Raw genomic sequence first — 44,606 nt, forward strand, 5'->3', positions numbered from 1 at the left:
TATTACCTTTAAACTTAACTGATTGAATACTGGATTTTTAGGACGATGTATCTATCCCTGTGTTTCAACGGTCAAATCGTATTTAGAATCAACAAGATCCCGACAATACACATCACCCAGCTCAATACTGAATTGGATTGCTCCGTGAGCTTCATCCGGAGTCTCTCCAGAGGTCCTTCCAGCCATTTTCGCAACAGGCGATATCCAATGAAAAGCAGCACAGCTGGCAAGACCATAACCAGCGTATAAACGATGAGGGCCGGGAGCCACTGATACATGGGCAGTTCTTCCGATGTCATGAGTCCGATGGCCGCGAAGTATGGGAAGGCGGTGCCGGCTTCAATGAGGAAGGTGGTGAGCCCAATCAGGATGATGGAGAGGAGGCTTTCCGTCTTTGGGACGGGGATATAGCGCTTCTTGCTTGCGGGAATGAAGAAGCTTAACGTGAATAAAATCACGCCGATTCCGAATAGGGTCCTGGTTACAATCACATGCTCGGTTAGGGAGCTGAACGCATCGAGGATGAAGGTGAAGCTGAGCATCAGGCCGATCCCGAGGGCCGCGTACAGGGTAGCCACCGTTAGCAGGTAGGTGAATAGGCGCGATGCGATCCCTGATTTATTTCTTAATAGCAGAAATAGCGTGACCCCGATGATGGTTGGACTCAGAGTGTCGAGGAGAGCCAGGCTGCCGAGGTAAAGGAGAAGTTCAGTCCCCATGCGTTTTCACCGTATAGTGGGTGTAAGCTTTTGCCATCAGTTCGAGGACGTCCTGGTCGACAGGATATAAACGATGCTCCTCGGATTTTTCGGGACACATGCGAATCTCCCAGAGCTGGTCAAGGAACGCGTCTTCCCCATCGAAATCGAGGGCCCGTTTCTCGTCCATCCGACGGATGATGCTCTGAATCCGTGGATGGGTCGGCCCGAGATTCATATACCTCTTGAGCTGGCCGAGAAGGGCAATCCACTCGACAGAATCAGGGTCCATGCTGTTCATATTCGGCACGCGCTCAAGGACGGATTCGTCATGCACGTCCCAGTCGTCTTGGGGCTTCAGGAGAGATTCCTTCTTTCCCCGGTTGTAAAGGCTCATGATTTTCGAAATTTGAAATTCCTCCCCGTCAATCGCGAGGCCGTTCATGAGCTCGCGCAGGGACGATTCAATATCGGACAGTCGATCTTTTTCATTCAGAACATAAGACAATTGCTTCTTCAGACTCTCCGCCCAGTCCCACTCCCTTGACGACAGAATTTCCCCGATCTCGGCAAGTTGAAAGCCGATCGACTTAAGAAACTGGATCTGCTGAAGCTTCTTCAGTTCCGCTGACGTATATAACCGATGGCCGCCGTCAGTCTTACCCACTGGGATCAGCAGACCTATTTGCTCGTAATAGCGAAGCGTTCGTACCGACACCCCGCTCATTTTCTTAACTTCATGGATATGCAGGTATTTCATCCTTCCTTCCCTTCTTTCGATGCCTTCCCAGCCTTCAGTATGTATCCCAATCCCAGTCCTGCCAGGACACCTGGAATCGCGGCATCGAATACGAGCCCAATTCCTGCACCGGCGATGACACAACCGTAAATCACTAGATCTTCCTTTTTCATCTTCGGATCTCCTCCTCTTTTTAAGTATAAAAGATGACGTTGCGTCACTTACAAGTGAAATAATTTATCAGTTGAAGGTGACGCTGCTTCATCTTCTATCATGAGGATGCATGCGGACGGTTCCACACTCTAAGGGAGGGCGGTACTACTAGCGTAAATGATCATACAAAAAATCTTTTAAAATAAATATAAAGGTAGGAAAGGAACTAAACTAAATAATCCAGAAGAATACGTTTTTTAAAAGTATATACTTAAAAGAGAACAAGCTTAAAGCCTGTTCTCTTTTCTTAACTGTTTATGATTTAGGTAATAGTAAGAGGTAAGTGTGAACTAATTGTTTCTGCTGATCTCTTATTTCAGACTGGATTTGCTTACCCCAGTTCCAGGCACTTGATAAGTAAGCTTAAGCATTTCTCCGGAATTATTCTTTTTAAAATACTGGACATCTCCTGCAGCAATTGTTTCGTTGAAGACTTCACCTCTAGTCGTGCTTGTGATTACTGCGTTTACTGGCACGCCATTAGGATTCGTTAGACGGATTGTTCTTTCATTTTCACCAGTTTTCTCTTCATCTTGGTTTGTAACAATGGTAAAGCCAAGATCGTTTCCAGTTACTTTAACATCACTGTGGTCCACGATGGTTCCGCTTATTACATCTTTATCTGATGCATTCACCGCAGCTGCTGTAAGGGATTTTACGCTTTCCATATCCGTATTTGCTTTAGTAATGTCCGTGTTTGCTTTCGTTACCTCACTGTTACCTTTTGCCACTTCTGCATTTGCGTTATTCACTTGGGTATTCAAGCGGTCAATCTCACCCTCTAAACGGTCAATTTCTTGGTTTTTCAGGTCAATTGTGCTGTTTGCCGTGCCGATTTTTGTTGCTGCTTCATCAGCTGTCAGCATGATCCGGTCTTGAAGCTTGTCAACATTCATCTTAATTTCGTCCATGAATACAGCTCCTGTGTATCCTACTGCTGAAACCGTTAACGTCCCTGCTACAATCCCTGCGAAAACCTTACCTGTAATAAAACCCATTTATAAATCCCCCTGTTATGTTTTTGTTCTTTATGAAGAACCTAGGTCTATAATAACCCTTTTATCATAGATCCTAAAGACCCAAAAACGGCTATTTTGTTCTTTTTAAAGGATAAAAAGAGTGTATATCTCCTTATTTCGTTCGTTTTCATAGGATATCTAGGTATTTGTTCCTTTTTGAGAACGAGAGCGGAGTAATGAGTGCAATATTAATAGGTTTTTCCGTCTATAGAACTGGGTATTAAATGGAATAAAAAGTAAGGTGTTGAGGTTTCTTATTTTAATTTATCTTACTAAATGGTGCAGGAGGATCCCTTGAATAGAGCATATTCGCAAAATTACCCAGTAAAAATAAAAATGAATCCTTTCTTTTTTGTCTGGCTATTTATGGTGACAATCGGGGGGATTGCCGTAAGCATTTTTTTAGTTAGGAGCGGCCTCCAATTTACATCATCTTATTCACTAATATACATATTTGTTGGAATAGTGACGCTTCCTTTTTCAATGCTCACAACGATCCTCTGGGTTCCGTCGTTTTTGAAAAGAGGCACCACTTTGTATTCTATCTACGAAGGGAAAGATGGCTATATCACAGACGGAAAAAGGAAAGCTGTTTTCAAGGATATACGGGATATTCGTTTGAATCTATTTAGGCCTAGCCTTCAAGGACTTTTTTATCAGGAATTAATTGTCACCACTTTTGAAAACCGGGTAATCCGGTTTCACACCTTCAACACATTAAAACCACTTGATGTAAAGCAGCACATAGAGAAATATGTCATTCCCCACATGCATCCGCAAGCTCAGGAGGCATGGTTCAGGAAGTTTACAAATGGCAGAATCCAGCCTTAATACATATTGTCGGGAGAGGTGTGAACGGCCCTGCAAGATGATAAGAATTCAAATCATAAACAGAAAAAGCGGGACGAAAAAGGAGAAGGCTGTATAAGCGACTTGAAAGGTGGCTGCCTGGACAGCTGCAGCTGCACGAATGGCTGCTTCACATTAGCCATGATCCCTATTCAGTTTATTGTGCTTGGGTATTATTTGGTTGATCTGGTCATATAAAATAGAGCCTGTCCCATTCGAGAATTTGAACCTTTCGCTCCGATTTTGCATCATCTAAAGAACCCTCCATATGGAGGGTTTCACCTTTTTGATTATCCGTTCAATTTTCGATTCCAATGTTCCTGAGCCTCAGGAGTCATATTTGGAAGTATGTAGGCTCTTACTTCCTGGTTAAATTGTTCGACGTCGAGAAGATTATATGTAGGAATTCTTACCTTTTTATCGTTAAGTGTATAGATAACCAGATCCGTAAAGAACAAAGATCGGATGGTATAACCATAGCGTTCTACTTTAAGGTCTTTAATATTTCTGATTGCTACTGATTTTTTGGAGGATTGAATTTTGCCTTCTGGGCCCGGGTGGATGGTAAACAAAACTCTGCCCTTTTTGAATAACCCTGGAGAGATATGCAAAAATCCATAGAAATTAAAAAGCATTCCTATTAAAGATCCGGTAACCCCCAATATGGAGTATGCCGAATCAAATTTGATGGCATTTAAGAAAATGGCTGCAAAGACTATAAATGACCCTACAGTCGCAATGAATCCAAAAATTCGCATTTTTTTATTGTATTTAACTTCAATAATTTCGTTTTTGTAACCTGCGTCCACAATCAATCTCTCCCTATAGATGCTATTCTGATTTGACTTGGAAGCTTTAGTTCCACATGGATTCCATCTAATTGGAAAATTAACTATCTCCATTAAGTTATAACTCATCATTTTTCGAAAAACATTCCAACGTGTAAGGGAAATGACGGTACGTCTAACCAAGATGTTTTTTCAAAGTTTCTCCTATCTGCTCATACGTCATGCTCAAGCAAGAAAAGCAGGATGCGCAATGAGCGAGGAGAAGATTAGTGCCTTCCGACTGTTCAAATTGGATTCCTTGGTATTGGACCAGGTTGTCGGCAAGGGTATAGAGAAGGCCGTTGTCTGCCTGTTCGCCCTTATAGTATTCATTAGCGAGACGGTAAAATTCGAGAAAAATGCCTTCCAATGCCGGATGGCTATGGATTAATCTTTTATATAGGCGATCATCTAATGGCACTTCCATCACATAGGCGTTTTGAAAAATGACTTGAAGGACGTCACTCAATGGTGTAGATGTTTCAGCTATGACTGGGATTTCCCAACCCTTACATAGAGATGAAGGAGAATTGAATATTTGTGTATTTCTCAGTTTTTCATTTTTAAAATGATACGTATAAATAATTTGTTCAGCACTCACATAACTGATTTCATACTCCATGACGTAATCCAGATCTGCGGCTGACAGAGAATCAACAAATGCGCTGTCCGAAGTGTTGGAAATGACAAGGGATGTCCTTGGAATGGAATGAACGTACCCATCTTCGCTCATCATTCCATAGTAAGTGACATACACCGTCCCTGTTTCCTTAGGCAGACGATTCAGATTAAGCTCGTATCCCTCATCCGAAGTTGATTTGTATTCCTGTTCAGTAATGATGACCTGAATGTCCTTACCGCTGGCAGCTGGACGAGGAGTGTTGCCAGCAAAAGCAGGTGATATATTTTCAAGGGAGAACTGCCAACCGTAGTTATACATATTCCATTGATATTCCTGGAGTTTCTGAAGAATCTGGCCTTCAAAATGCGGCAAGATGCCATTTCCGACCAAAATCCCATGCAGGTGAGGGACGTTATGTTCCTCTTTATATTCTTCGATATACGATTTCAGTTGTGAAATCACTTTAAGGTCAATGGGTCCTTTCTTTATTTCGACGATGGCGAGTTCTTTCGTTTTTATGTCTTCCATAAGCAAATCAAGGCGTCTGCCGCTTTTTTCAAAGACATATTGCCGTTCTTTTACAACAAGGTTTTCACCAAGAAGCGATGGGTTGTTATAAATTAATTCTTCTATATCATTCTCCAGCAGCAAAGGAATTTCTTCGCTGGCTAACTGCTTTTTCGGATTGCTGAAGCGTGTTTGGGGAGCAGAGAAAATAATCTCCTTCAGAGTATCTATCTGCTGTTCGCTGAGTAGGAACCAGCTACGGAACCTGGAAGCGAGAGAACCGGAAACAGTTGGATTGGAGTACGGATTAAAGGGAATTGCAAGTTTTTTCAACAATGATTCATTCAACTCCAGGGGATTAACGAGCACAAAAGAATGAATGGGATGACCAAAGGCAATAGCTTCATCGGGGCTCTGCTGTCTGCGCTGCAAATGGGGATTATGGTATTTGCTTTTAATGAGCGGGTTGCTTATGGCTTCGCCAATTGGCATGACGGTTTCTATTTCATAAAAAGCCGTTATGTACCGCTTATGTCGGATGCTTGTATGAAAAAACAAATAATCCCCCTTCTTTACATACTGTAGCAGTTTTCTCCCATTTACTCCTTTATCCCCAAACGTAAACTCGGAGAACAGTGGATCTTCTTCTCCATCATTCTTCTTCGGATCCACATAGGAAATAAGATAGCTTGCCATAGTAATCACTCCTTTAAATTTACTATAATAAGGGAATTATAGCATGTACAGGAAAAGGGAGGGGGCTAATTCCTCAATACGTACTTGGAAATTAAAGAGTTACCCTAACTCTTTTTGGAGTAAGCTTGAATGATTACCCTTACAGAATGCGTAACTGTTTCTAACCGGTCGGATGAAAGTTCAACATTGTGAATGATCAAATCGAGAATGTTGTTCTTTACTGCATTGGAGTGACGGAGAGCAGAAGCCTCACAGAAAGATTTAATGGATTCTGTAGAATACTTGAAGATGTTTTCAAACAAGCTATCTTCGTATTTTTTTCCATACTCTTCTCCTTTTGATTAGTGTATAGAAGATTGAAACGACGCTGAACCAACATATATAAAAGCTTGGCAAAAGCACTATTCTTTTCTTTATACTTTTTCTCCCAAATAAATGATTGAAGTAGAGAAAATCGTATGCTACTATTTACTTAATCGAATTTCTTCAGATTTTATGTTTTTAATTTTTTTAGTTTTTTTTTCTGGTGCGATGAACCGAACATCGCATCTTTTTTTATCTTTAAAAACCTGTTGTCACCTGATGATAATTGTCTTCCGTTTGATTTCATTATTCAGGGAGAATCTATCAGCTGGGAAAACCATTTGTTAGATTTAGTTTTGACCCTGATTACTATTTCACTGATGAGGAAGAAGAGCTGATAAAACTAACATTTACCGACTGTATAAAAGCCGTTTTCTCGGTAACGAGTAACTTATTGACTGTTCCCGAAGAAGAAAAACAGGCATACAGTATGAGCTGGTATACAATCCAGCATTATAGACTGTTAAAGAATAGTGAATGGGTGACAAGATATAAACAGCAAGGATTGCTGCACCTTAAAATTTTTACTGCCGATCATGAGAAGGCTTGGTTATCGGTTATCAGTAAAGGAATTTTAGCTGAGCGAGTATAAACTGCAGATTGGTTTGAAATCCATAGTGTAAAAAAGCTCCCCAAAGGGAAAATCTGCGGAGCTTGATAAATGATTAAGAGATCAATGCGATAGGGGGAATACCAGTTGATGCTAATTAGAAAGCAATAGATACGATTCCTTCTTCCTTGTCACTTCCCCTCCATATCCGCCTCATGAAGAATCAAAAGCTTCTCAAATGCGTCTTCTCCCATCAGCTGTCTGACTTCTTTCATTTTCTTTTCGGAGGCGTTCATGGGGATCATGTGCATTTGGATGAGGCCGGTTGTCAGGTGGATGAATGGCTGGCCGTATCCGAGTTTTGTGAGCCAGTAGACGGCCAGCTGGGAGGAGACGTATTCATGGCCGATGAAGCTTGCGTATCTGGTTGGTTCGCCTTTGAAGTTGATAAAAGACTTGCAGAAGCCTTTTCCGAGATCATGAAACAGGGCGGCCCACAGCATTTGCAGTTTGTCTGCGCCTTCGTATTCATCCAGGATCTTTTTCCAGACGTGAAAGGTGTGCCTGCTGATGGAGAAGCTGTGGTAGGACGAGTCCTGAGGCACATTGAAGATGGATTGAAAGTCTGGAATATGGATTTGCAGTTCGCTGAAAAGCAGATCATGCTCCCGGTCGGCAGTGATGAGATTTAACAGGCTTTCTCTGGAGTCCGCCGTGTTCGTTTCACTTGAAACCATGATGACCTCGTTCCAGCCCTCATTCACGAAAGGAATCTGCATCGCTTTGTACATTTTATCAATAACGGTCTTGGACACTTTTCTTTCGCGCTGATTATTGCGCTGCAGCACGGTCTCATAGTGCTCATTCACGTAGTAAGCATGTTTCACTTCGCATTTAATTACATGGTTGATCAGGTGTTTCCGGCGCTTGCGGTTTGTGTTGGTGGCGTCATAGATGACATTCCCGCCATCCGCCAAGTGCAGGTTGATCCTTTTGTGCAATTCTTCGAAAATGAAATCGTTTCTGCTCTGATCCTGGACATCCCCGAGCAGTTCTTCTCTAAGCAGGTCGGACGAGAAGACCACCGCATCGATTTCTTTTGCCAGCTTTTCGGCATAGGTCGATTTCCCGCTGCCGGGCAGACCGATCATCATATTAAAGGAGGGCATCATTCCACCTCCCCGATGTACTGTACGTAATTTTTGTAGATATGCTCTCTTACGGCATCGTCTTTTAATTTTCCATCTGCTTTTTTGTATACTAAATATTTTAATTCGTTCGGCACATTCTGATTAACATACAGGGCGAACGATTTCCGGTCGGAAGAATGCTCATCCGCCGCTGAAAAATGATGCGTGACCACGGCCGTTAAGTCCTTCGAATGGCCATCAAGCCTCGTCTTGAATCCTTCTATTTCTTCACGGAATTCCTCAGGCATTTTAAGGATCAATTCTTCTATTTTTCCGCTCGCCCAGTACTCTGTTTTCAATTTGTCTGATAACCCATACGCGATTTTGTGGATGTCCAGATAGCTGCTGCCTTTAATTTTCAGCCTCATGCCATTCGGCCATCTAAGAACCCAGCCTTCGCTGTTATGATCAATGGTGTCTTTCAATTTGATTGCTTCTTCTACCGTCAGCTTGATCTGTTCGGTGACCTGCATCCCGAGTTCTTTCCCGAGCTCCTGCAGCTCGGTATGGCTGTAGTCATGGCCGGTGAACCGGTTAATGGCCCCAATGATAATCAAATCCGACATGCCGTTGTAATTGACAACCACCCTTGTAGAGGAGTGGATAATTTCTACTAAAAGCGTGATTTCATTTGGGACCTGCACGTGAGAATAGTTTTGATCCCAGATCACTTGAGCCGCTTTCGCCTGCTCGGATTCAAAGGAACCCCTCGTGGACCAGTACAATTTACCGTTGATTCGGTAGCAAATGCCTAAAGAACCATCATGTTTAATAGTGAATTCCGGCATTTCTGAAAATGGAATCGCAGCCTCTAATTCCGGCATCTCTCCATGGTTAAAAAACTTCGGGAACGGCCTTGCCAGTACTTCGCCTGTTGACTCATCCAAAATTAACCCTCTGCATTGCAACGTAACCTCATTCCAGCGTTTTTCGTATGTAGCATGATCGGTATAGTTAAGGATGACGATATGCGGATGCTCCGGATGGAGCCTTCTGTTAATAAACTTGCCCTCAACTTCTGGCATATATTGTTCTTTTGTAAACACGGTGATCTCTCCTTTTCCTTATTTTACTATATAAAGCAGGGAATCTCTTTTTCTTTTTTGACCAAATAATGAGGTCTGACCTTCTGTTAATCTATGTAAATAGAATGAAGAATAAGTATAATTATGGAAAAGGGTTTTAAAGGGGGCACATTCTGTGAAAATACAATATTTGTCCGGATTCATTTTTTCCATAGGATTAACCGTTCTGCTAACCGGATGCAGTGATAAGCCCGCGAGCGAAGCATCGGTTCATTCCGGGGAGAAGGAGACAGAGGAAAAAGCGGGCAAGGAAACACCTGCGAAAAATGAGTCCAAGAAAGAGAATTCAAAGCTGGAGGAAGACAGTACGAAAAAGCAACAGCCTGATGATGCAGCGCTGAAAACTGAACAGAGCGAGGCCAAAAATCCGGAATCGGTCGAAAACGTGCCGGATGAAGTCGAGCTTCAGAATGGCGAGAATGAGCAGCCGATTGAAACAGAGCCTGAATCAGACTGGAGTGAGGCAGATGTGAAAAAATTGCCTCCCGGTGCCGAAGAAGTGATGGTGGTCCGGGTCATCAGCGGGGATACGGTGGAAGTGCTCGGGGAGAAGGGGAAGGAAACCGTAAGGCTGCTGCTGGCAGACACACCCTCTGATCCATCACAGGACAGCATGTTCGGCTATCAGGCTGCTGCCTTCACCAAAATGTCGATCGATGGACAGATGGTTTTCCTGGAACGCGGCGAGGGATACATTGAAGGCCAAAAACCAACACTCGGTTACATCTGGCTGAAACAATCGGATCCGGTAAACTTCAATAAACTCCTTCTAAGCAGCGGATATGCAAGGATGGTGCCATCTGAGCGAAATCCAAAATATGAAACCGAATTCCGTAAAGCCGAAGCAGAGGCGAAGCTTGCAAAGAGAGGGATCTGGGAGATGGAGGGGTATGTGACGGAGGAGGGGTTTGATTCGTCAGTTGTGGAGTAGGGGCTGAGAAAGGCTCCTAAATTAAATGGGAAGAAAACTCCCATCAATCCTGCCCATTCTTCCGCAGTGATACCACCACCAATTCCGGCTGATTTCCGGCACGGACCGGGATCACACTGTTGCCGAGCCCTCTGCTGATGACCATCGTGGTATCCTTTGAAGTATGCTTTCCGACTGTCAGCTTCGGCAGCAGCCCTTGATTTGGAGCGATGAGCCCGCCGATGAAGGGGAGCCGTACCTGCCCGCCGTGGGCGTGGCCGGAGAACACTAAATCAACATTGTACTTTGCATAAACCTGCAGCAGCTCAGGGCGGTGCGAAAGCAAAATCGTGTAATCCGATTTCTCCTCTCCGCCGGCAAGCCTGATTCCTTTCTCAGCCACAGCTGGTTCATTATAGCCTCCGCTCTCTGCTGCGGGATCATCGATTCCCATCAGGCGAACAGAGTCAGGCCCTTTCGATAACTCCACCGCTTCATTCCGTAAAACGATGACTCCTGCTTTCTTCAATTTCTTCTCCAAGCTGCTGTATTTCCCCGACAGCCACTCGTGGTTGCCCGTCACAAAATAAACAGGGGCAATGCTCCTGCTTTTCCTGGCGAGAGTAACCGCTTCATCTTCGCTATAGCGTTTGCTGTCCACCAGATCTCCGGTAAAAACGATGACATCCGGCTTAATCCGTGTCATTTTTTCAGTCAGGTTCACCTGATCTTCGCTAAATGATTTGTTATGCAGATCAGAAACCTGCAGAATTTTATAGCCGCTGAATGCTTCGGGAATCTTCCGGGAGCTGACCTCAATCTGGGTAACGGTCACCCCATTGTTTTGTATGTAAAAGTAAGCCGCTAATACAAGGAAAAAAGCGAATGCAGCAGTGGCTTTCCGCTTGATGGATGGGGCTTTTTTTGTTTTTTGGATTGGAGCTGGCATATGATTCATCCTCCACAAAAAAGCATAATCTATTTGAAGGATAATACAGTTTGATGGAAAGGGATAGGGGATTGGTGGTATTGTGATAGAAGATTTTGGAAAGGTATAAGATGTTATGCCTTAAAACCAAAAAGGAATCCGTCCGAAGGCAGATTCCTTTTTGCTTATTTCTTTATATATTGTTCAATGGCATCTGAGCTTTCTTTGCTTCCTACAACCTTCTCAGCTTCTTGCGGATCGGCCTGAGCAGGCTTTGTATGTGCCAGCTTATGGCTGATGATCCTCAGCACAGACTTATCGATTCTTTCTTCAGAGATCTCTCCTGTCTTTACCGCTTTCACCAGGCGGTCGTACATCTCGGTTTGATTTTTGTAATCATGGCAGACGAGAAGGAGGTCGACACCTGCTTTGATCGCTTCAACACCCATGTCGCTATAGGAATAATATTTATTCACAGCGCCCATTTCCATATCATCCGTAACGACAATCCCGTTATATCCAAGCTTTTGACGAAGAAGATCAGTGATGATCGGCTTCGAGAGGCTTGCCGGCTTATCCTGATCGTAGGCAGGATATTTAATATGGGTCACCATAACAAAATACTGGGAGGATGGACTGTTTTGAATCATCTCTTTGAATGGATACAGATCAGAGCCTTCAAGTTCAGACTGTCCAGCTTGGACAGAAGAGGTATCTTTGTGCGGATCGACCTTGCTTCGTCCATGTCCGGGAAAATGTTTAAGTGCTCCTGTTATATTTGATACATTCAGCCCTGCTACCGCTTCCTTGCTTAGCTGATAGGTCTTCTCAGGGTCGGTTCCGAGTGACCGGCTGTTTGTGGAAGACAGATCCAGTACAGGCGCGAAGTTCACATTGATCCCCATCGCCTTTAACTCTCTTCCATTGATCCGCGCAGTTTCCCTTACGGCCTGAGAGGACCCGATTTTACCTAGCTCCTGCTGGGAGGGGAGTGGAGACACCTGGTCCTTCATTCTCGTAACAGATCCGCCTTCCTGATCCACTGCGATCATGAGCGGCAAGGTGTGCCCGCTGCTTTTTGCAGAAAGCTGAAGAGAATTGCTCAGCTTGGCGACCTGTCCGGGAGAAGACATATTCCGGTCAAAGTATATGATCCCTCCGACTTTCCTATTTTCAATGAACTCTGCCGCATTTTTGTTTTTCTCCGTACCATGGAAGCCAACCATCATCAGCTGGCCGACTTTTTCCTCAATCGTCATATCGGCAAGAAGTTCTTTTGCGTTTTCAGCGCCCGATGATTTCGGAGTGGAGGGATCCACAGCAGGTGTTTCTTTAGAGACAGGCATATTTTTATCTGCCGGCACCTTCTCGGTCTTCACATGTTCTTCAGCAGGGACATCGCCGCTGCTGCTTTGCTGATTTATTACCAGCAGGCTGATAAGCAATGCAGCAGAAAGACAGACAATAAAAACGATCCAACTCTTTTTTCGATTCATCATTCTATTCTGGACCCGAGCTTCTTAATCTCCGGATTATCCAGTTTCCAGCCTCCTTCAAATAATAAGTGCCATTTTCCGCCCCAGGTTTGAACCTTTGTAAACCCATCCTCTTGCGTATCGTAAGAATCGAGGGTAAAGCTGACAACCGCTTTCTCAGGAGAAACTTCGGTAATCTCCATATAAGTGATTTCGTTTTTAAAATTGTTTTTAAGACCGGCTGACCAATTTGCGAACTTGTTTTTTGTTTGCCGTGCCGAACTCAGCAGATCGTAAGCAGCCTGATAATGCCCTTTTGAAATCAAAGAATAATGATTTTCTACCGTGTTTCTGATGACCATCTTTTCTGCGTCAGCGCTGCCGACAGCCATTTTATCTTCATCAAACAGAAGTTCAATGTCTTCCTCCGCTGCAGTGACCGTCTCGATGTTTGACTTCTGGCTGCCGGATACCGCTTGAAGCTTTGCAGAACCGTCCACTGCCACCGGTCCGAACGGAGAGGCCTGGGAAATTTTCAGTCCCGTATTTTTTCCGTTGAGGTAAAGCTCTGCATCCTCGTTGTTGGAAGAAAGATATACTTGATTGCCTGTCATATCAAACTCGGCTGACAACGTTTCCTCTTTTGCTTCAAAAGAATTCAGTTTTTGTTCTTCTTTCAGCTCTGCATAAGCTCCCTTGTAGATTGCCTGAATGGTATGGCTCCCTGGAAGGAATGGGCCGAATGTTTTTTCCTCTTCTTCTTTCAGAGTACCCTGTTTTTCTCCGTTGATTGCAACTTGAATGTCTTTGTTTGCAGAAACTCTGATATAAACGGGTTCAGCCTTAATCGTATACGTATCGAAAAGAAACCATTCTTTTCCAGATGCTTTTATTGAAAAAGCCTGCTCCTGATAGGAAGGATTGCCGGCATCTGCATCATCTGCCTGTTGCATGAGCTGATCCATCTCTTCCTTCATAAAGTCCAGCCCCTGAGTCTCTTCATTTAGCATCCATTTGGCTTGTTTTTCAGTCACCTTTAAAATGGAAGCGACATCCTCTGAGTCTTTAGAAGAAACAGCTTGTTCGAATTGTTTTGCGAGTTTTACAGGATTGTTTCGTTCTTTCCCGTACCAGTAGCCGCCGGCCAATACAATCAAAAGTAAAATGCCGGATCCCCCGAGCAGCCATGCTGCGCGCTTCTTTTTGTTGCTTCTCTGCTTCTTCCCTTGAACTTCAGCTCCACAGTTCGTGCAGAACGGCTTCCCCTTTTCCAACTCTGCATGGCATTGATGGCAATTATTCAAAAACGTTCCTCTCCTCTATCAATTCCTATTCTTCTCATATAGTAATCCATAAGTCTCCCGTCTACAATCATACTTTTGCTAAATTATTGTAAAAATAGATAAAAAGGTATATTAAAAAGGTCCTAGTTATGGTATTTTTATGGCTGTACAAAAAAACCTTTGAGGTGAAAAAAGATGAGTGATTTGCAATCCACGCTCGGCAGCGGCCTGAACAAAATCCAGGGCAGTCTGCAGCAGGGCAAACAAAAAATCCAGACAGCACAGGAAGTCAGCCAATACAAAAAAGCCCTGTATGAAGCAGGCACAGAGAGAGGCGAGCTTCTGCTTAAGCTTGGGGAATCCGTTTACCAGATGGTGCGGAACGGCGAGCTGCAGCATGACGAATTTAAAAAATACCAGCAGCCCATCATGGTTTTGGACCAGAAAATGTTCCAGGCCCAGCAAGCCATCGCTCTTCTAAGCGCTAAAAGTTCAGAACAGCATATATGTTCCGCGTGCGGCACAGCTGTAACCGAACAGGACAAGTTCTGCGGATCCTGCGGAGCTAGAGTGGAAATCCCTGAACAGCAACCAGCTCAGGAAATGAAGCCTTGCCCTTCCTGCGAAGAAATGATTCCGGAAGAAGCCCGATTCTGTACATGCTGCGGCATTCATACAGCAGGGTAAGGGGGGAGTACATTCATGTATTGTAAAATCTGCGGTACAGCCAACCTGGATCACGCCAATTATTGCCTTCAGGACGGGGCTGTTTTACCGAAAAATAAAAAAACAGCAACTCTCGGTTTTCAAAAAAGCAAATCTCACTTCTGTTCCAATTGCGGGAAAGAAGCAGGGGATTCTGTAAACTACTGCATGGCCTGCGGTACTTCCCAAACCGCCTACCAGCCGGCAGCAGAAACAGTGATCAATCATCCCGCAGTACCTGCTGCAAAAATGAACAGCACTTCTGTAAAAGGCCTGTTCAGCGGCTTTAGTTTATCCCTTCTAAAAAAAGCACTCATTCCAGCTATTATTGCATTTGCTTTCATGCTGATTGCCAGCATTGGAGCCTACCTGCCGATTAAAGATACCCTTAATTCCTGGTTTATCGAATCCTTGAACAACGAATCATTCGAGATCCTAGAGGAGATTGGAAGTGACAATGATCTTCCAGAGCCCGGTGATCTATATGGCTACACCGATACCGTAATGTCGGCTCACCTTGCCTCCCCGGTATTTCATTTCCAGGGAGCCTCTGAGTATATGGATATGGCAAAAGGATCAGCAGGGGTGAACTTTCTTCCAATCTTCTTGTTCCTCATTCCTGCAGCTGCCTTTATGCTGGCAGGCTACCTGTTCGGGAGAGGAGAACAGACAGACAGCCTTGCAGAAAGATTTCGCGGGGCGCTCTGCATCGGTGCCATCTATGGAATTTTGATCAGTGTACTCTCTCTTTTCAGCGGCTTCTCCTATAAAGTGACGACTGAAGGGTTTACTATTTCAATGGATGCCGCTTATCCGTTTTTCCAGCTCCTGTTTACAGGACTGATTGCAGGAGGACTGCTTGCGTTTATCGGGACCCTTTTCAGCTTGGAACACCGAAAATTTACCGGTCATCTTCAGGGGAGAATCCCGTTCGGCAGCTCTCTGCACCATGGTTTTTCAGCGTTTATCCGCATCTTTGCGGTTTTTGCCCTGCTGTTCACCATTTATGCGGCTATTAAAATTCAAGAGCTGAAGGATAGTGCAGGTATGCTTTCCCTTTATGAGCCTCTATGGAAACTCCTTGAGAATGCAGCTTTCTTTGCCGCTTCAGTCGGCTTTCAATTTGGTTCTTTCGTTTTAGGAATGATCCATTTCGTCCCGCTGTCCTTCTCGGGGGAAGGAGATGGAGAGAAATTTGAACTTGGGTACTCTCTTTACACTGGATTTTATGCAGAACAGGGCTCAAGTGTAATGGATGCTGCCGGAATCAATACGTTTTTAGAAATGAACAACGGACCATTTTTCCTTCGGCTATGTATCATCATTCCCATTCTGTTCCTTGTTTGGGGAGGTTACAGCATGGCACGGAGCACCGGAAGCAGCCTTTTGAATGTATCTGTCTTCAGTCTTGTATATGCTGCGTTGATGGCCATCCTTGCCAATGTCTCAGCGTATTCCGTCCGGACCACCTTTAACGGCAGCTACTATGACGGTCCGGCGAATGAATTTTTCATACTCGGTGTCAACAGTCTGGCCCTATTCTTTTCAAGCTTTATCATTGCATTCGCCTGCGCGTTCCTTGGCCGTTACCTGGCTCAGTGGAAAAGTGCGCAGTAAGGAGGAACGAACGTGAATTATTGTAATACATGCGGAAATGAGATCGGACGTGACCAGGCTTTCTGTAAAAATTGCGGAAGCTCTCATACTCCTGAACCAAGTCAGCATACAGAATCGCAGCAGCGTTCCGGTGGGAAAAAGCTCCCGGCAAAAGTAAAAGTCATCCTGATTTCTGCTGCGGTTTTATTTGTAGCACTGATCGGTACACATCTTTTCTTATCAAGCCGGTTTACTCCAGCTGCGGCGATTGACCGTTTTGAAAAAGCCGTGCTTTCAAATGACAGCAAAACGGTAGCGAGCATCGTGAATGAAGGCCAGAAGCGGATTAAGATCACAGAAAAGGATGCATCTGAATACATCCAATTTCTGACGAAGGAAGAGGATTTCAGTGACCTTTCCAGCCAGCTGAGAGAGCAGAGCTTTAAGCTTTTAAGTTTTGAGCGGGTTGACCCGCTGACGGACAGTGCCGGGAATGAACTGATGAAGCTGGCCCGCGGTCCTAAGAAATGGGTGTTTTATGACAACTTCAATCTGGTCTTCTATCCAATTGAAGTAACAGCAAGCTCTGATTTGGAAAAGACCGTCTTTTATGTGGAAGGCAAAGAAGTAAAAACAGGCAAACAGGCGGATGAAGCAGTCAGCCTGGGCTCCTATATGCCGGGCACCCTTAAAATAAAAGGGAAGCACAAAGGGGAATACTCAAGCTTTGAAGAGGAAACAGAAGCTGATTTCCTAGACGCATCTGAAAACATACTGCAAGTATCCCTTGAAATGAATGCCGGCTATGTGTCCGTCTATTCTGATGAATACGATGCCAAGCTGTATATTAACGGAAAAGCCACTGGAAAAACCATTGACGAGGTCGACTCAATTGGGCCGGTAGCTATGGATGGCTCAGTAAGCACCTATGCCACTTTAAAAAACGATGGCAAAACCGTAAAAAGTGATGTAGTCAAAATCACAGATGACTCCGAAATCGACTTATCATTTGATATCGAAGAACCATCTGAAGATGTATTTGCAACGGAGGGAACCGATTTCTTCGCAGATGCTGAACCTGCCAGCAAAGAAGATTTCCAAATGTTCTTCGATGCCTACTTTTCTCAAGCGACCTATGCCATTAACGCCCGGGATTTTTCTCTCGCTGCCGAGTATTTTACGCCTGGAAGCAAAGCCTACAAGGAATCCTCCGATTACATTGGATACCTTGAGAAAAAGGGAATCACAGAAGAGTATCTCGGTGCAGAAGTCATTCAGGTAGATGAAGCGCCGGAAGGCTACTATGTCCAAACAAGGGACAGCTTCCGCATCATCAGCGCGGATGGATCCTCCAAAGATAAAACGTACCACTCCAAGTTTTATGTAAAGGACACAGACGAAGGGTACAAAATCGATACCTTGATGAGTGTGAAGGAACTGTAATGAAAAAGCCGCCTTTATTGGGCGGCTTTTTTACGTTTGTGAGACCTTAAACAGCATGTCTTTGATGGCGGTACTCTGCCAAGTGCTCTGACCCGCACTTCTCTACCGTACTAAAGCTCCGGCACCAATTCTTGTAGCCCTTGTGCCGCAACGGTTTGCGGAAGGCTGCCTCTGTCCCCACTTGCGGTGAAGCAGCAGGGGACTGGCATCGTGCCAGTCCCCACATTCTCTACCGTACTAAAGCTCCGGCACCGACTCTCGTAGCCCTTGTGCCGCAACGGTTTGCGGAAGGTTGCCTCTGTCCCCACTTGCGGTGAAGCAGCAGGGGACTGACCCCGCTCGCTCGTCTACCTTTACAGCATGCATTGACCACGCCCACGCAGAGTAACCCCCTCAAACCTAAGGAAAAACTAAACTCCAGCCTCCTGCACCTTCAGCTTTCTCCTGTACACGACCTTGGAAAGACTCACACTGAATTCATAAAGCAAAATAAGAGGGACCATCACGAGCAGATCCGAGATGAAGTCCGGAGGGGTGATGAGGACTGAGACGACAATCAGGGCAAAATAGGAGATTTTCCGGGCTTTGACCAGCCGGTTCGGATTGATGAGGCCGATGCTCGTCAGAAACAGGATGACGGCCGGCATTTCAAACAAAACGCCGAACGGGAGCGTGGAGTTCATCATGAAGCGGAAGTATTTTTCGGTTGTATAGAACATTTGAAAGTGACCGGCGGACAGCTGCTGCATGAAGTTGAGCAGGATGGGAAAGACGATGAGATAGCCAAAAGCGATTCCGGTCAGAAACAGGAGAAATAAAGCAGGGATCAGGGCAAGGGCTGCTTTCCGCTCAACAGGTCCGAGGGCAGGCAGTACAAATCTCCAAGCCTGGTAGGCGGCAATCGGAATCGTTAGAGCGACCGCTGCCGTCCCGCTGATCATGAAGTACACCCACAGTACATCAGATGGGCCGAGTATCGCCAATTTTCCGTCCAAGTCCTTTATTAAAAATTCATAGATGGTTTCTACATAGAAAAAAGCGGCTGCCATAAATACCAAAAATGAAATCAGCACTAAGATGATTCGTTTTCTTAACTCCTCTAAATGCCCAACGAGTGATAATTCCCGATCTTCCATTGCATTCAAACTCCTCTCTGCGCAGATGGCTCCATCATATCGGAACGTTGTTAAGAGGACATTACCGTTATGTAAATGGTTCGAATCAGCCAGAAAAGGACGTTTCTACCAAATATTCACTTCTAGAAGGGCGTTCCAATTTCCTAAAAGACCAGCTTGATCTCTTGCGGGGACCGGATTCCCTTCCATTTCCCGGCAGAGTAGAAGTATTCTATATTTCTAAAGATTCAATTAATTTAATCTGGTCCTTTTTAAGGAAAAATCTTCATATTTGAACGGAGTTAATAAGTCCCTCTCTTCCAGTATGACTGGTTTCTAAACCCTCATTTATACATCCTCCCGTAAAGGTCCTGCGCAGATAGGCTTAGCTTCTCAATCCGCACAAATCCTCTCTTTACAATCCATTTATATAATAAGCCTTGTTCCGCCAAAATTCTGGAAAGGGTGAGGAATACATGAAAGAGAAACAGCCTTTAGATGAATGGATGGAAAAATTAAAAGAAGTCAGTTTCCAGGAGAACAAATTCAACCGGAAGAAGTTTTTCGAAGGAGCAGGGAAGATTGCCGGCTTGACGCTTGGCGCTACCATTGCTCAGTCGATGGCTGGCTTCCAGCCGGTACAGGCAGCCCCTAAGTTTTCAAATTATCCTTTTACGCTCGGTGTAGCATCGGGCGATCCTCTATCAGACAGCGTCATTTTATGGACAAGGCTCGCCCCTGACCCCCTTAATGGAGGAGGAATGGAGCGAAAAGCCATTCCGGTCAAATGGGAGCTGGCTAAGGATGAGCACTTTAAAAAGATCATCCAGCGCGGCGAGGAGCTTGCCACACCGGAACTCGGCCACTCCGTTCATGCAGAGGCCACCGGCCTTAAACCGAATACAGAGTACTATTACCGTTTTAAATCCGGGCATGAACTGAGCCCGATCGGCAAAACGAAGACGATTCCGAAAGCGGGAACAGCCGTTTCAAGCATGACGTTTGCCTTCGCATCCTGCCAGCAATATGAACACGGCTATTACACCGCATTCCAGCACATGGCGGAGGAAAACCTTGATTTTGTCATCCATCTCGGCGATTACATTTATGAGTACGGGCCAAACGAATATGTATCCAAGTCAGGAAATGTCCGCACCCACAGCGGTCCGGAGATCATGAACCTGCTCGACTACCGCAATCGTTATGCGCAGTACCGGTCAGATGCAAATCTGAAAGCTGCCCATGCTGCATTCCCGTGGATTGTCACTTGGGATGACCATGAAGTGGAAAACAATTATGCGAATCTCATCCCTGAAAATGATCAGTCTGTAGAAGCCTTTGTCAAACGGAGAGCAGCCGGTTATCAAGCCTACTATGAGCACATGCCGCTTCGGAAGACATCTCTGCCAAACGGCGCTGATATGAAACTCTACCGGGACTTCTCCTATGGAGACCTCGCCTTCTTCAATGTGATGGATACCCGTCAGTACCGGGATGACCAGGCCAACGGGGACGGTGGAAAGCCTCAATCAGATGAGTCACTGAATCCGAAACGCACACTTACCGGAAACAAGCAGGAAAAGTGGCTGATGAAAAACCTGGCCAAATCCAAAACAAGCTGGAACGTGCTCGCCCAGCAGGTCTTTTTCGCCCAGCAAAACTACGGAACCCCGGAATCCCCTAAGTTCAACATGGATGCATGGGACGGGTATCCTGCTTCCCGGAAGCGGATCACTGATTTTATTGCGGGTCAGAACTTAAACAATATCGTCGTATTGACGGGAGATGTCCACGCAAGCTGGGCCTCCAATTTAACAACCGACTATGACAATCCAGATGCCAAAATCTTCGGAGCAGAATTCGTCGGCACCTCCATCACATCCGGCGGGAACGGGGCAGACAAGCGGGCGGATACGGATACGATCCTGAAACAGAACCCTCATATCCAATTCTTCAACGACTACCGCGGCTATGTACGCTGTACCGTTACTCCTGAAAGCTGGCAGTCCGATTACCGCATTGTCCCGTTCGTCACTTCACCGGGCGCAGCCGTCTCCACCCGGGCCTCGTTGGTCTACCAAAAAGACCAGAACGGTCTGCTGAAAGTAGCATCCAGCCAAGTGCCGGAAGGAATCCAAAAATCCGATGAAGTGGAAGACGATCGGATGGGTGCCCACCTGAAAGCCCATAAAAAACAAAACGAAAGCCGCAAAGAAAAAGTAACGCAATAAAGAAAAGGAGGAAATCATTATGCCATTCGGAAACATTGGAATCCCGGGTCTGATCATGATCCTCGTCATCGCGCTCATCATCTTCGGCCCATCCAAGCTCCCTGAAATCGGAAGAGCCGCCGGAAACACCCTGAAAGAATTCAAGAACGCCACAAAAGACTTAGTGTCTTCATCCAAAGGAGAAGACACGAAAGAGACGGAAAAAAAGGCTGATCAAAAAATTGGATAAGAGAAAGAGCCAGTCTGAGCGTAGCTTAGGCTGGCTCTTTTTGGAAATCACCATAGAAAAGCAGTCAGCCAGCTTACAAGAAGGTTGATGGCCGCTGCAAGAAGAATCATCGAAGAAACCCATAAAGCCATGATTACCCTCTTCACAAACTAATGCCGGTGCCGGGCTTTCTTCTCTTTATGAAGCTATGTAAAGCAAGCAAGTTGATATTATGAAACTTGTTGATTGAAGCGGAAGGTGTGAGACTCCAGCGGGAGCAGTGGGAGAGGTGAGACCCCGCAGTCGCGAAGCGAAGAGGAGGCTCACCGCCCGCCCCGCGGAAAGCGAACACCTGCAACGGAAATCAACATCCAAGTATAAGGAAGTTTTTTATAAATGAGAGGGCCTATGCCAGACAAAGCATACGCGATGAAATTCCATGATTTTGTAAAAAACTCTGCGGATTAGAGAATACTCCATGATCAAACTGATCATATAGAGTATCGCCCATTAATATAAGACAGGCTGCAAATGTACACTGAATAATCGAGAGCATAAGAATGGCGTTTTTTACGATTTCTGCTGCGAACATGGCTGGCTCCAGTCTTTTTAATGAAGTATACCAAGAGAAGACCAACATTCGGAACGTTACTGGCCTCCGGTTGTCTATACCTATATAAATACCGCATTTTTTTCCTTGCCGGAGAGCCAGGCCATTAAAATTTTCCCCCATCATCCGATATAAATCCTACCTGACTGAATTCTTAAAGGGGACTCTCACATGCTCTCTAACACTTACAATATACCACTAGTTGTTTTATCCATTCTCATCGCCATCATTGCTTCTTTCACTGCACTCGATCTCAGTATCAGAATGACAAAGGCGAAGAGGCAGGCACGATACATTTGGCTTGCTTCCGGTTCGGTTGCGATGGGGCTTGGGATTTGGGCGATGCATTTTATCGCGATGCTCGCCTTCCATTTGTCGGTACCGGTCACGTACGATGTGGCGATGGTGGTGATTTCCATATTACCGGCGCTTGCAGCTTCCGCTATTGCACTGTTTATCATCAGCCGGAAGGGAATCGGGCTGAAACAGAATTTGCATGGAGCCTTATTTATGGCCATTGGAATTGTATCAATGCATTACACAGGGATGGAAGCCATGATGATGGCTGCGGAGATCCAGTATGATCCGGTCCTCTGGACGCTGTCTGCCGTTGTGGCGTTTGCTGCCTCACTGGCTGCGCTGTACCTGCTTCAATATGTTAGCAATCATCCGGACAGGCCCGGGATCGGCTGGATCAAAGCGGGAAGTGCGGTCGGGATGGGCTTTGCGGTATCAGGCATGCATTATACAGGGATGGCAGCTGCCACCTTTCATTCTCATTCCGATCACATTCATCCTTCAACTTCTGCTTTTAACAGTACCTTTCTCGCGTATTCCATTGCAATCGGCATGCTTATTTTGTTTGCGATTGTTTTTCTTAGCATGTTCATCGACCGCCGTTTTGAGCATCAGTTTATAAAATCAGAACGGAAATTCCGCTCTGTCATCGAGTCAGCGAATGATGCGATCGTTTTGTCTGATAAGGAAGGGAAAATCATTTCCTGGAACAGAGGGGCGGAGCGCATCTTCGGCTACAGGGAAGCAGAAGTGCTTGGAGAAGACCTGCTGCTGATGATAACAGACCGTTTTAAGGACAGTCACCAAAAAGCTGAAATCGGAAAAACCGCTGAACTCGAGGGTCTGCATAAGGAAGGAAGAGTATTCCCAATCGAGCTGTCTCTTGCTTCCTGGAGTGAGGAAGGTGAGGTTTATTTCAGCAGCATCATCCGTGATATCACCGAACGGAAACAGAATGAGCAGAAGATCAACGAGATGGTCTACCGGGATTCTTTAACCGGACTTCCGAACCGGCTCCTGTTCAATGACCGCCTTTTGACCGCTCTTCACCAGGCTGAGAACAGCAAGCAGCCGGTCGGTGTAATGTTTATTGACCTGGACCGCTTCAAAAACATCAATGACACTCTCGGACATGATGCAGGGGACGAGCTGCTGATTGAAGTTGCAAAGCGGATAAAAGCAGCTGTTGGCAAAACGGATACAGTCAGCCGGCAGGGGGGAGACGAGTTCATCCTGCTGCTGCCGGATGCAGCCTCGGGTGAATTGACAAAAAAAGCCCAGCGGCTCCTGGAAGTGTTCAGTGAATCGGTTCTAATCAAGAACCTGGAGCTCGTCATCACCCCCTCTATCGGGATCGCTGTTTATCCTGCAGACGGACGGGATCTGGAGACACTGATCAAAAATGCGGACACCGCCATGTACAGGGTGAAGGAGCAGGGCAAAAACAGCTTTCAGTTCTACGACCCGAGCATGAACGAATCCGTTTCGAAAAAAATGCAGATCGAAATCGGTCTGCGCAAAGCATTGGAACGAAATGAATTTAAGGTCGTCTACCAGCCCCAGGTTGAGGTTCACTCAGGCAGGCTGATCGGAACCGAGGCACTGCTGCGCTGGACCAATCCGGGGTGCGGGACTGTATCCCCAGCGGAATTCATTCCGATTGCAGAAGAGACCGGCTTGATTTTGCCGATCGGAGAATGGGTGCTCCATCAGGCCTGTCTTCAGAACAAAGCCTGGCAAAATGCAGGCCATCCGCCGATGAGGGTAGCTGTTAACATTTCGTCCCGCCAGTTCCGGCAGAGCAACCTGGTGGAAAAAGTCCGGGAAACACTCCTCCGAACAGAGCTCGAGCCACACTATCTGGAACTCGAACTGACTGAAAGCATCATTCAGGATTCACAGCATGCGATCGAGAAGATGCACCAGCTAAGGGAGATGGGAATCCATCTATCCATCGATGATTTTGGGACCGGCTATTCCTCCTTAAGCTATTTAAAAACCTTCCCGATCAATACGCTGAAAATCGATCAGGCCTTCACCCGCAACATCTACACAGATCCCAAAGATGCCTCACTCGTCGATACCATCATCAACATGGCCCATAACCTCGGCCTAAAGGTGATCGCAGAAGGCGTTGAAACCCTGGAACAGCTGGAATTCCTTCAAAAAAAGGAATGCCACGAAGCCCAAGGATACTATTTCAGCCGGCCGGTTTCTCCGGAGGACTTGGAAATATACCTTGAACAGCAGGCAGTGGAAGCAGTGATGTAATTTGGCCTGTGCGGTGCACTGATTCTAAGGGCTTTAAAGGAAGTGGGGAACAAGCAGGCCTGTGCGGTGCACTGATCATCCTACGTATTTAATGGAAGTGGGGAACAAGCTGGCCTTTGCGGTGCACTGACCCCACATGCTTTAAAGGAAGCGGGGAACAAGCAGCAACACTTACGCTCCTTCTCCTGTCAGTCTTTTTGGAAACAGGGGAGGAGGTTTACTGCTTTAGCGAAAGTGGGGTCAGAGCCGAGCTCTGACCCTCACTGCGTTAAAGGAAGAGGGGAACAAGCAGCAGCTCTCGCACCCCTTCTCCTGCCAGTCTTTCTGGAGGCGGGGGACGGAGGTTTAGTGCTTTAGCGAAAGTGGGGTCAGAGCACCTGGAAAAATCAAACCGCCTCCCGCTCCACCCGGCTGACCGATCCCTTCTCCACCACATACGTATCCGCCAGTAGATCATGCAGCGCCTGCTTATGTTTTGTGAGTCCGGCCATTATGTAACCGAAAAAGAAAATGAGTCCTGAAAGAATGCTGGATAGATAACGTACAGTTGCTTTCCAGAACGAGATACGATCGAGCCCCTTCTCACTGACTACGATGATACTGACTGCCATTTTTCCGGGTGTAGCCTGTAAACGGGAAGAATGGAAAAATGAAGTGTACAGCCACGGGATCGAGAGGTAGACCGCTACCCCTAAAACTCCTACTATCGACTCGAAGGATTCCTTCTGTATTCCCGCCGAATCCAGAGCCATCCCTGCTGCACCGATCAGCAGCAAAAATAGGAACGTAAGAACCCCCACTATTATCCCATCAATCATGTATGCTCCAGCTCTTTTCCAAAAACCTGCCTGCATCCTTTACCCCTCCCAAAAATTAGAAACACCTATATATTCCCATGAGAGAAGGGGGTGAAACCACTTAAACAAATGTTTATTTAACCAGGCCGAGAGACTGCAGTCCCTTATAAATTCCAGAAGAACTCACGTCCGCAGTCCGGTGCTTCGCATACGGAAACAAATCCGGATGTGCATTTCCCATCGCAAACCCTTCACCCGCTGAAGCAAGCATTTCCTTGTCATTCATCCCGTCTCCAAAGGCAATCGCGGTTTCCGCAGGCAATCCGAGGTGCTTAAGAAATTGACGCAGTCCCGCCCCCTTGTTTACATCCTCGCGGATCACATCAAAGCAATGCCTGAGACCATCCACATTCACCTGTGGAAGGTGGATCCCCTCTGCCTGATAATGGACAGATCCCTCTGGACTGTCCGTAATGACCGTCATCCCCAGAATAGAATCTAAATCTCCGGCTTCCATCTTTTTATTTTTGGTTAAATGGAGTTTTTTCTTAAACATTTTCGTCCGCTCCGATTCGGGAGATGTATAGAGGTTGTATTCATGGGTGTACAGGATGATTTCGTGATTCTTCTCCTGCGCTGTAACGATAAAGTACTTCACCGACTCGCGGCTCATCGGAAACTTAAAAACGTCCTGCTCCTCATGAATGCCGTACGCCCCGTTGTATCCGATAAAAGATTGAATGGAAAGCTTCTCAGCAATATGGGAAATCTCATGGATTGGCCTGCCGGTCGCAAGGACCGCTAGTATTCCCTGTTCCTGCACCGCGCTGACTGCAGATACTGTTGAATCCTCAATCGTATCCTCCGGTGTAACAATGGTTCCATCTATATCGAGAAAGAGTGATTGATAGTGAGTCATCGCAGATCCTCCTAAAAATGATAGTTCCATCATAACAAATGAGGGAGAGGGTTGGGCGGGGGAAGACCTGAGCCCGGCTGCTGCCTGGGCGGGGTTCCGCATACAGGGGTCAGTCCCGCACTTTGCTAAAGCACTAAAGCTCTGGCACCTGAACAGGAAACCCCTTGCGCGACAAGGGGTTGCAACTGCTATCCTCTGTCCCCTGGTGCGTTAAAGCAGCAGGGGACTGGCACCGTGCCAGTCCCCACATTGGCTGCCGTACTAAAGCTCCGGCACCGCCTCTCCAACCCCTTCTGCCTCAACGGATCCCGGCACTGAGTCTCTGTCCCCACATGCGTTAAAGCAACGCGGGACTGACCCCACCAACAGCAACCGCCTCTCAGTAAAGCTGCACAGACCCCGCCAATCAACCGCCTCTCAGTAAAGCTGCACAGACTCCGCCAATCAACCGCCTCTCAGTAAAGCTGCACAGACTCCGCCATCAACCGTCACTCAGTAAAGCTGCACAGACCCCGCCACTCCAAACAAAAAAAGCACCACTAAAGGCGCTTTCATCTCACTGATCCTTCAGCATCTCATAAACCGCATCATAAGAAAGCGATCCTGCAATGATCAATCCAACTGAAATAGAAATTAAGAACAGCAGGATGGCAACAGCGGTGTTTCCTTCTTCGACTTTTTTGGCAAGTGAGACCTTAGGGAAAATCAAATGCTCCACAATCCAGTAGGAAAGGATCTGGGCGGCGAGACCGAACAGGCTCCACAGGCAGTAATCAATGAGGTTCAAGGAGTATTGAGCGGCGGCCCAGATAACGATGGCAAGGCCGAGAATTTTCCCGCCGAGCTTGATGGCAGCCGCGGTGTTGGCCTGTTCCAGGATCTGCTTGCGCTCGCTCATTTTCGTTGTGATGCTGAACAGGAATGCGCCTGCTATAAGAAACGCGAGGCCGATTCCGAGGTAAGTTAAAGTATGCAATAAGGCTTCCATTGTGTTGGCTCCTTTTCAAGTTATGGTTGTAATCCGGCCGGAAGGAAATAGGCTTCGTTGCCGGTGATGGCGCTGCCGGCGCGGATTCCGAAGGCTTCCGCGTGGCGGCCGATGACGAAAGCACCGATGAGCAGGTGGGCTTCCTCTTGGCCATAAGGCGTTTGGATGGCTGCAGAAGGCAGCTCCTGATAGGCCTGATAGATTTTAAGAGAGTCCCCATACGTTCTCAGACTGTTTTCTTTTAATGGGGTGCCGTCAGAATGGAAAATCGTGATCGTATCTCCTTCCCGGCCAAATGCAGGCTTTTCGACAAAGGGCAGGCTTCCATTTAAAAAAGGTTCGCGGTCCAGGTACGTCGGGAGAAAATGATCTTCGATCCAGCGGTGCTCTTCCGCTGTAAAGTAATCGTGCTTTTCCGTATGAAGGCCCCAAATGAGCGCCTGCACAGCCTTTGACTGCAGCAGGAAGGCGGACATCGGCTGCAGCATTGCAAGTTTTCCGTCGGCGACAAGCTTCAAAAGCTCCACACCGACCGCCGTCCCATCCTCATCTTTGTCATCCACGAGATGCTCGATCGGATACGTCTGGCGGTACAGCACGTCAATCCGGGTGCCAGCAGGGGTGTAAAGCCCGTCATCTTCAATCAGCTTCAGCTCTTGAAGCGGAATGATCTCATGCGGATACCCGAACAATTCGCCTAGATAGAAGGCTGTATTCCAATCCTCTTCATGATCATGATGAGCGGTAAACACGACCTTCGGAGCCTTATGATGCGGCCACAGCTTACGGACCGCCGTTCGAATGGCGTTCTGAAGGTTTTCCTCGCAGCCCTCATTTACGTCCTTCAGTCCAAAATGGCGTGCTGCGATCCCGTTTACGCGAAACAGTTCGTATATAAACGTCGGGGTGTCCGCATTTAATTCATAATGCTTATAGCCCTGCTCTGTTTTGACGAGATCCACCCGGCGGATCACACCCTCTGTATCCAGCGGTTTCAGCCGGAGGAAGGGAAGGGTCTGTTCCGGGTATCCGAGTTCGAGCAGGGTTTCATCCGGAAGCGAACGGAGCAGGGGGGCAGCCTTGTCATAGATCGCTGTTATTCTCTCCGCTGCCTGACGGATGTTCTGTGCTTCCAAGTCTGATAGAATGTTGGCATCATAAAGAGCATATGGCTCCTGAAAAAGATCATGCCAGAAGCGCGGGATGGTCCGGTAAAAGGCCTGGCGCGCTTTCTCGTGCTCAGGCAATCGGCTCCGTGCCGCCATCAGCCGCCGAAGCCGCCCTTGGATCCGCTCCCGATGCCTGACTTCGCTTTGTTTATGTAGGATTTATAAGAAGAGTTCTTCTTCAGCGCATTAGCTGTCGCGTAATAAGCTCCGCCCCAGAAGAAATAACCGAAGCGGGGACTGGAGTCGTCATCACACTGCCAGGCTTCCGTATCGTTATCCCACTCCCAGTCGTCACATGAGTCATCCTTCGGCTTGGGCGGCCTGTCATCGGATGAACAGCCTGACATGCCAAACGCCAGTACAGAAGCTGTTGCTGTCATCAGCACATTTTTCATCATTCGTTCTGTCTTGTTCACAGTAAACCTCCTTGTCAAAAACGTTCCATAAAAAGTTTATCACATTTTTTTCAAAAAAACGGAATTTTCCCATATACTATAGTTGAAAGGATGTGCGGACATGTATCCTGTATTGGAATACCGGCTGAATGACCCGCTGAACGGGTACCCGGCCATCTATCATTTTACGGATCTGGATCCGATCCAGATTTTCTGCAGGCGAAGCTGCGACTACTTTGTCCTGGAAGGAAAGGTATACGAAGTCACGAGCACGGCCCTTGAACGGGACCGGTTTGTCATTTACCTGAAGAAGGATGAGGGGGAACAGCCCTTTAAAAGTGCGCCTCTTGACCGGCCGCTAGGAATCGAGATCCGTCTTTATGAAGAATACTCGGAAAGCAAGGAATTTATGTATGTCTCCTGCTTCGACCATATTGAGGTCTTCTCCCGGCTGGACAGCACCTATCTCACTTTAAGAGGGAAGGAATACGAACGGGTGAGCGCCGAAATGGATCAGGACAGGCTTACCTATGTCCTGTACGTGAAAGAGACGGCAGAATGAAGCGCTCCCGGCCGTTTTATGGACTGCTTCTGATCCTCGTGATCGGCCTCGGACTTCTCTCGCGGAGGCTTTCATTCTGGCTTCCCGACGGTGTAAATACATATTTAGGTGATGCATTATGGGCTGCCATGATCTTTACCGGATTTGCCTTCCTCTTCAACCGGAGGAATACAGCCGTAATCGCTGCTGCAGCCGGTCTGTACTGTATTCTGACCGAATGCAGCCAGCTTTATCAGGCGGCGTGGATCAATGAGGTACGGGAAACAACGGCCGGCGGATTGGTGTTGGGGTATGGGTTTCTCTGGAGCGATCTGATCGCGTATGCGATGGGAATAACCGCCTGTACAATGACGGAATTAGCGGCTAAAAAGCGTTCTGCTTTTCAGTAAATTCACTTATGCAGGAGGGCTGTTTTGAAAAAAAGGATACTAAAGATCATGATGATCACTTTTTTCGGGATACTCATCCTGGGTGTACTTGGTTTGTTTTATATTTTCGCCGGCCAGGAATACGTCTATGCGAAAAACTATGCCGACCGGCTCTTGGACTATAAGGTACCTGAAAAAACAAAAGTCATCGAGCAGAATTTTGAATACGGGGTATTTTACGGAGGGGGACCATGGGGCAGCGGCGGGTATCCAACTGTAGCTGCATATCAGAAACTATTAACTGCCTTGAGCGAAAAAGAGATTTACACTCACTACAGCACGAATTCCTTTGAAATCTATTTTGAAGGGACAGAGGAACGGAAAAAGAACCGCGATAATCAAATCTGGTATGAAGGCTCGGTGAAGCGGGAAGAGGCACTGAGTTCGAAGGGGAATGAAGAAGAGCCCATTGAGGTAATCATCCAGTACAGAACCGAATTCAGCTATCCTTTTTTTATCGACTACAATTAAAAAAATCTTGGGGAGATCCCCCAAGATTTTTGGCTTAAATAAACCCGGTCTCTTTTATCGCTGCATTTACTTGACCGGCCAGATCCGTTTTGTACCGGCCATCCAGCCACTTTACCAGCATCTTCATCGTGCTGGCAAAATCCTTCAGCTGGGTCTTTGATGTGGTTTCGTAAAATGAGAACAGTTCCGTAGTGAAAACCTTGCTCCAGAACGCTTCGTCCAGTTCGCTCCAGCTGGTCAAGGACTTGCTTTCCAGAATATCCCGCAGATCAAAAAGGTTATTCCGGTATTTTCTCATCGTGTTTTCAGACTTTCCTTCAATTTTCTCTTTGAAGAAGGTCATCATATCCTTCGCGTAGAAATTCTCTACAGTATCAGGGCGGAAGCCAAGCAGCTGATACAGGGTAATTTCTTCTTGAGTATAATGAGGATCTGCCTCAGCCGGCGGTCCGTCTGAACGCTCCAGTGATGTAACCCGGTCCTTGCCTCCCGCAACGAACGGAGAAAAGGGCAGTCCGAGCTCGCGGCGGAGCGTATTGAAATCAGCGGTCCGGCCTTCGGTACTGAAATTACTGTAATACTGATACTCTGCTTCTTTCAGCCAAACATCCGCTTTTTCCTGCTCCCCATCTTCACAAAGCTCCCTTAAAGACTTATTGCCGAGCTTCGGGATTTTCAGATCAGCTGTCGTTCCCTGAACGGCCTGGGCGAACGGACCGAATGCTTCATTGCCATCCACTTCCGGGACAAACACTGTATTGACAGCTTCTGCTTGATAAGGAACCGTAATATCATTCTGCTGTTCCCCAATAAAGGCAAGGGAAGCACCTGTCTTTTTCATATGCTCCTTAAACCCTTCAGCATTTTCCTTCCCGATACACGTGTAAGTCAGAACTTGACCCCCAACCTTGAACTCCCCGTAAACAACTCCGGTATGCCCGATGCCTTCCATCTCACTGTCCCGGTAAACATGCCAGTCCCCAGTCCAGGAAACTACTTTCTCATGCTCATTCCAACTATCAAATACGAACTCCGGATGGCTTTTCAGATAGCTGAGAAGACCGTCCTCATTTTGAATCTGATACGTTAATTCAAAATGTTCGATGACGTGTGTCTGATCCCCGGGCTTCTCAGAATCCCGAAGCTGAGCTTCAACAATCTCAAAGTAATGACTTCTAAGAACTTCTGCACCCTCCTGATGATGCTCAGCCATCAGCTCCTGCACCTTCTGATACGCACGGTCGATCTTAGCAGGCCCTGAGAAAAACCTCACCCCGTGAAACAGATGCTGGCCATTAAACGGTTCAAGCATTCCAACTGTTCCATACCAAGGCAAGATCTTCGAAATGTTTTCCTCAGAGCGGGGAACATCAAACTGCTCCCCACTGATTAAGTCTGTAAACCTGCATGTATCCTCTGTATAATCCGTTGCCTGAACGAGCCGGGGCTCCATCTCTGTCCAAGTCTTGAGCATAGTTTGCTGCTCCTCATTCAGACGGCTGCCTTCTTCATTTAAAAACCACTCTGCACCTGTCAGGCCATTTTCTTGACGCTGAAGGAAAAAGAGAGAGTACGTCAGTAATCCATCGACCGCATCAGCCGGAATGGACGCATGTTTTTGCTTCAGCTCACGCACTTTCTCCTGCCATTCCATAAACCGAACTTTCTTATGGATAAAATCCGTTAACATCTGAACAAGCACAGCCCGCTGCTTATAGAAGCGCTCAAGCTTCGCCTCTCCAGCCAGAATGGTATCCTGCTTACCCATGCAGCACTTCTTATATTTTTTCCCGCTCCCGCACGGACACGGAGCGTTACGATTAATTGCCATTGTATTCACCTATCTGCAGTAATTTTTCTTTCTATAATAAGGTACCTGTATTCCGCGGAGAGGTCAAATGGAAGGAGGGGTATGGTTGGGTAATTCTTGCCCTATGCACAGAGCGCTGCACTGACCCCACATGCTTTAAAGCAACGGGGGAACAAGCAGAGAACGGTTAAACCCTTGGCAGTAGAGAATTAATCTGGAAGGGGGACGGAGGTTTAGTGCTTTAGCGAAAGTGGGGTCAGAGCGTTGCACTGACCCCACATGCTTTAAAGCAACAGGGGAACAAGCAGAGAACAGTTAAACCCTTGGCAGTAGAGAGTTAATCTGGAAGGGGGACGGAGGTTTAGTGCTTTAGCGAAAGTGGGGTCAGAGCACAACCGAGCACAACCCTGCCAACGAATAATCCCCCCATCTACAGCAAACCCTATTCATACATAAACTGGAGGTTTTCACATGAAGAAACCAATTGCCGCAATTATTTCTGCTGTTCTATTTGGGGGAATTGCTGCTGCTCCCTGCAATGTCCTTTCGGTTCCCGCTGCATCTGCTCAGGAGAAGGCAGCCAAACCAAATTATCAGAACCGTGCCCAAATTCCAGAGAAAGACAAATGGAATCTCCACGACCTGTACAAGTCTAAAGCAGCGTGGGAAGCAGATGTAAAAAAAGCGGAAGAGCTGTCAGCGGAGATAACAGCAAAGTACCAGGGGAAGCTCGATCAATCGGTTGATCAGATAGTCGGAGCATTACAGGATTATTCAACTCTTTCTGAGCTTTCGAGTAAAGCTTATGGGTATGCGAATCTTTCATTTGATGTAAACCAATCCAATCCAAAGAAACAGGCTTTATTGAACCGTGCAGAGAAGATGGCTGCAAAAATTGCGGCGGACACTTCCTGGCTGAACCCTGAAATCGTGAGCATCAAAACCGGGACGATGAAAAAGATTTTGCGCGATAAAAAGCTGGCTCCGTATAAATATGTACTTCAGGATATGCTCCGGACCAAATCCCATACACTGACGAAGCAGGAGGAAGAAGTGCTGGCAAGGCTTTCGCCATTGTCCGACACGGGAACAAATGTGTATGGCATGCTCGCCAAGGATGTAAAATTCCCGAAAATCAAAGATTCAAAAGGAAAAGAAATACAGCTGACCCGTTCGAATTACATCTCGTATGTGGAGAGCGGGGACCGCCTCGTAAGGAAGGGGGCTTATGAGGCGTACTACCGGACACTCGGTAAATTTCAGGATTCTTTTGCCCAGGCTCTGACCGCACAGGTGAAGAGCCATACGATCCACGCAGGGCTCCGGAATTACAAATCAGCACTGGAAGCAGCCGTTGTTCCGAACGATGTGCCGGCGAAGGTGTATGATCAGCTGATTTCCTCTGTGAACAAAGGTCTTCCCCTCCTGCACCGCTACATGGAGCTTAAGAAAAAGCTGCTGGGTGTAGATGAACTGCATATGTATGATATGTACACGCCGATTGTAGAAGCAGACCGTGCATACATCCCTTACGAGGACGCCAAAAAAATGGTGATGGATGGACTTAAGCCAATGGGGGATGACTATCTGAGCATTATGAACGAGGCATTTAAAAAACGCTGGATTGATGTGTACTCCACAGAAGATAAAGCAACCGGTGCCTATCAATGGGGTTCATATGGAAACCATCCGTTCGTGCTGCTGAATTATCAGGGGACAAAAGGCGATGTAGCAACGATTGCTCATGAGCTTGGTCATGCAGCCCACAATTACATGTCGGGCAAAAAACAAAACTACCTGAATGCCCATTATGCGATTTTCACTGCAGAAGTAGCTTCCACATTAAACGAAGCCCTTCTTTGGAACAGCGAGTACAAAAAAGCGGGGACAAAGAAAGAGAAACTGTATTTACTAAATCAGCGTCTCGAAAACTTCCGGACGACACTCTTCCGCCAGACGCAGTTTGCCGAATTTGAAAAGAAAATCCATGAGCTCGATCAAAAAGGCGAAGCGCTGACAGCGGAAACCTATAATAAGGTGTATGGGGAGATCAATCAGAAGTATTACGGAAAAGTGATGGCAGCAGATAAAGAAATTCCACTGGAATGGGCACGGATTCCCCACTTCTATAACTATAACTTTTATGTCTACCAGTACGCGACAAGCTTCGCCGCATCAACAGCACTCTCAAAGCAGATTGCTGACGAAGGAGCACCGGCTGTGAAGCGGATTAAAGACAACCTCCTCTCCGCTGGCGGATCCTCTGATCCCATCAGCATTTTAAAAAACGCAGGCGTGGATATGTCTTCTTCAGAGCCGGTTGATCAGGCCATGAAAGTATTTGAAGAAACACTGAATGAGATGGAAAAACTGGTGAACGAATCGTAACGGCATCCCGCGGGTCATTACTTTATTGTGGTGGCAATTTCCGCGAAATAACCTCGACAGCCGTCTTCCTAAGGGGAACGGGTAAAAGGAGAGGTATTACTGGTGCTTCCTTTTTAAAGAAAAAACAGTCTCGCTTATGTGCAGCAGACTGTTTTTTCTATTGTACGTTTTTATTTTTCCATTTATTAAATTCCAGAAATTCGCGGAACTGATCCTTCGTAACTCCGGAATTCATGGCTTCGTTTACAAGTGATGCCCATTCTCTGTCCAGATTGTCTGATTCCGTGTCGTCCTCTAAATCCATTAACGTATTAACCGGCTGGCCTAAAACAGCAGAGATCTTTTCCAGAAACAAAACAGATGGATTGGATTGAAGATTTCGTTCGATCGAACTTAAATACGATTTTGCTACTCCCGCTCTATTTGCCAGTTCCGTAATGGAAAGATTCCGCTGTATGCGATAGTGCCTGATTTTTTCTCCAATCATTTGCTTCATTCCCTTCTATAGTTCGATAATATCATATAACGAATGAAGTTTAGCGATAAAAAGAACAAATTCGACAAATATCGTTCGACAAATTTTGCGAAAGCCGGGAAAGTGGAGAACTTAAGGGTATAAAGAACTGCTTATTACATACTCTTAATAAATAAATACAGCTGAAAATGTATCAGGAACTAAAACGAATATTCCCATTTTCTTGCACCCGCAATTGCATCCTGGAGAAATGTAAAAAAAACCGGTCAATAGACCGGCCATACCTACTGTTTCACCGCGAGCTCCTCGATCTCATCTTTCTCCTTCCGCATCCGCACTTTCATTCCGGCTGAAAGCTTATCCATGATTTCGGTCGTGGAGTAGTCTTTGTAGCGGATTTCCTGGCGCAGGAATTCGGCGCATGTGTTGATGAAGGCGCTGGCGATTGCTTCGGTGACTTTGCGGTTGAAGGAGCCGGCGATGAGTCCGATGACAGGGGAGACGAGGAGGTTCGCTTTGCCGATGGATTTTCCGGCGAGCTTTGCAAGGGTGGAGGCACCTTCCTTCGTTGCCTGTTTTGTGCTGTATTTAAGTGCTGCTTTTCCAAGAGCGCGGCTGCCTTCCGCTGCAAAGAAAGGAAGCAGAATCGATTGCAGGAGCGGCCTTGCTTCCTTCGTGAATTTGAGGAAGTTCCGGTTGACCGGTATGCCCATGACGGTCATGATGTCACGTGCCATGTACAGGTAAACCGCGCTGCGGCCCATGACATCCATTCCGATTGGGAAAGCTTCAGCGGCATGGGCGAGATTTTTGTAGCTTACAGGGCTGCTGGAATCGAGCCGCTCCTGAATCAGCTTTTTTGCCGATTCAATTTTCCGTTCTACTTCAATTTTCTGGGCGGCGGTAAAGGCACGCTTCGTCGCTTCCGGAATCATCTCCAATGTCTTGTCGATAACGTCTGTCAGCCCGTGTGGAGGAATCCTCACCTCACCGAGCATCACCTTTTCTTTCGCCAGCACCCGGCAGATTGGGAGTTGGGGGAGTTCTTTTTTAATAAAGTGATAAAAGGATTCGTTTAAATCGAATGTTTGCGTCAGTACAATTACGACGGGCATATATTCGGAAAAACTGCGGATCCACTCGATCTCCGTATCTTCAAGCCGTCTGCTTTCGTTTGAAATGCAATACCACATGATGTGGAGATGATCGGCTGCGTTCTCTGAGGAGGCCCTTTCCTGAATCTCATCCACGATCTGCTGACGTGAAATTTCCCGCTGTTCAAGGTCCATCTCCATCCCTTTCGTGTCAAACAAATGGACGGGGGCTTCCGGAATGCGGTACTCGGTCAACGCCTGTGATACCGGCTTTCCGACCCCGGTTTCCGCTTCATCAAATCCGAAAATCGCATTGATCAGCGTGCTTTTTCCGACACCAGTTTTCCCCGACAGTACAATGTTCGGCATGATAAACTTCCGGTTGAACTCCTCATTCAGCGCACTAAGCTGTGTCTGCAGCCTTGAGAGTACTTCACTCCACTGGATTTCTTCATTGGTCTGGACCATGGTTTGTGCCCTCCCTTTTCAATTATTTACCTATACCCGGAAAAACTTATTTTCAATATAGGTTTTACGAAATAGGGGCAGATATGGTTTCAAAGTCTGATAATCCGTATAATAGAAGAAAACCATCTTGGAGGCACACTTTTATGTTCAATCTTTCCTTTTGGATGTGGTACCTGATTGCAGCTGTATGCGGAGGTCCCATCCTCTATCGATTTTTTGGGAATGACACGAATACGCTTCTGATTGCCAGCGGAATTTACTTTCTGATCGTATATATTGTTCTAAATCGCTGGAAGAATAAGAGGAAATAGGTTTAAAGTTTGAAGAAACGGGTATAATTCCTTCTACAGTTCCTTTAGAAGGGTAGAAAAGACTATGTTTAATTTTGACCGTACCGATTTTATTTCCTATTTAAAGCTAATCCGTACCGTTTCGTTCCTTGGACTGGCCGTGTTTTTCGGCTACTTCCTCGTACTGCAGCTTCAAAGCGGTTCTTCAAATTTTCAATATGTTTATGCGGGCTTTGCCTGCGCCGTTTCTGCAGCTGTTACAACGTATTTCATTGCGAAAATCGGCAGAACAGCAGCGCGCGGCTGATGGAAGGAGAGCACAGGGCTCTTCTTTTTTTTTGAATAGGGTATTCTCAATATAGAACGTTTCAGGTAAAATGGTGTTATAATTATGATAATTACCAGTTAAGGCTAATTTTTTTGCCTATATTGTTCTTTATAATGAATTGAGGTGTGATATGCAGAAGGTATTATTTGTTCTCGGATCGTGTCTTGCTGTGATTCTCTTTCTGCTGCCATACTGCTATGAACATGTGAAAGCAGCGTTGGAGCAGGAGCCGGTTTTAACCAGTGAGTCCGGAGACACGATCCATGATATTGCACAGCTTGCACCACCGAGGAATTTCCATCTGAAAGGGGACGATCGTGCAAAGAGTGTCCCGGTCCTCCTCTATCACAGAATACTGGCAAGCCATGAACTGGCACCAACTCATTATGGGGCAGACGGTACGTTGTCCAGCACCTTGATCACGGCAGATCAATTCAAGAAACAGATGAATTACCTTCAGGCCAATCACTATACAACCCTTTCCCTGTCTGAATTTAAAGCATTTATGATTTCAGGTGAACCAGTGCCTGAGAAGAGCGTGCTGATTACTTTTGACGACGGTCATAAGGACAACATGGTCCATGCATATCCCATCCTGAGGAAAAACGAACAGCGTGCCGCTCTTTTTTTAATAACGTCAGAGATTCGCAGAAGCAAGGAGGGGTATTACCCGGAAAAGGTTCAATTTGCAAGCGCTCCTGAACTTGAAACAGCTGCAGACGTTTTTGATTATGCCAGCCATACCCATGATTATCACCAGACGGATCAGCAGAATGCGGCATTTTTGGTCAGCCGGACAGAAAAAGAAATTGTAGAAGATTTGAATTACAGCATTGCCATGCTGGGAGGAGCAGAAGCGCTCGCATATCCTTATGGAGAAAAAGATAGGGAATCCGTACACGCTGCAAGGAAAGCCGGTTTTCAGCTTGGCTTTTCTGTAAATAGCGGCACAGCTGTGCCTGGTAAGAAGCTAATGGAAATTCCACGCAATGTCATACAAAGTACCACTTCAATGGAGGATTTTATCTATCTCATCGAGCAGAATTCCAAATAGAAGGAGGGGAGGATCCGTGAAAATTTTCCTGATTGCCTTATCAGCTGCTTTTTTGCTTGGATGTGCCAAACAGGAACGCATCCCGGTGAACGCACAAAAAAGCAGCGTTCAGGTGGAAAAGAAGCAAACCTCTCCGGACTATTGGCTTTCAAAAGAGAACTGGACAATCAGCGATCCGTTTACAGAACTGGACGAAAATCTTTGGAATGCAGTGAACCGGGAGGAAAATTACAACAATGAGCTGCAGGCGTATTCAAAGAGTCAGGCAAATACAGAAGATGGGAGGCTGTCTTTAACAGCAGAGAGGCATGGAACAGGATATCGCTCGGGCTTAATCGATACAAAGGGCAAAGTGTCCATCCATTATGGAACGATTGAATTCCGTGCAAAGCTTCCTCTCGGTAAAGGTTTTTTTCCGGCTGTGTGGCTGCTTCCTGCAGAAGATAAACCACTCCCTGAAATCGATATCCTGGAGTCGATCGGCGAACCGGAAGTCTTTATGGTTCAGCATTGGAGTGAAGGAGACGAGCTGAGGAGCCGCTATGACTCTTTAAACCTTTCCGAACCTGAAAGCTTCCATACCTACCGCCTGGAGTGGACGGAAGAGAAAGTGACCTGGAAGATCGACGGGAAGGTACGATTTGAATCCTATAAAAATATACCGGATGAACCAATGTACTTGACCTTGAATTTAGCTGTTGGAGGAGACTGGCCGGGGTCTCCGGACAGCTCTACCCCATTTCCTTCAGCATTCGTAATCGATTATGTAACCATTACTCAAACAGGAGGCAAACCGCAGTGACTATTCCTTTATATATGTACATCATCACTTTCTTCTGTGTCCTGTTTCCTTTCTACCATATGTTCAACGCCTATCTATCATCACGGAAAACGCCGTACTATATGAAAAATCCTCCATCAGCAGAAAAGGGAATCAGCATCCTGGTTCCCTGCTACAACGAAGAGTCAATCATTCAAACAGCTATTGAAGGAATGCTCGCCCTCGATTACAGCAATTATGAGGTACTTTTTATCAATGATGGCTCGAGTGATCTTACAATGGAGCGGCTGCATGAAGATCTGAAGCTGAAACCAGCTGCATTCGCCGCATCAGGTGTCCTGAAATTTAATCAGGTTAAAGCCTTTTACCAAGCAGCCAATACCAAAATCAAGGTGCTGGATAAAGTGAACGGTGGAAAGGCGGATGCTTTAAATGCAGGCATCTCCTACGCGGAACACAGCATTATTATCACCCTTGATGCAGACAGTCTATTAAAACCGGATTCATTAAAAATCATCAATGGTGCATTCGAAGATAAAAAAGTCATCGCAGCAGGTGGGATGGTGCATGTTCTTCAAGGGAGGAACCTGGCCCAGCCTGATCAGCCGGTCCGCCTCTCAAAAATGAAGCAAATCGTCCGATTTCAAACGCTCGAATATATTCGCGGCTTTTTTACCTACAAGGCATCCCTTGCCAAATCCGATGCACTATCCATCATTTCCGGTGCATTCGGCATCTTCAAAAAAGATGTGCTGCTTGATCTATACGGTTTTCGCAAAACGGTCGGAGAAGACATGGATATCACGTTAAAAGTGCAGCAATACCGGAAAAAGCATAGACGAAGAAAAGTCCTCTTCATTCCGGAAGCCATTTGCTATACAGAAGTACCCGAATCCTACAAAGACCTGTTCAAACAGAGGGTCCGCTGGCAAAAGGCGTTTACAGACTGCATGATGTATTACGGCAAAACGCTTTTTCCTACGGTTTTTAAAAAGAAGCTGTCCTTTTTTATTGTATTTGATGCACTATGCTCTGGAGTGCTGCTCTCGTTCTTCACTCTATTCTTTCTGGTCACCCAGATTTTCTTCTTTCCGATTGAACACACGTATCCTGCCCTGCTCTTTTTCCTTTCCGGCGCAGCAGGAAGCAACCTGCTTTATGCATTAATCTCACTGAAAATATCGACCCACTATCGAAATGCATTTTCCAACAGAGACATGGGCTACCTGGCATGGACGATCCTTGCCGACCTGCTCGTCTACCGGTTCTTCACGCTATTCTTCACCATTTACGGAACCATCGCCTATTTCGGCAAAAAAGACGGCTGGAATAAAGTCGCCCGGACAGGCAAAAAATACATCGTTTCCGAATCAGACGCTCTTCAAAAGGCGGATGTGTAGAAGTGTGGGGTTCTTGTTCTTTATAAAGAATATAAGAAGATTGCTGTTGCTCTGACCCCTCCTGCTTTAAAGCACCGGGGGAACAAGCAGCGGTCCTCCAAACCCTTGTCCGCTTAGCGTTCCTGCAGCAGGGGGACGGAGGTTTAGTGCTTTAGCGAATGTGGGGTCAGAGCAGCCCCCCAGCCTCCCAAAAGACCATCCTCCTAATTTTCATCTTCCCAACCTCCTCCAAATCTCCTACAATAGAAATAAAACGCTTACAAGGAGATTTCAGCGATGGCGGTCCTCAAACGGATTCTCTATGTTTCTGCTATTCTTATTTTTTTGATCACGGCCGGAATGACGGTTTATTTTGGGAAAGAGACGTTTCATGTGACCTCGGCGGCAGCGGATCCTTCTGAGCAGAAGAAGAGCCATTTTGTGCTGATTCCTGAGGAGCTCGATAACGATTACTGGGAGCTTGTGAAGGACGGCGCTATGGAGATGGCCGATCACAACGGAGTCATTTTAGAGTATCTCGGACCGAAGCAGGCCAATGTGGAGGAGCACCTCCGGACCATCGATATGGCGATTGCAGGAAAGGTCGATGGACTGATGACTCAGGGGATCGAAAACGAGGAATTCACCAAACTCCTGAACAAGGCGGTGGATAAGGGGATTCCCGTTATTACAATTGATACAGATGCACCGGAAAGCGACCGGGAAGTGTATGTCGGAACGGATAATTATTATGCAGGACAACTGGCAGGAAAAGCATTGATCCGTGATACAAAGGGTCCTCAGACAGTCGGCATCATTACAGGCCGTTTTGAAGCATCCAATCAAAAACTCAGGGTACAGGGATTTTTGGATGCCATTAAAGGAGAATCCAGGATCCGCGTAGCCTCTGTGAAAGAGTCGGATATTACAAGAGCGGGAGCCGTAAATGCTGCCCTGAAGTTTTATCAGGAGGTACCGGACATTACAGCTTTTTACGGAACGAGTGCCCTCGATGCGATCGGGATCGCCCAGCTCACCGAGTATTTGAAAAAGGACGTCTGCATTATCGGTTTCGATACACTTCCTGAAACCATCCGCTACATCGAGAAGGGGACCATCCGGGCAACGATTGTGCAATATCCGTATGAGATGGGAGCGAAAGGAGTGGAAACCCTTCTGAATATGCAAAAAGGAGAGAAGCAGAAGGCGATTCAGCATACCGGAACAAAAGTGATCCGGAAAACGGATCTTCCGCTGATTCCCATTAAACCGGAAGGAGCTGCAGTCGAATGAAATCGATTCGCAGCAAGCTTCTCATCTACTTTGCCGCCTTTGCCGCCCTGTTCAACATTGTGACGTTTTCCATCTACTTTAGCAGCAGCCGCATCGTCTCTGAATACCATCAAAGCTTTCAGGGATTCCTGCTTTTTAATGAAATATCACAGCAGGCAAATTCCATTTATGAAAAAATGAACGGGTTCGTTGTAGAAAAAGACGGCCGTTTTGTAAGGGATTATGAGATTTTGAGAAAGGATTTTCAGGAAAACCAGGAGCGTCTTCAGCAGGAAAAACCAGAGGGTGTTGGGGAAACGCAGCTTTATAAATACAAAAATATGATGGAAAGCCTAATCACAGAAAGCGATGAGACAGCAGATGATGTGAAATCAAATGAGATTGAGAAATCTCTATCGCATTTGAGGGAGGTTCGGAATATTTCCTCTTATCTGCAGGAGTCGACATTAACGCTGCTCAATATGGAACTGACGGAGTACCGTGCTTTTTATCAGGATATGGAGAAACGCAACCAGGCCTTCCAGTGGTTCACGATTAGTCTTTTCACGTCCACCTTGCTGCTTGCCCTGTTGCTTGCCCTCTTCTTTTCGACAGGAGTTACACGGCCGATCCGCCGCCTTTCGGATGCCGCGAAGGAGATAGCCTCCGGCAGATTTGAGGGTCCGGCCATCGGAGTGAAATCAAAGGACGAAATCAGTGTGCTCGGTGAATCCTTCAACCATATGAAGGATAATCTCAAAAGATTGATTGCAGAAATGGAGGAAAAGTCCGAGCTCGACCAGCTGCTGAAGGAGCTTGAACTGAAGCATCTGCAGAACCAGATCAACCCTCATTTCTTATTTAACACATTGAACACGATTGCCAGGATGGCATACCTGGAAGATGCGGCAGTCACATCAAGGCTGATCGAATCGGTATCCCGCCTGTTGCGCTACAGTCTTGGAGATTTAAATAAAACAGTCACCTTGTCTGAAGAAGCAAGCATCGTTCAGGAATATTTTTATATCCAAAAGACACGGTTTGCCGACCGGATCACCTTCCGAACAGAAATTGAAGAAAACTGCCTGGACCGTCTGATTCCAAGCCTCACCCTTCAGCCTCTTGTTGAAAACGCCTTCATTCATGGCGTTGAAAACAGGGAATCCGGCGGTGAAATCGTTCTGAAGATTTATTCAGAAAAAGGGATGCCGGTGATTGAGATCATCGATAACGGAGAAGGGATGACAGCAGAACAGGTACAGCGGATTTTTCAGCAGCCCGAGCATACGCATGAGATCAGCAGCGGACATTCAACCGGCATCGGGCTCAGAAATGTGATCAGGCGACTCGAGCTTTACTACAAACGGAAGGACGTGATGCAGATTGAATCGGCTGAAGGAAAAGGAACGACCATCCGCATTACATTGGGGGAAACAGCATGAGACTGGTCATTGTTGATGATGAAATGATCGAGAGAAAAGCGATGCGCAAATTTGTGGAAGAAAGCATGACCGGCTTCGAGGTGGCCGGTGAAGCAGCAAACGGCCGGCTCGCCGTAGAAATGGCCGCTGAGCTGAAACCGGATCTCATGCTGATGGATATTAAAATGCCGGGCATGAACGGACTTGAAGCCATCCGGAAAATCCGCGAGATACAGCCCGACATCCGCTTTATTATGGTTTCTGCGTACGATTCCTTCGATTATGCAAAGGAAGCCATGAAGGAAGGCGTAAAAGAGTACATCTTAAAGCCTGGGAAAAAAGAAGAGACCATCGAAGCACTGTACCGGCTGAAAAAGGAAATCGAAGGCGAACGGAGCGCAGCAGCCGGTAAGGAAGAAGCCGCCAACCTCATGAAGCAGCATCTGGCGGAAAAATCAGCCCAAAACCAGCTCTCACAGCAGGAACTCGAACACTTTCAACAGCTCTTTCCGAATGCAAAGGGAGGCTTCTTCCTCGTCCTCTCCGGGTGCACCGCAGCCGAGCTGCAGCCGCTTCTTGAACGCCATGCATCCATGCCGTATGTATTTTATCCGAAAAGCGAAAACCGCTTTGCGGTCCTCCTGCTTTCTGAAAACCAGGAGGAATCAGCGGTTAGAACGGAGGCCCTCCGGCTGGCCCGGACGATTACACTTGCCGTGAAGGAAAGCCGGGCCGGTGTTGGATATCCGGCAGGAACTTTGGCGAAGCTCGGAAAATCTTATCAGGAAGCCTATCGCGCTTGGGAATCCATTACTCCCGGTGCAGCAGCCTACCGCTTTTTCCGGGAATCCGCTGTCCCGCCTGCCGGAGAGGACCAGGAAAAACTGCGCCTATCCATTCTCAACGGAAACACAGAAGAGGCCCTTCTCCTATACAGCCGCTTATCAGAAGATCCACTGTTAATAAAGGAGTGGCTGTCCGCCGCTAAATACGACCTGGAAAAAAGGGGAATAGACGTACAGCACATTTCGGTCCTGAACGCAGACGACCTGAAGGAAACAATCCGAATGCTTTGCGAAAAAGTACAATGGACCCAAAGTGAACAGGAAGTTGCTGCCCGTGCCATTCAATACATGAAAGCCCGCTTCACCGAGCCCATCACACTTGAAGAAACAGCCGAACAAACAAAACTCAGCCCCACCTACTTCACAAAAGTATTCAAAGAACAAACCGGCCAAACCTTTATTGACTACCTGACCAGTCTTAGAATGGAACGCGCCAAAGAACTTCTCGCCAACCAGGACCTAAGCCTGAAACAAATCGCCTACGCTGCCGGCTACCGCGACCCCAATTACTTCAGCCGCGTCTTCCGAAAGGTCACCGGCCAGTCACCGAAGCAGTATCGGAAGAAGGGAGCAGGGTGAAGGGGAGGGTTTGGGGACAGAATGTTTGGAAAAGTAAACATCCACATTCGGGCGGGGTCAGTCCCGCTGTGCTTCACCGCAGCGGGGGACAGAGAAGTAAATCCGCAATCCTTTGGTATGTAAGGGTTGGACAGAGGTGGTGCCAGAGCTTTAGTATGGCAGAGAAAGCGGGGACTGGCACCGGGACAGTCCCCACATCCTTTAAAGCAGCAGGGGACAGAGGAACAGCGCTGCAATCCCTTATGTGCCAAGGGCTAAGAAAA

General features: G+C 46.7%; 40 protein-coding genes. 19 read left to right on the plus strand and 21 right to left on the minus strand.

Features of this window, described 5'->3' with window-relative positions:
• Window positions 1-71: 71 nt before the first annotated feature.
• From GKZ89_RS14190 to GKZ89_RS14200, 4 genes are all read right to left on the minus strand, one after another.
• The gene (locus GKZ89_RS14190; protein ID WP_155113061.1) at window positions 72-719 is read right to left on the minus strand and encodes a GAP family protein; all 648 of its coding nucleotides are present in this window, start codon (window positions 717-719) and stop codon (window positions 72-74) included.
• Window positions 709-1,458, minus strand: coding sequence for a MerR family transcriptional regulator (locus tag GKZ89_RS14195; RefSeq protein ID WP_155113062.1), 750 nt, complete (start codon window positions 1,456-1,458; stop codon window positions 709-711). The genes GKZ89_RS14190 and GKZ89_RS14195 overlap by 11 nt, the downstream gene beginning before the upstream one ends.
• Window positions 1,455-1,610 (minus strand): hypothetical protein, encoded by a 156-nt coding sequence (locus GKZ89_RS21020; RefSeq protein WP_164502887.1) that lies wholly within the window; start codon window positions 1,608-1,610, stop codon window positions 1,455-1,457. The genes GKZ89_RS14195 and GKZ89_RS21020 overlap by 4 nt, the downstream gene beginning before the upstream one ends.
• Window positions 1,611-1,961: 351 nt before the next feature.
• Window positions 1,962-2,648 carry a coiled-coil domain-containing protein gene (locus GKZ89_RS14200; protein WP_155113063.1) on the minus strand — a complete coding sequence of 229 codons (687 nt, stop codon included), beginning with the start codon at window positions 2,646-2,648 and terminating at the stop codon, window positions 1,962-1,964.
• Between the two features lie 315 nt (window positions 2,649-2,963).
• Here GKZ89_RS14200 and GKZ89_RS14205 point away from each other — a divergent pair, with 315 nt between their 5' ends.
• Window positions 2,964-3,500, plus strand: coding sequence for a DUF5381 family protein (locus GKZ89_RS14205; RefSeq protein WP_155113064.1), 537 nt, complete (start codon window positions 2,964-2,966; stop codon window positions 3,498-3,500).
• A gap of 308 nt (window positions 3,501-3,808) precedes the next feature.
• Here GKZ89_RS14205 and GKZ89_RS14210 read toward each other — a convergent pair whose 3' ends face one another.
• The 4 genes from GKZ89_RS14210 to GKZ89_RS14225 all read right to left on the minus strand — a co-directional run bounded on the left by GKZ89_RS14210 (window position 3,809) and on the right by GKZ89_RS14225 (window position 9,319).
• The gene (locus tag GKZ89_RS14210) at window positions 3,809-4,420 is read right to left on the minus strand and encodes a DUF5381 family protein (protein WP_155113065.1); all 612 of its coding nucleotides are present in this window, start codon (window positions 4,418-4,420) and stop codon (window positions 3,809-3,811) included.
• A 61-nt stretch (window positions 4,421-4,481) separates the two neighbouring features.
• Complete coding sequence (locus GKZ89_RS14215; protein ID WP_155113066.1) at window positions 4,482-6,170, minus strand: endonuclease NucS domain-containing protein; 1,689 nt, start codon at window positions 6,168-6,170, stop codon at window positions 4,482-4,484.
• A gap of 1,104 nt (window positions 6,171-7,274) precedes the next feature.
• Complete coding sequence (locus tag GKZ89_RS14220; protein WP_162356890.1) at window positions 7,275-8,252, minus strand: ATP-binding protein; 978 nt, start codon at window positions 8,250-8,252, stop codon at window positions 7,275-7,277.
• Window positions 8,252-9,319, minus strand: a complete 1,068-nt coding sequence (locus tag GKZ89_RS14225) for an RNA ligase (RefSeq protein ID WP_155113068.1) — start codon at window positions 9,317-9,319, stop codon at window positions 8,252-8,254. Before GKZ89_RS14225 ends, GKZ89_RS14220 begins: the two co-directional genes overlap by 1 nt.
• Before the next feature lie 154 nt (window positions 9,320-9,473).
• On the opposite strand from GKZ89_RS14225, the gene GKZ89_RS21510 reads away from it, so the two are divergent.
• Window positions 9,474-10,289 (plus strand): thermonuclease family protein, encoded by an 816-nt coding sequence (locus GKZ89_RS21510; protein ID WP_155113069.1) that lies wholly within the window; start codon window positions 9,474-9,476, stop codon window positions 10,287-10,289.
• Window positions 10,290-10,332: 43 nt separating this feature from the next.
• Here the strand turns inward: GKZ89_RS21510 and GKZ89_RS14235 are convergent, their stop codons facing one another.
• From GKZ89_RS14235 to GKZ89_RS14245, 3 genes are all read right to left on the minus strand, one after another.
• The gene (locus tag GKZ89_RS14235; protein ID WP_430697367.1) at window positions 10,333-11,178 is read right to left on the minus strand and encodes a metallophosphoesterase; all 846 of its coding nucleotides are present in this window, start codon (window positions 11,176-11,178) and stop codon (window positions 10,333-10,335) included.
• A 203-nt stretch (window positions 11,179-11,381) separates the two neighbouring features.
• On the minus strand, window positions 11,382-12,695 hold the full coding sequence (gene nagZ / locus GKZ89_RS14240; RefSeq protein ID WP_155113071.1) for a beta-N-acetylhexosaminidase: 1,314 nt from the start codon (window positions 12,693-12,695) through the stop codon (window positions 11,382-11,384).
• Window positions 12,692-13,975, minus strand: a complete 1,284-nt coding sequence (locus GKZ89_RS14245; protein WP_155113072.1) for a TcaA 3rd/4th domain-containing protein — start codon at window positions 13,973-13,975, stop codon at window positions 12,692-12,694. The genes nagZ and GKZ89_RS14245 overlap by 4 nt, the downstream gene beginning before the upstream one ends.
• Window positions 13,976-14,149: 174 nt before the next feature.
• Here GKZ89_RS14245 and GKZ89_RS14250 point away from each other — a divergent pair, with 174 nt between their 5' ends.
• Genes GKZ89_RS14250 through GKZ89_RS14260 form a run of 3 tightly spaced genes read left to right on the plus strand, consistent with a single transcriptional unit; the run spans window position 14,150 to window position 17,698 of the window.
• Window positions 14,150-14,641 (plus strand): zinc ribbon domain-containing protein, encoded by a 492-nt coding sequence (locus tag GKZ89_RS14250; RefSeq protein WP_155113073.1) that lies wholly within the window; start codon window positions 14,150-14,152, stop codon window positions 14,639-14,641.
• A 15-nt stretch (window positions 14,642-14,656) separates the two neighbouring features.
• Entirely contained in the window at window positions 14,657-16,276 is a 1,620-nt protein-coding gene (locus GKZ89_RS14255; RefSeq protein WP_155113074.1) for a zinc ribbon domain-containing protein, read from the plus strand.
• Window positions 16,277-16,288: 12 nt separating this feature from the next.
• The gene (locus tag GKZ89_RS14260; protein ID WP_155113075.1) at window positions 16,289-17,698 is read left to right on the plus strand and encodes a zinc ribbon domain-containing protein; all 1,410 of its coding nucleotides are present in this window, start codon (window positions 16,289-16,291) and stop codon (window positions 17,696-17,698) included.
• Between the two features lie 410 nt (window positions 17,699-18,108).
• Here the strand turns inward: GKZ89_RS14260 and tatC are convergent, their stop codons facing one another.
• A complete protein-coding gene (tatC, locus tag GKZ89_RS14265; RefSeq protein ID WP_155113076.1) occupies window positions 18,109-18,834 on the minus strand; it encodes a twin-arginine translocase subunit TatC in 726 nt (241 codons plus the stop codon).
• A gap of 455 nt (window positions 18,835-19,289) precedes the next feature.
• Between tatC and GKZ89_RS14270 the strand changes: the two genes are divergently transcribed.
• Window positions 19,290-21,044, plus strand: coding sequence for an alkaline phosphatase D family protein (locus GKZ89_RS14270; protein ID WP_155113077.1), 1,755 nt, complete (start codon window positions 19,290-19,292; stop codon window positions 21,042-21,044).
• 19 nt (window positions 21,045-21,063) lie between these two features.
• On the plus strand, window positions 21,064-21,273 hold the full coding sequence (locus GKZ89_RS14275) for a twin-arginine translocase TatA/TatE family subunit (protein ID WP_155113078.1): 210 nt from the start codon (window positions 21,064-21,066) through the stop codon (window positions 21,271-21,273).
• Window positions 21,274-21,658: 385 nt separating this feature from the next.
• Here the strand turns inward: GKZ89_RS14275 and GKZ89_RS14280 are convergent, their stop codons facing one another.
• Window positions 21,659-21,988, minus strand: a complete 330-nt coding sequence (locus GKZ89_RS14280) for a hypothetical protein (RefSeq protein WP_155113079.1) — start codon at window positions 21,986-21,988, stop codon at window positions 21,659-21,661.
• Window positions 21,989-22,033: 45 nt separating this feature from the next.
• Here GKZ89_RS14280 and GKZ89_RS14285 point away from each other — a divergent pair, with 45 nt between their 5' ends.
• The gene (locus GKZ89_RS14285; RefSeq protein WP_164502888.1) at window positions 22,034-24,430 is read left to right on the plus strand and encodes a bifunctional diguanylate cyclase/phosphodiesterase; all 2,397 of its coding nucleotides are present in this window, start codon (window positions 22,034-22,036) and stop codon (window positions 24,428-24,430) included.
• Window positions 24,431-24,816: 386 nt separating this feature from the next.
• Here the strand turns inward: GKZ89_RS14285 and GKZ89_RS14290 are convergent, their stop codons facing one another.
• The 5 genes from GKZ89_RS14290 to GKZ89_RS14310 form a co-directional block, all read right to left on the minus strand.
• On the minus strand, window positions 24,817-25,284 hold the full coding sequence (locus GKZ89_RS14290) for an RDD family protein (RefSeq protein ID WP_155113080.1): 468 nt from the start codon (window positions 25,282-25,284) through the stop codon (window positions 24,817-24,819).
• A gap of 76 nt (window positions 25,285-25,360) precedes the next feature.
• A complete protein-coding gene (locus GKZ89_RS14295; protein ID WP_155113081.1) occupies window positions 25,361-26,146 on the minus strand; it encodes an HAD family hydrolase in 786 nt (261 codons plus the stop codon).
• A gap of 556 nt (window positions 26,147-26,702) precedes the next feature.
• On the minus strand, window positions 26,703-27,134 hold the full coding sequence (locus GKZ89_RS14300) for a DUF350 domain-containing protein (RefSeq protein ID WP_155113082.1): 432 nt from the start codon (window positions 27,132-27,134) through the stop codon (window positions 26,703-26,705).
• A gap of 20 nt (window positions 27,135-27,154) precedes the next feature.
• On the minus strand, window positions 27,155-28,381 hold the full coding sequence (locus GKZ89_RS14305) for a glutathionylspermidine synthase family protein (protein ID WP_155113100.1): 1,227 nt from the start codon (window positions 28,379-28,381) through the stop codon (window positions 27,155-27,157).
• A 17-nt stretch (window positions 28,382-28,398) separates the two neighbouring features.
• Window positions 28,399-28,719 carry a hypothetical protein gene (locus GKZ89_RS14310; RefSeq protein WP_162356893.1) on the minus strand — a complete coding sequence of 107 codons (321 nt, stop codon included), beginning with the start codon at window positions 28,717-28,719 and terminating at the stop codon, window positions 28,399-28,401.
• 100 nt (window positions 28,720-28,819) lie between these two features.
• Between GKZ89_RS14310 and GKZ89_RS14315 the strand changes: the two genes are divergently transcribed.
• From GKZ89_RS14315 to GKZ89_RS14325, 3 genes are read left to right on the plus strand one after another with little or no spacing between them, the layout of a single operon-like run.
• On the plus strand, window positions 28,820-29,260 hold the full coding sequence (locus GKZ89_RS14315; RefSeq protein ID WP_155113083.1) for a hypothetical protein: 441 nt from the start codon (window positions 28,820-28,822) through the stop codon (window positions 29,258-29,260).
• Window positions 29,257-29,649: a ribosomal maturation YjgA family protein gene (locus GKZ89_RS14320; protein WP_155113084.1), complete on the plus strand. Its 393-nt coding sequence runs from the start codon at window positions 29,257-29,259 to the stop codon at window positions 29,647-29,649. Before GKZ89_RS14315 ends, GKZ89_RS14320 begins: the two co-directional genes overlap by 4 nt.
• A 24-nt stretch (window positions 29,650-29,673) precedes the next feature.
• Window positions 29,674-30,159: a hypothetical protein gene (locus tag GKZ89_RS14325; RefSeq protein WP_155113085.1), complete on the plus strand. Its 486-nt coding sequence runs from the start codon at window positions 29,674-29,676 to the stop codon at window positions 30,157-30,159.
• A gap of 34 nt (window positions 30,160-30,193) precedes the next feature.
• Here the strand turns inward: GKZ89_RS14325 and GKZ89_RS21060 are convergent, their stop codons facing one another.
• Entirely contained in the window at window positions 30,194-31,927 is a 1,734-nt protein-coding gene (locus GKZ89_RS21060; RefSeq protein ID WP_194201634.1) for a hypothetical protein, read from the minus strand.
• A gap of 513 nt (window positions 31,928-32,440) precedes the next feature.
• Between GKZ89_RS21060 and pepF the strand changes: the two genes are divergently transcribed.
• Window positions 32,441-34,357: an oligoendopeptidase F gene (gene pepF / locus GKZ89_RS14335; RefSeq protein ID WP_155113086.1), complete on the plus strand. Its 1,917-nt coding sequence runs from the start codon at window positions 32,441-32,443 to the stop codon at window positions 34,355-34,357.
• A 157-nt stretch (window positions 34,358-34,514) separates the two neighbouring features.
• On the opposite strand, the gene GKZ89_RS14340 is transcribed toward pepF, so the two are convergent.
• Complete coding sequence (locus tag GKZ89_RS14340) at window positions 34,515-34,844, minus strand: helix-turn-helix domain-containing protein (RefSeq protein WP_155113087.1); 330 nt, start codon at window positions 34,842-34,844, stop codon at window positions 34,515-34,517.
• Between the two features lie 272 nt (window positions 34,845-35,116).
• Window positions 35,117-36,394: a GTPase gene (locus GKZ89_RS14345; protein ID WP_155113088.1), complete on the minus strand. Its 1,278-nt coding sequence runs from the start codon at window positions 36,392-36,394 to the stop codon at window positions 35,117-35,119.
• 375 nt (window positions 36,395-36,769) lie between these two features.
• On the opposite strand from GKZ89_RS14345, the gene GKZ89_RS14350 reads away from it, so the two are divergent.
• The 7 genes from GKZ89_RS14350 to GKZ89_RS14380 all read left to right on the plus strand — a co-directional run bounded on the left by GKZ89_RS14350 (window position 36,770) and on the right by GKZ89_RS14380 (window position 44,343).
• On the plus strand, window positions 36,770-36,991 hold the full coding sequence (locus GKZ89_RS14350) for a hypothetical protein (protein WP_155113089.1): 222 nt from the start codon (window positions 36,770-36,772) through the stop codon (window positions 36,989-36,991).
• 151 nt (window positions 36,992-37,142) lie between these two features.
• The gene (locus GKZ89_RS14355; protein ID WP_155113090.1) at window positions 37,143-38,066 is read left to right on the plus strand and encodes a polysaccharide deacetylase family protein; all 924 of its coding nucleotides are present in this window, start codon (window positions 37,143-37,145) and stop codon (window positions 38,064-38,066) included.
• 16 nt (window positions 38,067-38,082) lie between these two features.
• Entirely contained in the window at window positions 38,083-38,868 is a 786-nt protein-coding gene (locus tag GKZ89_RS14360) for a glycoside hydrolase family 16 protein (RefSeq protein ID WP_162356895.1), read from the plus strand.
• Window positions 38,865-40,247, plus strand: coding sequence for a glycosyltransferase (locus GKZ89_RS14365; RefSeq protein ID WP_155113092.1), 1,383 nt, complete (start codon window positions 38,865-38,867; stop codon window positions 40,245-40,247). Before GKZ89_RS14360 ends, GKZ89_RS14365 begins: the two co-directional genes overlap by 4 nt.
• 276 nt (window positions 40,248-40,523) lie before the next feature.
• Entirely contained in the window at window positions 40,524-41,519 is a 996-nt protein-coding gene (locus GKZ89_RS14370; protein WP_155113093.1) for a sugar-binding protein, read from the plus strand.
• Window positions 41,516-42,940 (plus strand): sensor histidine kinase, encoded by a 1,425-nt coding sequence (locus GKZ89_RS14375; protein ID WP_155113094.1) that lies wholly within the window; start codon window positions 41,516-41,518, stop codon window positions 42,938-42,940. The genes GKZ89_RS14370 and GKZ89_RS14375 overlap by 4 nt, the downstream gene beginning before the upstream one ends.
• Complete coding sequence (locus tag GKZ89_RS14380) at window positions 42,937-44,343, plus strand: response regulator (RefSeq protein WP_155113095.1); 1,407 nt, start codon at window positions 42,937-42,939, stop codon at window positions 44,341-44,343. Before GKZ89_RS14375 ends, GKZ89_RS14380 begins: the two co-directional genes overlap by 4 nt.
• Window positions 44,344-44,606 lie beyond the last annotated feature (263 nt).

Origin of the sequence: Metabacillus mangrovi, from assembly GCF_009711125.1 — a bacterium.
In the GTDB taxonomy this organism is placed as follows: domain Bacteria; phylum Bacillota; class Bacilli; order Bacillales; family Bacillaceae; genus Metabacillus_B; species Metabacillus_B mangrovi.

What these genes read in the sequence shown, in the direction of transcription:
- GKZ89_RS14255 (WP_155113074.1), top strand. Translation starts at nt 14,657, where the DNA reads ATGTATTGTAAAATCTGCGGTACAGCCAACCTGGATCACGCCAATTAT.
- GKZ89_RS14380 (WP_155113095.1), top strand. Translation starts at nt 42,937, where the DNA reads ATGAGACTGGTCATTGTTGATGATGAAATGATCGAGAGAAAAGCGATG.
- pepF (WP_155113086.1), top strand. Translation starts at nt 32,441, where the DNA reads ATGAAGAAACCAATTGCCGCAATTATTTCTGCTGTTCTATTTGGGGGA.
- GKZ89_RS14355 (WP_155113090.1), top strand. Translation starts at nt 37,143, where the DNA reads ATGCAGAAGGTATTATTTGTTCTCGGATCGTGTCTTGCTGTGATTCTC.
- GKZ89_RS14270 (WP_155113077.1), top strand. Translation starts at nt 19,290, where the DNA reads ATGAAAGAGAAACAGCCTTTAGATGAATGGATGGAAAAATTAAAAGAA.
- GKZ89_RS14210 (WP_155113065.1), bottom strand. Translation starts at nt 4,420, where the DNA reads ATGGAGATAGTTAATTTTCCAATTAGATGGAATCCATGTGGAACTAAA.
- GKZ89_RS14190 (WP_155113061.1), bottom strand. Translation starts at nt 719, where the DNA reads ATGGGGACTGAACTTCTCCTTTACCTCGGCAGCCTGGCTCTCCTCGAC.
- GKZ89_RS14280 (WP_155113079.1), bottom strand. Translation starts at nt 21,988, where the DNA reads ATGATGGGGGAAAATTTTAATGGCCTGGCTCTCCGGCAAGGAAAAAAA.
- GKZ89_RS14215 (WP_155113066.1), bottom strand. Translation starts at nt 6,170, where the DNA reads ATGGCAAGCTATCTTATTTCCTATGTGGATCCGAAGAAGAATGATGGA.
- tatC (WP_155113076.1), bottom strand. Translation starts at nt 18,834, where the DNA reads ATGGAAGATCGGGAATTATCACTCGTTGGGCATTTAGAGGAGTTAAGA.
- GKZ89_RS14195 (WP_155113062.1), bottom strand. Translation starts at nt 1,458, where the DNA reads ATGAAATACCTGCATATCCATGAAGTTAAGAAAATGAGCGGGGTGTCG.
- GKZ89_RS14290 (WP_155113080.1), bottom strand. Translation starts at nt 25,284, where the DNA reads ATGCAGGCAGGTTTTTGGAAAAGAGCTGGAGCATACATGATTGATGGG.
- GKZ89_RS21060 (WP_194201634.1), bottom strand. Translation starts at nt 31,927, where the DNA reads ATGGGTAAGCAGGATACCATTCTGGCTGGAGAGGCGAAGCTTGAGCGC.
- nagZ (WP_155113071.1), bottom strand. Translation starts at nt 12,695, where the DNA reads ATGATGAATCGAAAAAAGAGTTGGATCGTTTTTATTGTCTGTCTTTCT.
- GKZ89_RS14220 (WP_162356890.1), bottom strand. Translation starts at nt 8,252, where the DNA reads ATGCCCTCCTTTAATATGATGATCGGTCTGCCCGGCAGCGGGAAATCG.
- GKZ89_RS14375 (WP_155113094.1), top strand. Translation starts at nt 41,516, where the DNA reads ATGAAATCGATTCGCAGCAAGCTTCTCATCTACTTTGCCGCCTTTGCC.
- GKZ89_RS14340 (WP_155113087.1), bottom strand. Translation starts at nt 34,844, where the DNA reads ATGATTGGAGAAAAAATCAGGCACTATCGCATACAGCGGAATCTTTCC.
- GKZ89_RS21020 (WP_164502887.1), bottom strand. Translation starts at nt 1,610, where the DNA reads ATGAAAAAGGAAGATCTAGTGATTTACGGTTGTGTCATCGCCGGTGCA.
- GKZ89_RS14250 (WP_155113073.1), top strand. Translation starts at nt 14,150, where the DNA reads ATGAGTGATTTGCAATCCACGCTCGGCAGCGGCCTGAACAAAATCCAG.
- GKZ89_RS14370 (WP_155113093.1), top strand. Translation starts at nt 40,524, where the DNA reads ATGGCGGTCCTCAAACGGATTCTCTATGTTTCTGCTATTCTTATTTTT.
- GKZ89_RS14295 (WP_155113081.1), bottom strand. Translation starts at nt 26,146, where the DNA reads ATGACTCACTATCAATCACTCTTTCTCGATATAGATGGAACCATTGTT.
- GKZ89_RS14345 (WP_155113088.1), bottom strand. Translation starts at nt 36,394, where the DNA reads ATGGTCCAGACCAATGAAGAAATCCAGTGGAGTGAAGTACTCTCAAGG.
- GKZ89_RS14300 (WP_155113082.1), bottom strand. Translation starts at nt 27,134, where the DNA reads ATGGAAGCCTTATTGCATACTTTAACTTACCTCGGAATCGGCCTCGCG.
- GKZ89_RS14315 (WP_155113083.1), top strand. Translation starts at nt 28,820, where the DNA reads ATGTATCCTGTATTGGAATACCGGCTGAATGACCCGCTGAACGGGTAC.
- GKZ89_RS14285 (WP_164502888.1), top strand. Translation starts at nt 22,034, where the DNA reads ATGCTCTCTAACACTTACAATATACCACTAGTTGTTTTATCCATTCTC.
- GKZ89_RS14200 (WP_155113063.1), bottom strand. Translation starts at nt 2,648, where the DNA reads ATGGGTTTTATTACAGGTAAGGTTTTCGCAGGGATTGTAGCAGGGACG.
- GKZ89_RS14320 (WP_155113084.1), top strand. Translation starts at nt 29,257, where the DNA reads ATGAAGCGCTCCCGGCCGTTTTATGGACTGCTTCTGATCCTCGTGATC.
- GKZ89_RS14275 (WP_155113078.1), top strand. Translation starts at nt 21,064, where the DNA reads ATGCCATTCGGAAACATTGGAATCCCGGGTCTGATCATGATCCTCGTC.
- GKZ89_RS14350 (WP_155113089.1), top strand. Translation starts at nt 36,770, where the DNA reads ATGTTTAATTTTGACCGTACCGATTTTATTTCCTATTTAAAGCTAATC.